The sequence below is a fragment of the Metapseudomonas resinovorans DSM 21078 genome (genome assembly GCF_000423545.1).
GTDB classification, from domain to species: domain Bacteria; phylum Pseudomonadota; class Gammaproteobacteria; order Pseudomonadales; family Pseudomonadaceae; genus Metapseudomonas; species Metapseudomonas resinovorans.
In genome coordinates this window covers 108,620-166,290 of record NZ_AUIE01000007.1, presented here as the reverse complement: position 1 = coordinate 166,290, position 57,671 = coordinate 108,620, and the positions used below count along the sequence as shown (strand labels likewise).

The window sequence follows — 57,671 nt, the reverse complement described above, 5'->3', positions numbered from 1 at the left end:
ACCCGATGGATGTGATGCGCACCGCCGTTTCCGTGCTGGGCTGCCTGTCCCCGGAGAAGGATGATCACAACCACCCGGGCGCCCGTGACATCGCCGACAAGCTGATGGCCTGCCTGGGCTCGGCGCTGCTCTACTGGTACCACTTCAGCCACAACGGCAAGCGCATCGACGTGGAGACTGACGACGATTCCATCGGCGGTCACTTCCTGCACCTGCTGCATGGCGAGAAGCCGCGCGACTCCTGGGTCCGCGCCATGCACACCTCGCTGATCCTCTACGCCGAGCACGAGTTCAACGCCTCCACCTTCACTTCCCGCGTTATCGCCGGCACCGGTTCCGACATGTTCTCCTGCATCACCGGCGCCATCGGCGCGCTGCGTGGGCCGAAGCATGGCGGTGCCAACGAGGTGGCCTTCGAGATCCAGAAGCGCTACGACAACCCGGACGAGGCGGAAGCCGACATCCGCGCCCGCGTCGAGAAGAAGGAAGTAGTGATCGGCTTCGGCCACCCGGTCTACACCGTGTCCGACCCGCGCAACAAGGTGATCAAGGAAGTGGCTCGCGAGCTCTCCGCCGAGCAGAAAAACACCAAAATGTTCGATATCGCCGAGCGTCTTGAGTCGACCATGTGGGAAATCAAGAAGATGTTCCCCAACCTCGACTGGTTCAGTGCCGTCAGCTACCACATGATGGGCGTGCCTACCGCCATGTTCACCCCGCTGTTCGTGATCGCCCGTACCTCCGGTTGGTCCTCTCACGTCATCGAGCAGCGTATCGACGGCAAGATCATCCGCCCGAGCGCCAACTACGTCGGCCCGGAAGACCTGAAATTCGTGCCGCTCAAGGATCGCCCATAACCATGAACAGCCAATACCGCAAGAGCCTGCCCGGCACGGCGCTGGACTACTTCGACGCCCGTGCGGCGGTCGAGGCCATCGAGCCTGGCGCCTGGGCGCGTCTGCCTTATACCTCCCGTGTGCATGCCGAGAACCTGGTGCGCAAATGCGATCCGGCAATCCTCAATGAGTGCCTGACGCAGATCGTCGAATGCAAGCGTGAGCGCGACTTCCCCTGGTTCCCGGCCCGTGTGGTCTGCCACGACATCCTCGGCCAGACCGCGCTGGTGGACCTGGCTGGCCTGCGCGACGCCATCGCCGACCAGGGCGGTGACCCCGCTCAGGTCAACCCGGTGGTGCCGGTGCAACTGATCGTCGATCACTCCCTGGCCGTGGAGTGTGGGGGCTTCGATCCGCAAGCGTTCGAGAAGAACCGCGCCATCGAGGACCGTCGCAACGAGGACCGCTTCCACTTCATCGAGTGGACCAAGAAGGCCTTCAAGAACGTCGATGTGATCCCGCCGGGCAACGGCATCATGCACCAGATCAACCTGGAGAAGATGTCGCCGGTCATCCACAACGACAAGGGCCTGGCCTACCCGGACACCTGCGTCGGCACGGACAGCCACACCCCGCACGTCGACGCCCTGGGCGTGATCGCCGTGGGCGTGGGTGGCCTGGAAGCCGAGAACGTCATGCTCGGTCGCGCGTCCTGGATGCGCCTTCCGGAGATCATCGGCGTCGAGCTGACCGGCAAGCCGCAGCCGGGTATCACCGCCACCGACGTGGTGCTGTCGCTTACCGAATTCCTGCGCAAGGAAAAGGTCGTCGGTGCCTACCTGGAGTTCCGCGGCGAAGGTGCCGCCGCCCTGACGCTGGGCGACCGCGCCACCATCTCCAACATGGCCCCGGAGTACGGCGCCACTGCGGCGATGTTCTATATCGACCAGCAAACCATCGACTACCTCAAACTGACCGGTCGCGACGACGAGCAGGTCAAGCTGGTGGAAACCTACGCCAAGCAGGCCGGCCTCTGGGCTGACAGTCTGGCTGATGCGCAGTACGAGCGCGTGCTGAGCTTCGACCTGTCCTCGGTGGTACGCACCCTGGCGGGTCCGTCCAACCCGCATCGCCGCTTGCCGGTAAGCGCCCTGGCCGAGCGCGGCATTGCCGTCGACCTGGACAAGGCTCGTGCCCAGGAGGCCGATGGCCTGATGCCGGATGGCGCTGTCATCATCGCCGCCATCACCAGTTGCACCAACACCAGCAACCCGCGCAACGTGATCGCTGCCGGCCTGCTGGCACGCAACGCCAACAAGCTGGGGCTGGTGCGCAAGCCCTGGGTGAAGTCCTCCCTGGCTCCGGGTTCCAAGGCGGTGAAGCTGTATCTGAAGGAGGCCGGCCTAGAGCAGGAGCTGGAACAGCTCGGCTTCGGCGTGGTGGCATTCGCCTGCACCACCTGCAACGGCATGTCCGGCGCGCTGGACCCGACAATCCAGCAGGAGATCATCGATCGCGATCTCTATGCGACCGCCGTACTGTCCGGTAACCGCAACTTCGACGGGCGTATCCACCCCTACGCCAAGCAGGCGTTCCTTGCCTCGCCGCCGCTGGTGGTGGCCTACGCCATCGCCGGTACCATCCGCTTCGACATCGAGAAGGACGTGCTGGGTGTGGTGGATGGCAAGGAAATCCGCCTGAAGGACATCTGGCCGACTGACGAAGAGATCGATGCCGTGGTGAAGGCTGCGGTCAAGCCGGAGCAGTTCCGCCAGGTGTACATCCCGATGTTCACCATCCAGGAAGACACCGGCCCGAAAGTCGATCCGCTGTACGACTGGCGCCCGATGAGCACCTACATTCGCCGTCCGCCCTACTGGGAAGGTGCCTTGGCGGGTGAGCGCAGCCTCAAGGGCATGCGTCCGCTGGCGGTGCTGCCGGACAACATCACCACCGACCACCTGTCACCGTCCAACGCCATCATGGCGAACTCGGCGGCGGGTGAATACCTGGCGAAAATGGGCCTGCCGGAGGAGGACTTCAACTCCTACGCCACCCACCGCGGTGACCATCTCACCGCCCAGCGCGCCACGTTTGCCAACCCGCAGCTGGTCAACGAGATGGCGGTGGTCGATGGCGAGGTCAAGAAGGGCTCCCTGGCTCGCGTCGAGCCCGAAGGCAAGGTGATGCGCATGTGGGAGGCCATCGAGACCTACATGGAGCGCAAGCAGCCGCTGATCATTGTCGCTGGCGCCGACTACGGCCAAGGCTCGTCCCGTGACTGGGCGGCCAAGGGTGTACGCCTGGCGGGTGTGGAGGCGATCGTCGCTGAAGGCTTCGAGCGTATCCACCGGACCAACCTGATCGGCATGGGTGTGCTGCCGCTGGAGTTCAAGCCGGGCACCACCCGCAAGACCCTCGGCATCGACGGCACCGAAACCTTCGACGTGATCGGCGAGCGCAGGCCGCGTGCCGACCTGACCCTGGTGATCCGCCGCACCAATGGCGAGTCCATCAAGGTTCCGGTGACCTGCCGTCTGGATACCGCCGAAGAGGTGTCGATCTACGAGGCCGGTGGCGTGCTGCAGCGTTTCGCACAGGACTTCCTCGAGTCCTCGTCGCAAAAAGCCGTCGGCTGAGGCTCGCGACAGTCCCCTCTCCCTCCGGGAGAGGGTTGGGGTGAGGGGGGGTTGCCTTCCCTCATCCGCCCTTCGGGCACCTTCTCCCAGGAGGAGAAGGGCGTTCATAGTCTTTCAGGACAAACTTCATGCCCCACGTACCTCAAGTCAAAATCCCCGCCACCTATATCCGCGGTGGCACCAGCAAGGGGGTGTTCTTCCGCCTGCAGGATCTGCCAGAGCGCTGCCAGGTGCCGGGCGAGGCCCGTGATCGGCTGTTCATGCGTGTAATCGGCAGTCCCGACCCGTACGCCGCGCATATCGACGGCATGGGCGGGGCCACCTCCAGCACCAGCAAGTGCGTGATCCTGTCGAAGAGCAGCCAGCCCGATCACGATGTGGATTACCTCTATGGCCAGGTCTCCATCGACAAGGCCTTCGTCGACTGGAGTGGCAACTGCGGCAACCTGTCCACCGCCGCCGGGGCCTTCGCCCTGCATGCCGGGCTGGTGGATCCGGCGCGTATTCCGGAGAACGGCACCTGCGTGGTGCGCATCTGGCAGGCCAACATCCAGAAAACCATCATTGCCCATGTGCCGGTGACCAACGGCCAGGTCCAGGAAACCGGTGACTTCGAGCTCGACGGTGTGACCTTTCCGGCTGCGGAAATCGTGCTGGAATTCGTCGATCCCTCCGATGATGGGGAAGAGGGAGGCTCGATGTTCCCTACCGGCAACCTGGTCGACGACCTGGATGTGCCCGGCATTGGCACCCTCAAGGCGACCATGATCACCGCCGGCATCCCCACGGTGTTCGTCAATGCCGAGGACATCGGCTACAGCGGGACCGAGTTGCGGGAAAACATCAACACAAACCCCGAGGCACTGGCCCGATTCGAGGCCATTCGGGTTGCTGGCGCCTTGCGCATGGGCCTGATCAAGACCCCGGAGGAGGCCGCCACGCGGCAGCACACCCCGAAAATCGCCTTCGTGGCAAAACCCAGGGACTATCTGGCCTCCAGCGGCAAGACGGTCAAGGCTGAAGAGGTCGACCTGCTGGTGCGTGCCTTGTCCATGGGCAAGCTGCATCACGCGATGATGGGCACCGCGGCCGTGGCCATCGGCACTGCCGCCGCCATTCCAGGCACCCTGGTGAACCTGGCCGCCGGTGGCGGCGAGCGCAGTGCCGTGCGCTTCGGTCATCCGTCGGGCACTCTGCGCGTTGGCGCCGAAGCAGCCCGAGTGGAAGGCGAATGGACCGTCACCAAGGCCATCATGAGCCGCAGTGCTCGCGTGCTGATGGAAGGTTGGGTGCGTGTGCCTGGCGATGCGTTCTAAATGATTGGTCCATGAAGAAGCCCGCGGAAGCGGGCTTTTCATCATTGATCGCGTTACTTGAGGCGCCGTTCGACGCCTTTCTCCACCAGTATCTTGGCGGAAATCTCTTCTACCGAGAAATGGGTGGAGTTGATGAAGTTGATGTTTTCGCGACGGAACAGGTTCTCCACCTCGCGCACTTCGAACTCGCATTGTGCGAAGCTCGCGTAACGGCTGTTAGGCTTGCGCTCGTTACGGATGGCGGTGAGGCGGTCGGGGTCGATGGTCAGGCCGAACAGCTTGCTCTTGTGCTGCTTGAGGGCCGAGGGCAGTTGCAGGCGCTCCATGTCCTCTTCGGTCAGCGGGTAGTTGGCGGCGCGGATGCCGTACTGCATGGCCATGTAGAGGCAGGTCGGTGTCTTGCCGCACCGGGACACACCCACCAGGATCAGGTCGGCCTTGTCGTAGTAGTGCGTACGGGCGCCGTCGTCGTTGTCCAGGGCGAAGTTAACCGCCTCGATCCGCTCCATGTAGTTGGCGTGGTGGCCGATGGAGTGGGATTTGCCGACGGAATACGAGGAGTGCGAGGTAAGTTCCTGTTCCAGCGGCGAAAGGAAGGTCGAAAAGATGTCGATCATGAAGCCGTTGGAAGTGGCCAGGATGTCACGGATCTCCTGGTTCACGATGGTGTCGAAGATGATCGGGCGGGAGCCGTCCAGCTCCGCAGCCTTATTGATTTGCTGTACGATGGCGCGCGCTTTTTCAACGCTGTCGATGTACGGTCGCGTGATCTTGTTGAAGGTGATGGTTTCGAACTGCGCCAGGAGGCTCTGGCCAAGGGTTTCCGCAGTGATGCCGGTACCGTCGGAGATGAAGAAAGCGGTTCGTTTCATTTGCGCCAAAGGCCTTAAGTCAGGAACGATTCTTGGCTATGATAGGCCGCGTTTTCAGCCAGGCCCGAGCCGGTCGGCATTGTGACGTATTTTTCTGGACCAACGCCAGAACGCTGCGGAGCTGTTCCGCATGAGCTTTTCCAACAAATAGTGGAGAGATCACCTTGGTAGAGTACGTAGTTTCCCTCGATAAGCTCGGCGTTCACGATGTTGAGCATGTGGGGGGCAAGAACGCATCCCTGGGCGAGATGATCAGCAATCTGGCTGGCGCCGGTGTTTCTGTTCCCGGTGGTTTCGCTACTACCGCTCAGGCCTACCGTGACTTCCTCGATCAGAGCGGCCTGAACGATCGCATCCACACCGCCCTCGATAACCTCGACGTGGACGACGTCAACGCCCTCGCCAAGACCGGCGCCGAAATCCGCCAGTGGGTAATGGATGCCGAGTTCCCGGAGCGCCTGGACGCTGAAATTCGCACTGCCTTCGCCGAGCTGGCCAAGGGCAACGACAACCTGGCCGTAGCCGTGCGCTCCTCCGCCACTGCTGAAGACCTGCCCGACGCCTCCTTCGCCGGTCAGCAGGAGACCTTCCTGAATATTCGTGGCGTGGACAACGTGATCCGCGCTGCCAAAGAGGTATTTGCCTCTCTGTTCAATGACCGCGCCATCGCCTACCGAGTGCACCAGGGCTTCGACCACAAGCTGGTTGCCCTGTCCGCTGGCGTGCAGCGCATGGTTCGTTCGGAAACGGGTACTGCCGGCGTGATGTTCACCCTGGATACCGAGTCCGGCTTCCGTGACGTGGTCTTCATCACTGCCGCCTACGGCCTCGGTGAAACCGTGGTGCAGGGCGCCGTGAACCCTGACGAGTTCTATGTCCACAAGCACACCCTGGAAGCCGGCCGTCCCGCCATCCTGCGCCGCAACCTCGGCAGCAAGGCAATCAAGATGGTCTACGGCGAGGAAGCCAAGGCTGGCAAGTCGGTGAAGACCGTCGACGTGGACCGCGCCGACCGTGCTCGCTTCGCCCTGACCGACGCCGAAGTGACCGAACTGGCCAAGCAGGCCCTGATCATCGAGAAACACTACGGCCGCCCGATGGACATCGAGTGGGCCAAGGACGGTGACGACGGCAAGCTGTACATCGTGCAGGCTCGTCCGGAAACCGTTAAGAGCCGCGCCAGCGCCACGGTGATGGAGCGCTACCTGCTGAAGGAAAAGGGCAAGGTCCTGGTAGAGGGCCGCGCTATCGGCCAGCGCATTGGTGCCGGCCCGGTTCGCGTGATCCACGACGTATCCGAGATGGACAAGGTCCAACCGGGTGACGTGCTGGTCTCCGACATGACCGACCCGGATTGGGAGCCCGTGATGAAGCGCGCCAGCGCTATCGTCACCAACCGCGGCGGCCGTACCTGCCACGCGGCGATCATCGCTCGTGAGCTGGGCATTCCGGCTGTCGTGGGTTGCGGCAACGCCACCCAGGCGCTGCAGGATGGCCAGGGCGTGACCGTTTCCTGCGCCGAGGGCGACACCGGCTTTATCTTCGAAGGCCAATTGGGTTTCGACATTCGCACCAACTCCGTCGACGCTATGCCTGATCTGCCGTTCAAGATCATGATGAACGTCGGCAACCCGGACCGCGCCTTTGACTTCGCCCAGCTGCCCAACGAGGGTGTGGGCCTGGCCCGTCTGGAGTTCATCATCAACCGCATGATCGGCGTGCACCCCAAGGCGCTGTTGAACTTCGCCAGCCTGCCGGTGGAGATCAAGGAAAGCGTCGAGAAGCGCATTGCCGGCTACAACGACCCGGTTGGCTTCTACGTCGAGAAGCTGGTTGAAGGCATCAGCACCCTGGCGGCGGCCTTCTGGCCGAAGAAAGTCATCGTGCGCCTGTCGGACTTCAAGTCCAACGAATACGCCAACCTGATCGGCGGCAAGCTTTATGAGCCGGAAGAAGAGAACCCGATGCTCGGCTTCCGCGGCGCTTCCCGCTACATCAGCGAGTCCTTCCGCGACTGCTTCGAACTGGAATGCCGTGCGCTGAAGAAAGTGCGTAACGAGATGGGGCTGACCAACGTCGAGATCATGGTGCCGTTCGTGCGAACCCTGGGAGAGGCTTCCCAGGTGGTCGAGCTACTGGCCAGCAATGGCCTGAAGCGCGGCGAGAACGGCCTGAAGGTCATCATGATGTGCGAGCTGCCGTCCAACGCCCTGCTGGCCGATGAATTCCTGGAGTTCTTTGACGGTTTCTCCATCGGTTCCAACGACCTGACCCAGCTGACGTTGGGCCTGGACCGCGACTCCGGCATCGTCGCCCATCTGTTCGACGAGCGTAACCCGGCCGTGAAGAAGTTGCTGGCCAATGCCATCGCCGCCTGCAACAAGGCTGGCAAGTACATCGGCATCTGCGGTCAGGGCCCGTCCGACCACCCGGATCTGGCGAAGTGGCTGATGGAGCAGGGCATCGAGAGCGTTTCCCTCAACCCGGACTCCGTACTGGATACCTGGTTCTTCTTGGCGGAAGGTCAGGCCTGACCCTTCGTTAGTCGAAACGAAAAGGGCGGGTTCGAAACCCGCCCTTTTTTGTGCAAGCAGCAATCATGCAAAGCAGTAGTGATCTCTTTCCCGTTGCGCTGATGAGCGCAGAACTCCGTGGCGACCTGACCGAAGACGTCTATCGCCTGAAGCCCGGCAACAGCCCGGACGCGAGTGTAGAACTGGTTCTGACCCGCCTTGGGCGCTTTGGCCAGGAGGATGAGCGTGGCGTACCGGTCATCCTGGTGCACGGCAGCTTTTCCAATCGGCGCTTCTGGTACTCGCCCAAGGGGCTTGGGCTCGGACCTTACCTGACACGCACCGGCTTCGACGTGTGGATCGTCGAGATGCGTGGCCACGGCCTGTCGCCGCGTAACCAGCACTACCGACGCAACCGAGTGGCGGACTACGCGCGCTATGACCTGCCAGCCATCGCTGCATTCGTTCGCGAGCAGTGTGGGCAGGTGCCGCACTGGCTCGGCCACTCGTTGGGTGGAACGACACTCGCTGCGGCCCTGGGTGGGCACTACTTGGGTGACGGAGATGCGGCGTCGGTCGCGCTGTTCGGCAGTCAGATCAGTCGTAACTACTGGCCGCTCAAGGTGCCCCCAGTGGAGTGGAGCGGTCGTCTGTTGCTCAAGCGGTTCGAGGTGCTCTCCGGGTCATGGCTCAAGCGCGGGCCCGAGGACGAACCCATCGGTCTTGCCCTGGAAAGCATGCGCTGGCACGGCCTGTTCGGTCGTTTCGGCGATGCCGAGCGGGACTGGTGGGCCGGACTGGCGGACGTGCGGGTTCCCGTTTTGGCTGTTGCGGCTGCAGGCGATCTGCAGGACCCGGCCTGGGCCTGCCGAAAACTGGTGGAGCAAGTCCCCGAGGAGAACCGTCACTTCCTGCGTCTGGCGCGGGACGCAGGGTTCAGCGACGACTTCGGCCACATCGAGATGCTGGTGAGCAAGGTCGCCGAGCGAGAGGTTTGGCCGTTGGTGGCGCATTGGCTGGGGCATCAGTCCCTGCCGGTCGCTGTTCAGGGAGCTGAGGTCGTGACGCTCTAGCTCGCTGCCTGCCGACGGTTTCCAGTTTCGGATGGCAGGAGGCTGTGCTAAAGATGGCGGAATCGCGGAGCGGTGGAGGCTCCATGTTCGTAGCGCTGGAACGACTGATCAATCTGCAGGACGGATACCGGGGTGTTTTTCAGTTTCAGGGGCGGCATTTGTTGCTGATCGTCGTTGATCAGCAGCCGATCCTCATGGAAAATCGTTGCCCACACCAGGGCGCGCCCTTGCACACCGGCACCCTCTAAGGCGGGGTGCTGCGCTGTTCCAGGCATGGCATTGCTTTCGACCTGGCCAGCGGCCGTCCGGTCAGTGCGCCTTGCCCTCCATTGCGGCGTCTGCCGCTGGCCTACGACGGCGACCGCATCGGTCTCGATCTGTAACTGCTATCAAGGAGAAGTCCATGCAATACGTTACCCCTGATCTGTGCGATGCCTATCCGGACCTGGTCCAGGTCGTCGAGCCCATGTTCAGCAACTTTGGCGGTCGCGACTCCTTCGGCGGTGAGATCGTCACCATCAAGTGCTTCGAGGACAACTCCCTCGTCAAGGAGCAGGTCGACTTGCCGGGCAAGGGCAAGGTGCTGGTGGTCGATGGGGGAGGCTCCCTGCGTCGCGCCCTGCTGGGCGACATGCTGGCCGAGAAGGCTGCGAAGAACGGTTGGGAAGGGATCGTGGTCTACGGCTGCATCCGTGATGTCGACGTGATCGCCCAGACCGACCTGGGCGTCCAGGCCCTGGCCAGCCACCCGATGAAGACGGACAAGCGTGGTATCGGCGACCTGAATGTCGTGGTCACTTTTGGCGGCGTCACCTTCCGCCCGGGTGAGTATGTATACGCTGACAACAACGGCATCATCATTTCGCCGAACCCCCTGGAAATGCCGGCCTGATTGAATGAGCCCGGCGGGACAGTTCTGAGTGAGAACTGCTGCGCTCGGTGACGCTGCGTTGAAAGCCGCCTCAAAATGCTCATTTGCAGATCGTAAACTGCGCTTTTTCGGCGGCTTCGCCTTGCCGGACCTTCGCTCGCGACGTCCTCACGCAGTCTGGTAGCCGGGCTTTTTCTTCCAAGGAGACTGAATGTTCGAGGAGCAGAACGCCCAGTGGGGGCTGGTACATGCCTTCGTGCTGGACGGGCAGGGTGGCGCCGAGCCGATCTCCCGGGAGGCGCTGGCCAACTTGCAGCTTGCGCCTGCACAGAGCCTCTGGTTGCACTGGGATCGCAGTCATCCACTCGCGCGGCGCTGGCTACGGGAGCAAAGCGGGCTGTCCGAGTTCGCTTGCGACCTGCTTTTGGAGGAAAGCACCCGGCCGCGGATGCTGGCGCTGCCCGATGACGAGTTGCTGCTGTTCCTGCGCGGCGTGAACCTGAATCCCGGCGCTGTCCCGGAGGATATGGTCTCGGTACGGATCTTCGCCTCGGCGCAGCGCATCCTCTCCCTGCGCCTGCGGCCATTGCACGCCACGGATGAGCTGATCGAACAGTGGGCGCGGGGTACCGGGCCGAAGGTGGCTTCCGAGGTGCTGCTGTACATGGCGGAGCACCTGACCGACAAGGTCGATTCGCTGGTCGCCGACCTGTCAGAGAAGGTCGATGAGCAGGAGGAGCACCTCGACAACAGCGAACGGTTCCGTCCGAACCATGACCTGATGCTGCAGGTCCGCCGCCGAGCCGCTGGGCTCAAGCGGTTTCTGGCTCCCCAGCGAGATATCTACGGGCAACTGGCGCGCAGCCGTATGCCTTGGTTCGTCGAAGGCGACAGCGATTACTGGAACGAGCTGAACAATCGCCTGACCCGTTACCTGGAGGAGCTGGAGCTGATCCGCGAGCGCATCGGCCTGGTATTGGAAAGCGAAAGCCGTCGCCAAGGTGAGCGCACCAGCCGCACCATGTACCTGCTGGGTATTACTACCGGATTTTTCCTGCCGCTGAGCTTCATCACAGGCTTGCTGGGCATGAACGTAGGCGGCATCCCCGGCGATGAGACGCGTTATGGCTTCGTCCTGGCCTGCGTATTGATCCTGGGAATTGCCGGTTTCCAGTTGTGGCTTTTCCGTCGGCTGCGTTGGCTCTGATGTGACCTGGGCGGCTCCTGTCTCGTCTAGCCGACATATCCACGCGAGGTGCGCATGCACGATCCGTTCGAAGAATCCCTGCGGGACCTGCTCAAGGCGTCACCGCAACCCGATCACGATGATGACGCCACGCTGGGTCGGGTTCTCAAGACCGCCAACCGCCAGGTAGGCGCCGGGGATCTGTTCAGTCTGATGGGCCATTGGCTCGAGGCCATGATGATCGCCCTGAACAATGGCTCGCCTCACTTGGCGCCTGTATCGCGCCGCAATGCTTCTGTCCGTTCTGCAGATAAGGCTGATTGAACATGGAATTCGACCCCTGGACTCAAGGACTCGTTAACGCCATGACCTCGGTGTGGGCACCGGTGGCGGGCTTCATTCCGCGCCTGTTCGGCGCGCTGGTGGTGGTACTGCTGGGCTTCGTGGTAGCCAAGTTGCTGGATACCCTATTGTCGAAGCTGTTGGCCAAAGTGGGTCTGGATCGCCTGATGGCAGGCACTGGCCTGACCAAGATGCTGTCCCGCGCGGGTATCCAGGTACCGGTTTCGACCCTGATCGGGAAGATCGTCTACTGGTTCGTGCTGTTGATTTTCCTCGTGACTGCTGCCGAGTCCCTGGGGCTGGACCGCGTTTCGGCGACCCTGGACGTACTGGCGCTCTACCTGCCCAAGGTGCTGGGCGCAGCCCTGGTGCTGCTGGCCGGTGTGCTGCTGGCGCAACTGGTCAGCGGCGTGGTGCGGGGTGCCGCGGAAGGTGTGGGGCTGGAGTATGCCCATGGCCTGGGCCGTATTGCCCAAGGTTTGGTCATCATCATCAGCATCTCTGTGGCCATCGGCCAGTTGGAGGTCAAGACCGACCTGCTGAACAACGTCATTGCCATCGTGCTGATTTCCATCGGCCTGGCAGCGGCGCTTGCGCTGGGACTGGGCAGCCGCGAGATTGCCGGCCAGATCCTCGCCGGCATCTATGTGCGCGAGCTTTATCAGGTTGGGCAACAAGTGAAGGTGGGTGATGTCGAAGGTCAGATCGAGGAAATTGGCACGGTGAAGACCCTGCTGCTTACCGAGGAAGGTGAGCTGGTTTCGGTGTCGAATCGTACTTTGCTCGATCAACGGGTAACCAGCCGCTAACACGACGGCTTTTCCCTGCTAATGTATGCCGCCAGACAGGGTGCGCGAACCTCGCGCCCCGGCGGCTTTTGACCTGACTGTCGGCCCGACCCGTTTTGAACAAGCCCCAATCGCTTTCCTTGCGCTATGACCCACGCGAGCTCTCTGATGAGGAGCTGGTGGAGCGCGCGCATGTCGAGCTGTTCCATGTCACGCGCGCCTATGAAGAATTGATGCGGCGCTATCAGCGCACTTTGTTCAACGTCTGTGCCCGCTATTTAGGGAACGACCGCGACGCAGATGATGTCTGCCAGGAAGTGATGCTGAAGGTGCTCTATGGATTGAAGAACTTCGAAGGCAAGTCGAAGTTCAAGACATGGCTATATAGCATCACCTACAACGAGTGCATTACCCAATATCGGAAAGAGCGCCGAAAGCGACGCTTGCTCGATGCGCTGAGTCTGGATCCTCTTGAGGAGGCTTCGGAAGAGAAAGCACCCAAAGTCGAGGAGCGGGGAGGCCTGGAGCGATGGCTGGTACATGTAAATCCCATTGACAGGGAAATTCTTGTGCTACGTTTTGTCGCAGAGCTGGAGTTTCAGGAGATCGCTGACATTATGCATATGGGCTTGAGCGCCACGAAAATGCGCTACAAGCGTGCACTGGATCGACTGCGCGAAAAATTCTCGGGCCTTTCCGAAACTTAGTTTGGGAAAAATTATCTCTTAAGGGCCGGTATGTTCTGCTAGAATTGCCGACCAAGTTGTCTGGAGATTGTTCGACAACTTCTGACCACCAATGATGGGGATTTACGGATGAAACTGAAAAACACCTTAGGCGTAGCCGTTGGCTCTCTTGTTGCCGCTCTCTCGATGAACGCGCTGGCTCAGGGCCAAGGCGCAGTTGAGGTGGAAGCTTTCGGTAAGCGTTACTTCACCGACAGTTCTCGCAGTCTCGAGGACGGCAACCTTTACGGCGGCTCGGTAGGCTACTACCTGACCGACGACGTTTCCCTGGCTCTGTCGTACGGCGAGTACCACGACATGACCTCCGACGATGCCTTCGGCGTCGACGGCCACAAAGACATCAAGGGCAGCCTGGCTTCCCTCGACGCTGTTTATCACTTCGGTACTCCGGGTGTTGGTCTGCGTCCCTACGTTTCCGGCGGCTTTGCTCACCAGAGCATCAGCAACATTCCGGATCGTTCCGGTCGTGATCACAGCACCTTCGCCAACGTTGGCACCGGTCTGAAGTACTACTTCACCGAGAACTTCTTCGCCAAGGCGAGCCTGGACGGCATGTACAACCTGGACGCCCAGGAATCCGAGTGGATGGCTGGCGTAGGCGTTGGCGTGAACTTCGGTGGTTCCACCAAGCAAGAGCCGGCTCCGGCTCCGGTTGCCGAAGTGTGCGCTGACAGCGACAACGACGGTGTTTGCGACAACGTCGACAAGTGCCCGGACACCCCGGCCAACGTTACCGTTGACGCTGATGGCTGCCCGGCTGTTGCCGAAGTCGTACGCGTTGAGCTGGACGTGAAGTTCGACTTCGACAAGGCCAAGGTGAAAGAAGAAAGCTACGGTGACATCAAGAACCTGGCTGACTTCATGAACCAGTACCCGGCTACCACCACCACTGTTGAAGGCCACACCGACTCCGTCGGCACCGACGCCTACAACCAGAAGCTGTCCGAGCGTCGTGCTGACGCCGTACGCGACGTGCTGGTTGACCAGTACGGTGTAGGTTCCGAGCGCGTGAACGCTGTTGGCTACGGCGAAACCCGCCCGGTTGCCGACAACGCCACCGCTGACGGCCGCGCTGTTAACCGCCGCGTAGAAGCTGAAGTGGAAGCCCAGGCCAAGTAATTGGTTTGAGCCTCAGAAAAACCCGGCCTCGGCCGGGTTTTTCTTTGCCCGAAGAAAGTGTCGTGCGCTGATCCGGATGAAAAAAAGCCCGGCATGGCCGGGCAAACACGACTTCGCAGGAGCGAAGAGAGATTTAGGCGCTTCGTGCCATCGGGAGGACAGCTTCGGCTGCGGCAACCTCGCCGATGACCAGGATGGCCGGGCTTTTCAGTTCGAAGGCCTGGGCGTCTGTCTGCATCTGCCCAAGGGTGCTGCGGCATTCGCGTTGGTGGGGCAGGGAGGCATTCTCGATCATGGCCACGGGCATGGCACCGGACATGCCGCCCGCCAGAAGCCCCTCGCGAATATCGGCAAGCTTGGCGACGCCCATGTAAACCACCAGCGTCGTGCCGGACTGCGCGAGAGCCCCCCAATTGAGGTTGCTGTCGTCCTGGGTGTGGGCGGTGACCAGGGTGACACCACGGCTGATTCCGCGCAGGGTGAGGGATATGCCGCAGTTGGTGGCGCCTGCCAAGCCTGCGGTGATGCCATTGACCAGTTCGCTCTCGATGCCGCGCTCAGCCAGCCATTCGGCCTCTTCACCGCCGCGGCCGAAAATGCACGGATCGCCGCCCTTCAGCCGCACCACGCACCTGCCCTGGCGCGCATAGCGCAGCATCAGGCGATGGATAAACGCCTGGGGCGTTGAGCGGCAGCCGCCGCGCTTGCCCACGCGGATAACCCGGGCATTGGGGCAGTGCTCCAGTACCGCCGGATTGACCAGGTCATCGATCATCACCACCTCCGCCTGATTGAGCGCTTTTACCGCCTTCAGGGTGAGGAGTTCGGGGTCGCCGGGGCCTGCACCTACCAGCCAGACTTTGCCGTTCATCGGGATTCTCCTCGGCGCAGCTCGCGCCCTAAATGATTCAGGTCCAGGCCAGCACGTCGTTGTTGGTCAGTTCGATCTGCCAGTCGTGCAAGGGGCAGGCGCCGCGCATGCCGGCGACCTGGCCGGGATGGGGCGCGTCACCTGCACTCAGCATCTCGATGCCGGCCACCTTGAGCTGGGTTCCCGTGCTGGAACCCTGGTAGCGCGCGAAACCGAGCATGGCCAGATGATTGGCGCAGACCTTGGCCTGCTCCATCAGCGGGGCGACCAGCCCGTAGGAAATACCGCGGTGGTTTGCGCATTCGCCGATGGCGTAGATGCGCGGGTCATAGGTCTGCAGGGTGTCGTCGACCAGGATGCCGTGGCTGCAAGGTAGGCCCGCCTGTTCGGCAAGTTCGGTGTTGGGCTTGATGCCGGCTGCCATTACCACCAGGTCCGCCGTGATCACCTCTCCGCCAGCCAGTTGCACGGCGCAAACACGGCCGTCGCCGTTGTCGATCAGTTCTTCGGTGGCGGTGCCCAGGCGGAAACGGATACCGCGAGCCTGCAGCGCGCGCAGTAGCTTCTCGCCGGCCAGCGGGTCGAGCTGCTTTTCCAGCAGCCAGTCAGCCAGATGTACGACCGTGACGTCCATGCCGCGCTGTTTGAGGCCATTGGCTGCTTCCAGACCAAGCAGTCCACCGCCAATCACCACCGCGTGGCTGTGAGTGCGGGTCGTTTCGATCATGGCGCGGGCCCCGGCGATATCGCGGTAGCCAATCACCCCTTGCAGACGGTTGCCGGGGATGGACAGGCGACTAGGCGTGGAGCCGGTGGCAATGACCAGGCGATCGTATGCGGCAGTGGTACCGTCTTCGGCGATCACCTGGCGACGCTGGCGGTCGATTTTTGCCACCTTGCGATTGAGTAGCAGATCGATGCTGTTCTTCGCGTACCAGGCCAGGTCGTTGAGGATGATTTCCTCGAACGACTGTTCGCCGGCCAGAACTGGGGAGAGGAGGGTGCGGTTGTAGTTCGGATGGGGTTCGGCACCGAACACGGTGATCTGGTATTGCTCTGGCGCAAGACGCAATAACTCTTCGAGGGTACGCACTCCGGCCATGCCGTTTCCGATCACCACCAGCTTGGATGTCTCCATGCCAGGACACTCCTGCATAAACGTCGAACAAACAAAAAAGGCGTCCCGCTGTTTCCAGCAGGACGCCTTTGTCCAAGTCCCGTTCGATCGGGAAAGTGCCGTCTCGTCGTTGAGGCGGGCGCTTTTTGTAGATTGTCGAAGCGGATGATGCAGGCGCCGTGCCAACCCTCGGAGGCCTTGTACTTCGCGGTCTTGCGCAATGACTTGTGGGTCGTCTCGCACTTGCCTGGGGCGCATTGCCCCGATCTGGTGCGTCAGCCTTGCAGCAGGGCGATCAGCAGTACGAGGTTGAGCAGCAGGGATGCGAGGGCCAACCCGCGCCAAACCTTCAGCGGCTCGCGCTCCAGCAACGGCCTGGGTTTGGCGGCCAGGGCTCGGCGCTCGCCTTGCTCCAGGGCCAGCAGCCATTCCTCCATCGTTTCGTAGCGTCCGGCGGGGTCGGCGACGATGGCACGAGCCAGACATTCGTCCAGCCAGGTGGGCAGGTCAGGCCGATAGCGGCTGGCCGGAGTGGGCGTGCCAAAGCGCGGATGCTGGAAGGCTTCGACTTCACCATAGGGATAGTGACCGGTTAGCAGGTGATACAGAGTGACTCCCGCGGCGTACAGATCCTGTCGGGGGGACGGCGGTGCTCCGGCGAAGGCTTCCGGGGCGATGTAGCTGGGCGTACCGGGCAGGCTGTGGGCCTGGTCTTGGGACAGTCCGGGGCAATAGGCCAGGCCGAAATCCAGCAGGCGCAGCTCACCGTCATCTCCCCAGAGCAGGTTCTCTGGCTTGATGTCTCTGTGCAGGATGTTGCGCCGGTGCAGCTGTCCCAGGGCCTTGAGCAGGCGCGGGGCAATATCCAGCCATTCCGGCAGCGCCATCGTGCCGCTAAGCCGCTGATGTTCGGCCAGGGTCTGTCCTGCATACTCGCGCTGCACGTAGTACAGGTGCTGGCGCTGGGGTAGGGGATGCGCTTCGGGAAAGTGGCGCCCGGCGACGCGGCGCAGGAACCACTCCTCCAGCATCAGCGCCGGGGCGGCTCCAGGCTCGTCGTGGCGGCAGGTAGGCAGGGTTTTCAGCAACCAGCGCCGTTCCTGGCCGTCGCGCACCCGATAGACCATGGACTGGCGGGATTCGGCGATCAGGCGATCGACCTGCCAGCCCTCGAAGTCCTGCCCATCCAGCAGGCGGGGCGGCAACGGCCAGTGATCCAGCTGCGCCAATGTATCGGCCAGTCCCGCCTGCGGCAGGTTTTCCACGCGAATCAGCAACGCGCTGGCGTTGTCCTGGCCGCCCGCCAGGTGCGCGGCGCTGACCAGCGCCTGGGCGGCAGCGGGGAGGTCCTGCTCATCTTGGAGAATGCGCTGGATACCCTGGTCGCCGAGTACGGCCCAGACGCCATCGCTGACCAGCACGAATCCCTCGCGTTCCGCCAGCTCACCGTCCAGGTAGTCCACCACCAGGTGCTGATCCAGGCCGAGCGCGCGCTTGAGCACGTGCTGCATGCCGGGCTGTTCCCAGACATGGTCCTCGCTGAGGCGAAGCAACTGCTGGCCGTCCCAGCGATAGGCGCGACAGTCCCCCACGTGGGCCAGGGTGAAACGGCGTCCGCGTAACACCATGGCAGTCAGTGTGGTGAGCAATGGCTGGCCGCCGCCGTTGGCCTGGAGCCAGCGGTTATGGGCCACCAGCAACCGGTCCAGGGATTGGGCCACGGCCCAGGTTTCCGGGGTGGAGTAATAGTCCAGCGCCAGGGCCTGCAATGTGGCGCGAGCGGCCAGGCCGCCGTCGGCGCATTGGCTGACCCCATCAGCCAGGGCGAATAGGTAGCCCTTGCTGGCGGCCAGGGCAGGCGCTGGCGTGACTACCCGCAGGGCGTCCTGGTTCTCCGTGCGCGGACCGGTGGCACTGGCCTCACCGAAGCTGAGTTGCAGGGTCATCTGGATGGGCGTCCTGTATGGCGAAAGGAGCGCGAGGCGCTCCTTGTCGGGTCGGGTTCGGCGCCGCTTTTGGCGCCGAAGTGGGCATCAGCTCAGACGCGGGCAGCGGTGACGGCGGCCGAACCCCAGGTGGTGCGCCAGCGCTGCTTGACGCCGTAGAGGCCGAACCACGCCACTACGCCCAGACTGGCAAACAGCCACAGGCCAAGCTGGTAGTCGCCGGTGGTCTGCTTGATGGCACCCAGGCCTGCGGTGAGGCAGAAACCACCAATCCCGCCGGCCATACCGATCAGGCCGGTCATCACGCCGATTTCCTTGTGGAAGCGCTGGGGTACGAGTTGGAATACCGCGCCATTGCCGGCACCGAGGCTGAGCATGGCGACTACGAAGAGGGCGAGTGCGACGGTGGAGCTTGCGATGTGGAAACCCACGGCGGCAATGCATATGGAGGCTACCGTGTAGACCACCAGCAGGGTCCGGATGCCGCCGATGCGGTCGGCGAAGGCGCCGCCCAGCGGGCGCATCAGGCTCCCGGCGAACACGCAGGCGGCGGTGTAGTAGCCGGCGGTCACCGGGGCCAGGCCGTACTGGTCGTGGAAGTAGCCGGGCAGGGTGCTGGCCAGGCCGAGGAAGCCGCCGAAGGTCACGCTGTAGAAGAGCATGAACCACCAACTGTCTCGGTCGCCCAGGGCTTTGAGGTAATCACCAAGCGCCTTGGGAGCCGGACGGTTGGGTGCGTTGCGAGCCGCGAAGGAGAAGATTGCCAGGGTCAGTACCAGAGGGATCAGCGCCAGGCCGAATACGTTGTTCCAGCCGTAGAGGGCGGCCAGGCCCGGTGCGAAAAGAGCGGCCAGCACGGTGCCGGAGTTGCCGGCACCGGCAATACCCATGGCCTTGCCCTGGTGCTGCGGCGGATACCACTGGGAGGCCAGCGGCAGCGCCACGGCGAAGGATGCACCGGCGAATCCAAGGAAGAGGCCGAGGAGCAGCGCCTGCTCATAGGTGCGGACACCCACCTGCCAGGCAACGAACAGCGCGATGATCACCACCACCTGACCGATCAGGCCAGCGGTCTTGGGCGAGGTGCGGTCAGCCAGCATGCCCATCAGGAAACGCAATACCGCGCCAGCCAGGATGGGGGTCGCGACCATCATGGCGCGCTGCTGGGTGGTGAGTTGGAGATCGGTGGCGATCTGCACGCCCAGCGGGCCAAGCACGTACCAGACCATGAAACTCAGGTCGAAGTAGAGAAAGGCGGAGAGCAGGGTGGGCGTGTGGCCGGCTTTCCAGAAACTCGTTGTCATCGAACACCTCATCTGCAGTTAGGGGCCGGGAGGCGCGCCTGTCGTGATCGTGGGCACGGCGGTCGCACCTCCCGGTAAAACGTCGCGCTTGTGGCGCTTCGTCCTGCGGCACAAGCCGCAGCGGGAGTGAGTGAGCTGCAAGCGAACGTCCGGATCGCGGCCCGTCCACCGCCCCATCGCTGGGGCCGGAACGAAAAAGGCGTCGCACCACTGCCCGCATTGCTGCGGAGTGACGCGACGCCTTTGTCGTGTGATGGGCAACCGCCGTTGGCTACCTCTGCCAGATGCAGAGCAAGAGCCGGGCCAATCTTTGGAATACCTATTCCAGAGCGGTTAGCGGGTTTCTGACGGAAACCTGGCCTGATTCAAAAAGGGGCATGGGGAGGAGGGATGCACCGAGTTGAGGCCACTCGGCCTCACTCCAGCCAGTTCACCTTGGGAAAGGTGTTGCGGAAACCGTCAGGCATCGCGACCACGCAAGACGCCCGGTAGTTGAAGAAGACGAAGCCGGACTTGGCCATGGCGACCAGTCGGCCATCGACCGGGCGGGTGATGCGGAAGGTGATGTCGCCACCGTACTTGTTGAAGTCCATGACACCCACCTCGAACAACAACTGATCGCGGGCGTGGGCTTCGGCCCGGTAGGTGGTGGCCAGGTCGGTGACGATAATCCCGGTACCGTCTTCGGCAGTCTCGCTGACGCCGAACTCGAACAGGAATCGCGCGCGGGCTTCCGAGATCATCGAGATCATCGAGTCGTTGCCCAAGTGGTTTGCCCCGTTGATATCGGTGACGCGCACCGTCAGGTGGGTGGAGTAGCAGTACTGGTCTTCCGGGAAGTTCAGGGATAGGCGGGCCATGGGAATCTCGGGCGTAGAAGCGGCAAAGCGCCGATTCTACGCCTGCATGATCGGATAGCCCGGCATTTCGGGGCTGAATGTCAGCGGTGCAGGCCGTTCAACCAGTAGAAGATGACGCGGCCCCCTTCGTTGTCGGCTCCGTAGTTGTCCTGGATATAGGCGCCGGCCTTGAAGTAGAGCTGCTGGGCCCCCCAGTAGCCACTCAGTTTGCGATAGAGGTTGCCATCATCGCCGTTGCTGGTGACGGTGATACCCAGTTTGCCGGTAGGCGTGATGCGCAGGTCGTAGCCAAAGCGCTCGCCCAGGTCGACGTTCTCGGCAAGCAGGATGTTCTCCACCTCCTTGTCGCCCGGGCGCTTGCGAAGCAGCGCCTCGACCCGGCCGTTGCCGCGCAAGTAGTGGTACTGAATCTTGAGTAGGGGGTCGTTCTCGCTGCCGGGTTCGTCCTTGCTGTGGATCTGGCCGATGATGATCTTGTTCTGGCTGGGTACCTGCTCTACCGAGAGCACCGCGCTGAGGTAGTTATCGGCGCTGGCGTGGTACCAGTAACTGAGGGTGCCATCAGCCTGGGTTTCCCGTAGTTCGGTTCGGGGGTATTTGGCATCTTCGGTGCGAGACCCATTCACGGGTACCCAGAAGCTGATACTACCGTCAGCATTTCGCCGAAAGTATTGGCTTTCGTAGCCATTGTTAAGGCGATCGGTGGTGATGAGGGTATTGGAGCTGGTGGCTGGGACCGTGAGGTTCCAGGTGCTTAGGTCGATCACTGGATGTCCTTACTGCTGAATACCTAGGGGGCAGCAGTTCGTACATGCAGAGGGTGAAAAAGTTCCGGGCCAGCTTGAATGAGGGGGGAGTTTGGACTTTGGTGCCTATTCGTGACGAAGAGGCAGGAGAGGGTGTTCGCAGGAGGTGTTGTATCGATTGAAAGTGGGTGATGAAGTTAATGGGCAAACAATTCGATGAGGCCTTGAGCTGAAACTGGGCATCCCTGCCCAGTCATCTCTTACATCGAGGCGAGTGCGGGATTCACTCGAGAAGGAGTGAGATTTTCAGCTCTGTTGCTTGCCCACTTCACCAGCAGCGTCATCGCGACGAAGCCAAGGCAGATGAACAGCGGGTAAGCGAACATGATTTCGCCAAGGGAGTATTTCCAGCTAAGCGGACGAGCGATGCCCAGCATGGCTCCATAGAACCAGGAGACTCCGGAGACGACACCCGCGAACACCGCGAGGGTACGGGCGTTGGTTTCCATCTTGACCAGCGTGCCGGCTTTTTTGATGGCAGGCAGTACAGCGCTGTGAAGCAGGAAACCGTTTACGGTTAACAGTGCCACGACCAGGATTTTCGCCTGGAGTTTGGGGTTGAGGAAATACACCGCGCCTTTGACAGAGTAGTCCAGCAGTACGATACCTATCCCTGTTACCCAGAGTGCCGCAAGTGCAAGCAGTACAGTTTTCTTCAGAGTATCAAGATGGGTTTTGTCGCTATGGATAGCGTCGTCTTTGCCAGTGATCATCTGCTTGATCATGGCATAGTCGCTGGTCAGGACCAGGCCGATTGCCACGCAGCAAGCGATCAAGTGGGCATAAACAACACCCATGCGCATTAGTTCCATGGTTGCTTCCTGTTTGAACAGGGAAGTAATGAGATGGTACAGCTCCATGGTTTACCTCTTGTTTTACAAAGTAAGTTGGTGTGCTGATGCAGTAAGGGCACCGATATATGTTGTTTTCTTACTCTTTGGTCTCTTTGGACTTTGAGTGGTGGTCAGGTTGCTCTACATCTCTATGTATATTTCATGTCTTCATACGCACTCCTCCTTTTTTGAGACACAGAAACCTCGTGCACATGAACTTGTGCATTTGGAATCGCTCCGGACTCAAGGGGAATAAGACATGCGCGCCATCCACCGACCATGGCTCAAAAGTGACGCGATGTACTCAGGCTATCATCAGAGTGGTGAACCCTTGATTTTGTTCAAAAAACGATCTGAAAGCCGACGAGCGGTTGTGCGTGGGAGGGGGCTTCAAGCGCTTGAAAAGGCGAGGAAACCTTGCCGGGCGCAGGTTTCGGGAAAGTTCAGCGGAGAGTGTGTCCCCTGTGACCAGGGGACGTAATCGGGCGTCAGGCCTTGCCGGACTTCCGGGGTTTGGGCGCTGTCGACGGCTCAAGAATTCCGTCGGCACGGAACATGCCCTTGATGCCGCGAACGGCTTGGCGAATTCGGTCCTGGTTCTCGATCAGGGCGAAGCGTACGTGATCGTCACCGTAGTCGCCAAAGCCCAGGCCGGGCGATACGCAGACCTTGGCTTCGGCCAGTAGCTTCTTGGAGAACTCCAGGGAACCCATGGCGGCATAAGGCTCGGGAATCTTGGCCCAGACGTACATCGATGCCTTGGGGTTTTCCACCATCCAGCCTATTTCGTGGAGGCCCTTCACCAGGACGTTACGGCGCTGGCGGTATTGCTCGGCGATATCGCGCACGCACTGCTGGTCGCCTTCCAGAGCGGCAATGGCGGCGACTTGCAGCGGGGTGAAAGTGCCGTAGTCGTGGTAGCTCTTGATTCGTGCCAGGGCGCTGACGAGTTCCTGGTTGCCGACCATGAAGCCGATACGCCAGCCCGCCATGTTGTAGCTCTTGGACAGGGTGAAGAACTCCACCGCGATGTCCTTGGCGCCGGGGACCTGCATGATGGAGGGCGCCTTCCAGCCGTCGTAGACGATGTCGGCGTAGGCCAGGTCGTGCACGACCAGCACGTCGTACTGCTTGGCCAGGGCAACCACGCGCTCGAAGAAGTCCAGTTCCACGCACTGGGCGGTGGGGTTGGAGGGGAAACCGATGATCATCATCTTCGGCTTCGGGATGCTCTCGCGAATCGCCCGTTCCAGTTCGGCGAAGAAGTCCACGCCGGGTACCAGGGGCACCGAGCGCACCTGCGCGCCGGCGATTACCGCGCCATAGATGTGGATCGGATAGCTGGGGTTAGGGACCAGTACCGTGTCGCCATGGTCCAGGGTGGCGAGCATCAGGTGCGCCAGGCCTTCCTTGGAACCGATAGTCACGATGGCTTCGGACTCTGGATCGATCTCCACGTCGTAACGGTCCTTGTACCAGCGCGAGATGGCTCGGCGCAGGCGGGGAATACCGCGGGAAGTGGAGTATCCGTGGGTGTCTTCACGCTGGGCGACCTGCACGAGCTTTTCCACGATATGCGGCGGAGTGGCGCCGTCGGGGTTGCCCATGGAGAGGTCGATGATGTCCTCACCGCGACGGCGTGCTGCCATCTTGAGTTCGGCGGTGATGTTGAAGACGTAGGGGGGGAGACGATCGATGCGCGCAAAACGGCGCGGTGAACGCTGGTCAGCCATGCTTTCCTCGGATACGTAAGCGCCCGGAACCGTCCGAGCGACGTCGGCCACTGTGGTGGCCTGGCGGCGAAGATAAGGGCTTCGCCGTGTCCTTGTCGAGGGCTGTTTCGCCTGCGCCCGCGGATACGCCTGATGGCACCCCGTCGGGCGGGAGGGCTGCGCTTCCCCGAGCGGAGCCCACGCTTGCAAGAAGGACTGGGGCCGGGCTTCAGTTTCCGAGCATGTCGTGCATGGCGATGATCTGTTCGGCGACCTGGATCAGCTTCTGCTGGCGACTCATGGCCTGACGCCGCATCAGGGTATAGGCGTCTTCCTCGTTGCAGTTTTTCATCTTCATGAGCAGCCCTTTGGCCAGTTCGATGCGCTTGCGCTCGGCCAACTGCTGATCGCGCACGGTGAGCTGGGCGCGCAGGGCTTGGTCGCTCTCGAAGCGGGCCATGGCGACGTCGAGGATCGGTTGCAGGCGGTCGGTCTGGATGCCTTCGACAATGTAGGCGCTGACGCCGGCCTGGATGGCCTGGCGCATGACCTTGGGGTCGTGCTCGTCGGTGAACATGACGATGGGGCGGGGCTGGTCACGGGTGACCATCACAACCTGTTCCATCACGTCTCGGCCCGGGGATTCGGTGTCGATCAGGACCACGTCCGGGCGAATGGCTTCGACTCGGGCCGGCAGGTCGATGGTCAGACCGGATTCGTCGATGACCTCGAAGCCGGCTTCCACCAGGGCGGCCTTGAGGCGGCCGACTTTCTTGGCGGTGTCGTTGATCAGCAGGATGCGCAGCATGGCGGCGGTCTTCCCTAACGGCTACAGGGCAATGGCGCGGGCATTGCCGGCCAGGGAGTGGATGGGGAAGCTGCGGGCGTAGCCAGCGGGGTCATTGCCGTCCCAGGTACGACCGTCAATCAGTGTGGCGCTGCGCATCGGGGCGGGAACGGGGATACCGAGGGCTTCGGCGGCTTCGCGGTAGCGATCCAGCCGCTGGACGCGCTGGGCGATGGCGAGATAGTCGGGGTCGTCCCGCAACAGGCCCCAGCGGCGGAACTGGGTCATGAACCAGATACCGTCAGAGAGGTAGGGCATGTTCACCTGGCCGCCCTCGAAGAAGCGCAGCGGGTGATCGTCCTCCCAGGCGTTGCCCAATCCATCCTCGTAGTGGCCAAGGAAGCGCGGCTCAACGGCCGACAACGGGACGTCTACGTAGTCGCTGCCGCTGATCAACTGGGCGGTGCTGCTCCGGTTCTCGAGGCTGGCGTCGATGAAGCGGCTCGCTTCAAGGACGGCCATGGTCAGGGCTCGGGTAGTGTTGGGGTATTGCTCGGCGAACTCGCGGGTGACGCCGAGGACCTTTTCCGGATGGTCCGGCCAGATCATCTGGCTGGTGGCCAAGGTGAACCCCTGGCCCTGGTCCACCGCCAATGCGCCCCAGGGGCCACCAGCGCAGAAGCCGTCGATGCGAGCCGCCTTGAGGTGAGCGACCATCTGCGAGGGCGGTACAACGACCGTATCGACATCCCGCAACGGATGGATGCCCTGGGCGGCCAGCCAATAGTTCAGCCACATGGCGTGGGTGCCGGTAGGGAACGTCTGGGCGAAGGTCAGGCGTGCACCACCATGGAGCACGTGGCGGATCAGTGCCTCGGAACTGGTCACGCCGATGCGCTTGAGTGGTTCGGAGAGGTTGATGGCCTGGCCGTTCTGGCACAGGCCCATGAGGATGGCCATTTCGGCGCAGGGGCCGCCAATGCCCAGCTCTATCCCGTAGATTTGTCCGTAGAGTGCTTGCGCGGCGTCCAGTTCGCCGGAGAGCAGCTTGTCGCGCAGCGTGGCCCAGGACGATTGGCGCTGGAGGTTAAGGGTGAGGCCGTATGGCTGGGCGAAGCCCTGGGTGGCGGCGACTATGAGGGAGGCCGAGTCGGTCAGGGGCATGAAGCCCAGGTTGAGCATGCACTTCTCTGGCGCGTCGCTGCCCGTGACCCAGGCCAGATTGTCTGCGCGCGTGGTGTTCTGCTTGTCCGTCATCTTGGTTGCCACCTATCAGCAAAATGGCGCCGATCCGGAGCAGCCGGGGCCGGCCGGAATCGACGCCATTGTCATCAACCCGCTCCGCCGTTGGAGTGAGTATTGTTGATGCTGAGCAAGCAAGCGATATGCCAGAGGGGGAAGAAACCCTCGCAGGAGCGGGGTAGTGGATCGAACTCGGGGCCGCCTCAGCGTTCGATGATCTGTTTCACCTGCGCTTGCGGGATTTGTTGGCTGCGGCCTTCGTCATCCTCGAATTCGAGCATGCCGGTGTCACTGTCCAGTTCGGGTTTCTCGTGGGTCGTGATGATCTGGCCATCGGTCGTGGCGATGAGGTACTCGCTGGAGCAGCCAACCAAGCCAAGGGCGCAGAAGAGGATCAGGTTCCAGAGTTTCATGACGACGCTCCCCATCGTGGCAACTGATAACTGGAACATAGCTGCTGACGGAGCAGCTGCAAGGCAGAGAGGGCGCCCTTCTGTCGAAAGTGTGTGGCCTGGCGGAGTCGTTCGGTGCGGCTCCGATCGATGTGCGGTCGCCTGACGGCGCAAAGAAAAAGCCCCGCACGGGGCGGGGCTTCTTCGTTACCGGGATACCGATGCAGGCTTAGGCCTGGACCACCGGGATCTTGGCGTTTGCAGCGGCTTCCTTGTACTCGGCGATCTGGTCGAAGGACAGGTAGCGGTAGATATCGGCAGCCATGCTGTCGATATTCTTCGCATATTCCATGTACTCCTCGACGGTCGGCAGTTTGCCCAGGATCGAGGCAACAGCCGCCAGCTCGGCGGAGGCCAGGTAGACGTTGGTGGCGTCGCCCAGGCGGTTCGGGAAGTTACGGGTGGAGGTGGAGACCACGGTGGCACCGGTCTGTACGCGAGCCTGGTTACCCATGCACAGCGAGCAGCCCGGCATTTCCATGCGCGCGCCAGCCTTGCCGTAAATGCCGTAGTAGCCTTCTTCGGTCAGCTGGTGCTGGTCCATCTTGGTCGGCGGGGCCAGCCACAGGCGGGTCGGGATACCGCCCTTGACCTTGTCCAGCAGCTTACCGGCAGCGCGGAAGTGACCGATGTTGGTCATGCAGGAACCGATGAACACTTCGTCGATCTTGTCGCCGGCCACGGTGGACAGCAGGCGGGCATCGTCCGGGTCGTTCGGCGCGCAGAGCACAGGCTCTTTGACGTCGGCCAGGTCGATCTCGATCACGGCAGCGTATTCGGCGTCCTTGTCGGCTTCCAGCAGGTTCGGCTTGGCCAGCCAGGCTTCCATCGCCTGGGCACGACGTTCCAGGGTGCGGGCGTCGCCGTAGCCTTCGCCGATCATCCAGCGCAGCAGGGTGATGTTGGAGCGCAGGTACTCGGCGATGGCCTCTTCCGGCAGTTTGATGGTGCAACCGGCAGCAGAACGCTCGGCGGAGGCGTCGGACAGCTCGAAGGCTTGCTCGACGGTCAGCTCGTTCAGGCCTTCGATCTCGAGGATGCGGCCGGAGAAGATGTTCTTCTTGCCCTTCTTCTCGACAGTCAGCAGACCGGACTGGATGGCGTAGTAGGGGATGGCATGCACCAGGTCACGCAGGGTGATACCGGGCTGCATCTTGCCCTTGAAGCGCACCAGTACCGATTCCGGCATGTCCAGCGGCATTACGCCGGTGGCGGCGGCAAAGGCGACCAGGCCGGAACCGGCCGGGAAGGAGATGCCGATCGGGAAACGGGTGTGGGAGTCGCCACCCGTGCCGACGGTGTCAGGCAGCAGCATGCGGTTCAGCCAGCTGTGGATGATGCCGTCGCCCGGACGCAGGGACACGCCGCCGCGGGTCTTGATGAAGTCCGGCAGGGTGTGATGGGTGTTGACGTCGATGGGTTTCGGATAGGCGGCGGTGTGGCAGAAGGACTGCATTACCAGGTCGGCGGAGAAGCCGAGGCAGGCGAGGTCTTTCAGCTCGTCGCGGGTCATCGGGCCGGTGGTGTCCTGGGAGCCGACGGTGGTCATCTTCGGTTCGCAGTAAGTGCCCGGACGTACGCCCTGGCCTTCTGCCAGACCGCAGGCGCGGCCAACCATCTTCTGCGCCAGGGTGAAGCCTTTGCCGCTGTCAGCCGGGGACTCCGGCTTCTTGAACAGGTCGGAAGCACCCAGGCCGAGTTCGGCACGGGCCTTCTCGGTCAGGCCGCGGCCAATAATCAGCGGGATACGGCCGCCGGCGCGGACTTCGTCCAGCAGGACCGGGGTTTTCAGTTCGAAGGTGGTGACCACTTCGCCGCTGTCGTGGCGAACGACCTTGCCTTCATACGGGTACACGTCGATGACGTCGCCCATGGCCAGGTTGGTGCAGTCGAATTCGATCGGCAGGGCGCCGGCGTCTTCCATGGTGTTGTAGAAGATCGGGGCGATCTTGGTGCCGAAGCAGAAGCCACCAGCGCGCTTGTTCGGAACGTACGGAATGTCGTCGCCGAAGAACCACAGCACCGAGTTGGTGGCGGACTTGCGGGAAGAACCGGTCCCGACCACGTCACCGACGTAGGCAACCGGGAAGCCCTTGGCCTTGACTGCTTCGATCTGATTCAGCGGACCAACGGAACCCGGCTGGATCGGCTCGATGCCCTCGCGGGCCATTTTCAGCATGGCCAGGGCGTGCAGCGGGATGTCGGGGCGGGACCAGGCGTCAGGCGCCGGAGACAGGTCGTCGGTGTTGGTTTCACCAGGGACCTTGAACACGGTCAGGGTGACTTTTTCCGGTACGGCAGGCTTGTTGACGAACCACTCGCCATCGGCCCAGGACTTGAGCACGGCTTGCGCGGAGGCGTTGCCTTTCTTGGCACGCTCGGCGACGTCGTGGAAGGCATCGAACATCAGCAGGGTGTGCTTGAGCTGTTCGGCAGCAGTGGTGGCCAGTTCGGCGCTGTCCAGCAGCTCGACCAGGGTGGCGATGTTGTAGCCGCCCTGCATGGTGCCCAGCAGTTCGGTCGCGCGGGCCTTGCTGATCAGCGGCGAGGTGGCTTCGCCTTTGGCGACAGCGGAGAGGAAACCGGCTTTGACGTAGGCGGCTTCGTCGACGCCCGGCGGAACACGGTTGGTAATCAGGTCGAGGAGGAAGGCCTCTTCGCCGGCCGGCGGGTTCTTCAGCAGTTCGACCAGGCCTGCGGTTTGTTCGGCGTTCAGCGGCTGGGGCACAACGCCCTGGGCGGCACGCTCTTCTACGTGTTTGCGATAGGCTTCAAGCACAGTTTTACCCTCATCAGTGGCCCTGGAATGTCCAGGGCGCTCATCCAGGAATCCGCCGAACGCATGCGCCGCACAGCTTTTTGGGCTGTCTGGCCAAGGTTTCGGCGGCCTCCATCGAGAAGCTGTTTTCAAAGTTTTACGCCGGAAGGAAGACCTGATGAGGGCTGGCGGCGGACATCCCTGGCGGGATGCCCGGCGCCATTATTTCCTGCCGGATGAACTGTGCTCGTGACGCTTTGAAAACAGCTTCCAACGGATATCGGCGCCTTAAATGGCGGGCTGATTCTAAAGGAAAGGCTCGGCAAAGTTAAGACGAAATCCCGAATTCACTGAGGGTGACCCTGATTAGACAAAGGGCTAAGATGGCTGGCCTGTTTCACCTGCCGAATCCTCCTTCACCATGTCCAACCAGCGCATCAAGACGCCTTGCGTCGGCCTCTGTTCCACTGTCTATGGCGACCATGTCTGCCGGGGCTGCAAGCGTTTCCACCATGAAGTGGTGAACTGGAACCTGTACAACGAAGACGAGAAGCGAGCGGTGTGGCGGCGCCTGGAAATTCTTTTGGTGCAGGTGATGGCGGCCAAGCTGGAGGTATTCGATCCAGCGCGACTGCGTCATCAGCTGGAGCAGCACCAGGTGCGATTCGTACCCGAGCAGTCCCATTACTGCTGGGCGTATCAGTTGATCGCGCGGGCTTCACGCATGATCAGTCGCCTGGATGCCTATGGGGTCGCGCTTCTCCCCGAGTTTCGCGACTGGGCCTTGCCGGACGTGCGGGAAGCCATCGATCGGGAATTCTTCCTGCTGTCCGAAGCTCACTACGAGCGTTACATCGCGCCGCGCTTCCTGCGCGAAGGTGTCGAGATTCGCGTCTGACGTCACGAAAGAAGCCGCCATCAGGCGGCTTCTTTCGTTCAGGGGGAGTCAGCGCTGGGCGACCAGCTCTTCCAGGTGGGCGATGATGGCCTCGGGCTTGAGCACCAGCACATCGCTCTCCAGGGCATCCAGCACCACCTCAGCGGTATTGCCAATCAGCGCACCGGAAAGGCCGGAGCGGGCTACGGTGCCGATCACCGTGACCACTGCTTCCAGTTTGTGAGCGACATGGGGGATGAGTACATCTGCCGGACCTTCCTCGATATGCAACCGTTCGTCGCTGACGTCGTACTCGGCCTGGAAAACGCGACATTCGTCGCGATAGCGGGCTTCAATGGTTTCCTTGAGCTGGAACGTTGGGTCCGCTGCGGAGAGCATGGGAGAGGGGTGGGCGCTGATCACGTGCAGGGTGCCGTGGGCGAGTCCGGCGATGTCGTAGCCATGGCTAACGATGGTGGCGTGCAGCGTGCGGTGCTCGCCGTCGCTATTGCCCACGTCGACCGCGGCGAGAATATTGCCGTTGGTCCAGGGTTTGTCAGTCTTTACCATCAGCACGGGGCCTGGGCAGTAGCGCAGGAGCTTCCAGTCATCCGGAGTGAGCAGGGCCTTCTTCAGCGGATTGTCCGGCACATGCTGTTTGATCACCAGGCCACAGCCCTCGGCCTGCTGGGACGCGATGATGGTCTGGTGCTGACTATCAAGCCAGCTCTGCTGGGTGCTGACGCTATAGCCCTCGGCCTTGAGCGAATCGGCCAGATCGCTGAGGTAGTCGGTATGGTCGCCCTTGCGGTCGCAGATCAAGAGGTGCAGGTGAGATTGAGTCACCCCCGCGATCAGTTTTGCCCTTTTCAGGGCAAGGCCCTCCGGCCGGTCCGGTTCCAATACCACCAGAATGCTGCGAATGGCTTGCATGGTCCTCATCTCCCTGTCGATGGCTTATAGCCAAATCAAATGTAGTCCGGATTCGGCTTTTGCGTTCTTGACATATATCAAGTGTGTCGGGCTGGTCGTCGCGTCCTGCATTCGTATAATGCTCCGCCTTCGGGAGCCCGGCCAGCGTGGCGCCCAGCATGATGAGAGCTACCTGTGAACTTGCCTGAGATCCATGAATTTCTTGGCTGCCCTACCCCTGCTGCCTGGGTAACGGCTGCACTGGCCGATCAGGAAACCCTGCTGATCGACCACAAGAACAACGAGTTCAAGGCGGCGTCCACTGCCATGGCGCTGATGGCCAAGTACTCCACTCATCTGGATCTGATCAACTTCATGTCGCGACTGGCTCGCGAGGAACTGGTACACCACGAGCAGGTGCTGCGCATTATGAAACGGCGCAGGATCGACCTCATACCCGTGTCTGCGTCGCGCTACGCCTCTGGACTACGCAAGCTGGTGCGCAGTCATGAGCCTCAGAAGCTGGCGGATACGTTGGTGGTGGGCGCTTTCATTGAGGCTCGGTCCTGCGAGCGTTTCGAAGCCTTGGTGCCGCATCTGGATGAGGAGCTGGGCAAGTTCTATGGTGGCTTGCTGAAGAGCGAATCCCGTCACTACCAAGGCTATCTGAAGCTGGCCTACCAGTACGGCGAGACTCAGGACGTTGATCGCACCATCCAGAAAGTGAGGGCGGCGGAGCGGGAGCTGATCGAGTCGACGGACGTGGAGTTCCGCTTCCACAGCGGCGTGCCGGCCTGACCGACCTACAAAAAAGCGCCCTGGTGGGCGCTTTCGTTCGGTTGGGTTCTAATCCTTGACCTTCATGTCCAGGGCGAGGTCTCGGGCGGCTTTGGTGGCGAGCACGCCCATCAGTTGGCCGATCTCGTCCTGTCGGCTGCTGGCGGAGGCCTGGCCGCCGGCCATCATGACGCTGGGAACCGGCGCCTGGGCGGCGGCTTCGGCCCAGACCTTGTTGATCGCAATCAGTGCATCCAGCTTGGGTTGCAGTGCACCGTCCGCCTTGATGACGGCTTCGCGGGCATAGGCTTCAGCGTCGGCGGTGATCTTGGTGGCGTCGGCGGTGATGGAGGCCTTGTCGCGCAGTAGTTCGGCAGTCTGCTTCTCGATTTCGGCGCGGCCTTTTTCCCTTTCGGCGTTGATGATCGCGAGTTGCTTCTCGGTTTCCGCCTGGGTGGTGCGCTCGATCTGGTCGCGCAGGGTTTCCTGGCGGCGGGCTTCGACTTCCTTCTCGCCGCGCGCGGTAACCAGCAGTTTCTCTTCCTCTTCCTTCAGGCGGTTCTGCCGGGCCACGGCGAGTTCGGCGAGGGCCTGCTGCACCTTGACCATGCGTTGCTTGTACTGCGGGTTGGGGTCGACGTTGGTGATACGTGCTTCCACCACTTCAACGCCGTACTTGCGGAACTGCTGTTGCTTGCGGACGGGAATGCCTTTGGTATCAGTAACCTTCTCGGTGACGAACTGGCTGGCGCTGTTGTCGCCGAAGGCACCTTGCTCGGTGCCAGCCTGAAGGATGGCCGTCTGGTGAGGCATGGCGCCACGTGGGGCGCGGACTTCCTTGCGTTTGATCAGGTAGAGGCCGTCGTTGAGCTGGTTTTCGAACTCGGCGGCGAACTCGCTGCGCGCACCCGCGTAAAAGTCGTCGGCACTCATCAAGGACGCCGTGGCTTGCAGGGTTTCCTTGATGGCTGGTACCAGTGCGGTGCCGATGAAATTCTCGGGATTGCGGTATTCCTGGGCAATTCTCAGGAACTGGTCGCCGCCGGGAAGGCGGAAGCGCGCGGAGGACTCTACCTTGGCGTCGACGTTGCCGAGGAAGACGATCGGGAAGGCTTCGATGGTGGCGCCGAGGGAATCGTTATCGCTGTCGTCATTGCGGCTTTTCTGGAGTGCCTCGGTCAACACCGACTGCACGCTCAGTGCTTTCTTCCATGCCGTCGCGCGGCCGAACCACTTGGTGGCGTAGCCGACGTCATCGACTACCTTTTCCTCGCCGAAGATGGTTCGCACGTGAGTGGAGAAGCCGGCCTCGTTATAAAAGAAGATGCCGTTGAAGAGGGCGAAGGCGAGGGTGGCGAGGACGACGGGGCCGCCCGCGTATTTGATGAGTTGTGCCTTGGTAAGAGGCATGGTCGCTCCTTGACGTTGAATCGGAGCGGCGATGCTGCTGGCCGATAGCCACCTCGTCAAGAGGCGGCGAGTCGGCCTGCGAGGAACATCTCGCAGGAAATGTCAGACGAGGTTGAATGGGGTTTGCAGGAATCCCTGCTCGTCTACCTGCAGCGCCCAGCCTTGTCGGTCCCAGTCCCCCAGGACGATGCGTCGGGCGGATTGACCGTCAAGGTCCAGTTCGTGGATACCCGGGCGGTGAGTGTGGCCGTGGATCAGAGTCCTGACGCCGTACTGGCGAAGAATGCGCGGGATTTCTCCAGGGGTGACGTCGGTGATTTCCGCAGCTTTCTGGCGGGTTTGCATCCGACTTTCCTTGCGCAGCTTGCGTGCGAGCTTGTGGCGGGTGGCCAGCGGCAGGTGGCGCAGGATGAACAGGGTCGCGGGGTTGCGCAGCCACCGGCGCAAGCGCATGTAGGCTTCGTCCTGGGTGCACAGGCTGTCGCCATGCATCAGCAGCACCGGCTCGCCGTTCATCTGCACCAGGCTCGGGTCTGGCAGCAAGGTGCATCCTGCTTCGCGACAGAAGCCGTTGCCGATCATGAAGTCGCGATTGCCATGCATCAGGAAGATGCGCGTGCCACCATCGGCCAGCGTGCGTAGTGCCTGGGCGATGGAGTGCTGGAACGGAGTCATGGCGTCGTCCCCGATCCAGGCTTCGAAGAAGTCGCCGAGTATGTATAGGGCTTCAGCGCGCGGGGCGCGGGTCTGCAGGAAAGAAAGAAACGCCCGGGTGATGTCCGGGCGTTCCTCTTCAAGATGCAGATCGGAGATCAGCAATATCACTCGACGATCTCGGCCTTCTCGATGATCACGTCATCAACCGGAACGTCCTGGTGGCCGGACTTCATGGTGGTGGCCACGGCTTTGATCTTGTTCACCACGTCCATGCCTTCGGCTACTTCGCCGAACACGGCATATCCCCAACCCTGAACGGTCGGCGCGCTGTGGTTCAGGAAGGTGTTGTCGGCGACGTTGATGAAGAACTGCGCGGAGGCCGAGTGCGGCTCCATGGTGCGGGCCATGGCGACGGTGCCGACCTTGTTGGACAGGCCGTTGTTGGCCTCGTTCTTGATCGGGGCACGGGTGGACTTCTGCTTCATGCCCGGCTCGAAGCCACCGCCCTGGATCATGAAGTTGCCGATCACGCGGTGGAAGATGGTGCCGTCGTAATGGCCGGCCTTCACGTACTCCTTGAAGTTGGCCACGGTATCCGGGGCTTTGTCTTCAAAGAGTTGCAGGGTGATGACGCCGTGGTTGGTATGCAGCTTGATCATTTGGCTATTCGCTCTATCGAGAAATCCAAGGCCTGTCAGGGGATTGACAGCTTCGGCTATGATAAGCGCTTTGATTTGGCCGGCCTACCCTGAGCCGCGCACCAGCTAGATGTAAGGACCCCATGAGCAAGCCAGAGACTCCCGCCGCTTCCAACTTCCTGCGCCAGATCGTCCAGGCGGATCTGGACGCCGGCAAGCACACCAGGATCGTCACCCGCTTTCCGCCGGAGCCCAACGGCTACCTGCATATCGGTCATGCCAAGTCGATCTGTCTGAACTTCGGCCTGGCCAAGGAGTTCGGCGGTGATTGCCATCTGCGCTTCGACGACACCAACCCGGCCAAGGAAGACCAGGAGTACATCGACGCCATCGAAAGCGATGTGAAGTGGCTGGGCTTCGATTGGGCCGGCGAGGTGCGTTACGCCTCCAATTATTTCGACCAGTTGCACGATTGGGCCGTCGAGTTGATCAAGGCCGGCAAGGCGTTCGTTTGCGACCTGTCGCCGGAAGAGGCGCGCGAGTTCCGCGGCAGCCTGACCGAACCGGGCAGGAACAGCCCCTTCCGTGATCGTTCGGTTGAGGAGAACCTGGACCTGTTCGCCCGTATGAAGGCCGGTGAGTTCCCGGATGGCACCCGTTCCCTGCGCGCGAAGATCGACATGGCTTCGCCGAACATGAACCTGCGCGATCCGATCCTCTATCGTATCCGCCATGCCCACCATCACCAGACTGGCGACAAGTGGTGCATCTACCCGAGCTATGACTTCACTCACGGTCAGTCGGACGCCATCGAGGGCATCACCCATTCCATCTGCACCCTGGAATTCGAGGATCACCGCCCGCTCTATGAATGGTTCCTGGAGCATCTCCCGGTCCCGGCCCAGCCTCGCCAGTACGAGTTTTCGCGCCTCAACCTGAACTACACCATCACCAGCAAGCGCAAGCTCAAGCAACTGGTTGATGAAGGTCACGTCAGCGCCTGGGATGACCCGCGCATGTCGACCCTGTCCGGCTACCGTCGCCGTGGCTACACCCCGGAGTCCATCCGCAACTTCTGCGAGATGATCGGCGTGAATCGTGCCAGTGGCGTAGTGGATATTGGCATGCTGGAGTTCAGCATCCGCGATCACCTCGATGCCACCGCACCGCGTGCGATGTGCGTGCTGAAGCCCCTGAAAGTGGTCATCACCAACTACCCGGAAGGCCGGGTCGAGAACCTTGAGTTGCCGCGCCATCCGAAGGAAGACATGGGCGTGCGCGTCCTGCCGTTCTCCCGCGAGCTGTACATCGATGCCGGTGACTTCGAGGAAGTCCCGCCGGCCGGTTATAAGCGCTTGATCCCTGGCGGCGAAGTACGCCTGCGTGGCAGCTACGTGATCCGCGCTGACGAGGCCATCAAGGATGCTGACGGTAATATCGTTGAGTTGCGCTGCTCCTATGACCCGGACACCCTTGGGAAGAACCCCGAAGGTCGCAAGGTCAAGGGTGTGATCCATTGGGTTCCGGCTGAAGGCAGCGTGGAGTGCGAAGTACGTCTGTACGATCGCCTGTTCCGTTCGTCGAACCCGGAGAAGTCGGAAGAGGGGGGTAGCTTCCTCGACAATATCAACCCGGATTCCCTGCAGGTGTTGACCGGCTGCCGTGCTGAGCCGTCCCTGGCCCAGGCAATGCCTGAGGATCGCTTCCAGTTCGAGCGTGAAGGCTATTTCTGCGCCGACCTTAAGGACTCCCGTCCCGGCAAGCCTGTTTTCAACCGTACCGTGACCCTGCGTGATTCCTGGGGCCAATGATGACGCTGTCGATCTACAACACTCTGAGCAAGATCAAGGAACCGTTGAAGCCGCTGGTCGGCAATCAGGTTCGCATGTATGTCTGCGGCATGACGGTCTATGACTTCTGCCATATCGGCCACGCTCGCGTGATGGTGGCTTTCGACGTGGTGGCGCGCTGGCTGCGTCATCGCGGTTACGACCTTACCTACGTGCGCAACATCACCGACATCGACGACAAGATCATTCGTCGCGCCAATGAGAATGGCGAGCCATTCGAGGCGCTGGTGGAGCGAATGATCGCCGCGATGCATGAGGATGAGGCGCGTCTGTCGGTGCTGCGTCCGGACATGGAGCCGCGAGCCACCGGCCATATCGCCGGCATGCACGAGATGATCCGGGCGCTGATCGACAAGGGCTTCGCCTATGCCCCGGGCAATGGTGATGTCTACTACCGAGTCGGTAAGTTCGTCGGTTACGGAAAACTTTCGCGCAAGAAGATTGAAGATCTGCGCATTGGTGCCCGTATCGAAGTGGGTGAAGCCAAGGAAGACCCGCTGGACTTCGTGCTCTGGAAAGGCGCCAAGCCCGGTGAGCCAAGTTGGGAATCCCCATGGGGCCCAGGTCGCCCGGGTTGGCATATTGAGTGCTCGGTTATGTCCACCTGCTGCCTGGGCGAAACTTTTGACATCCACGGCGGTGGTCCGGACCTGGTGTTCCCGCACCACGAGAACGAGATTGCCCAGAGTGAGGCGGCCACCGGCAAGCTCTATGCTAATGCCTGGATGCATGCGGGGGCTGTGCGGGTAGATGGCGAGAAGATGTCCAAGTCCCTGGGCAATTTCTTCACCATTCGCGAGGTGCTGGAAAAGTACCATCCCGAGGTGGTGCGCTACCTGTTGGTGTCCAGCCACTACCGTAGCCCGATCAACTACTCCGAAGAGAGCCTCAAGGAAGCCAAGGGCGCCCTTGAGCGTTTCTACCATGCGCTACGTGGTCTGCCCGATGCGGCGCCGGCAGGTGGCGAGGCTTTCGTCGAGCGATTTGCTGCGGCCATGGACGATGACTTCAACAGTCCTGAGGCCTGTGCAGTGCTCTTCGAGATGGTGCGTGAGGTGAATCGTCTGCGTGACGGCGATCTGCCGGCTGCTGCTGCCCTGGCGGCGCAGCTCAAGACGCTGGGCGGATTGCTCGGTGTTCTGCAGCTGGAACCGGATGACTTCCTGCGCGCCGGTGCCGAAGGCAAGGTGGACGCTGCTGAGGTCGAGAGGCTGATTCAGGCGCGCCTGCAGGCGCGCGCAGAGAAGAACTGGGCCGAATCCGACCGTATCCGCGACCTGCTGAGCGCCATGGGCGTAGTGCTGGAAGATGGGAAGGGTGGTACCACTTGGCGTCTCGCTGACTGAGTCGACTTAATCGGATTCGCCCAATGGAAAAGGCCGCTTGATGCGGCCTTTTCTATTGGCTGGTGCCTTACGCGTGGAGCGTTTCGGCGGCGTAAAGGGTGTTTTCCAGCAGGCAGGCGCGAGTCATGGGGCCGACGCCGCCTGGGACCGGGGTGATCCAGCTGGCGCGCTGCTCGGCCACGTCATATTCCACGTCCCCCACCAGCTTGCCGTCGTCCTGGCGATTGATGCCGACATCGATGACGATCGCGCCGGGCTTGATCCACTCTCCCTTCACCAGGCCTGGCTTGCCGGCGGCCACTACCACCAGGTCTGCGTTGGCTACGTGGCCGGCCAGATCCTTGGTGAATCGGTGTGTAACCGTTACGGTGCAGCCGGCGAGCAGAAGCTCGAGGGCCATGGGGCGGCCGACGATGTTGGAGGCGCCCACAACAACGGCGTTCATGCCATAGAGGTCGGCGCCGGTGCTTTCCAGGAGAGTCATGATGCCCTTGGGAGTGCAGGGGCGGAGCAGGGGGATGCGTTGGGCCAGGCGGCCGACGTTATAAGGATGGAAGCCGTCCACGTCCTTGTCGGGGTGGATGCGCTCCAGCAGCTGCGAGGCGTCCAGGTGTTCAGGCAGTGGTAGTTGAACCAGTATGCCGTCGATCGCCGGGTCTTCATTGAGGCGGTCGATCAGGGCCAGCAGCTCAGTCTGGCTGGTGCTGGCGGGCAAGTCATGGGCCTGCGACAGAAAGCCGACTTCCTCGCAATCCTTGCGTTTGTGGGCGACATAGACCTGGGAGGCGGGATCGCTGCCGACCAGGATCACGGCGAGGCCGGGGACGCGAAGTCCTTGCTGGCGACGCTCGGCGACACGTAGGGCTATCTGCTGGCGGAGGCGGGCGGCGATCGTTTTGCCGTCGATCAGTTGTGCGGTCATGACGCTAGATTAACCATCGGGAAGGGCTAAAAAGGGCGCGTATTCTCGCATGGAGGGGCGGGCGGGCAAAGGCGGGCGGTCTGCATTTTGTCCTGACGCTTATATCTTTCTGATTTTTTTAAATTTTCCTGTTGACGATGGGTGGGGCTGGCTATAAGATGCGCCCCGCTTGTCGAGCACAGCCTGTCGCTGGGTAAGACGGCAAAGACGAATCCAAGTGATTCGGTCTAGGCCGAAGCTTTATAGTCTGCTCGCAGATATAAGCGCCCGTAGCTCAGCTGGATAGAGCATCCGCCTTCTAAGCGGATGGTCGCAGGTTCGAGTCCTGCCGGGCGTGCCATTTGGCACATTTGGCTCAAGCAATGCGTAATATGGTGGGCGTAGCTCAGTTGGTAGAGCACAGGATTGTGGCTCCTGGTGTCGTGGGTTCGATTCCCATCGTCCACCCCATATTCCGGAGAGCGCCAGGCAACATGCCTGGCGTTTTCGTTTCAAGTGTTGTCTCTGCGGACGTGGTGGAATTGGTAGACACACTGGATTTAGGTTCCAGCGCCGCAAGGCGTGAGAGTTCGAGTCTCTCCGTCCGCACCATGATGTTCGAATCGTGTTGAATGGTGGGTGTTCCGCAGGTTCTTGGCGATTCTCGTTGTAAGTCGGTGGCCCCATTGGCTACCGTTGCTGATGAAAATCAGTAAATGTGCAATATGGTGGGCGTAGCTCAGTTGGTAGAGCACAGGATTGTGGCTCCTGGTGTCGTGGGTTCGATTCCCATCGTCCACCCCATATTCATGAAAACGCCAGGCTCATTGCCTGGCGTTTTCATTTCCGGATCGAGGCGACTCCGGCGCGGTGCGGAATCGGGGCGCTGCCCGCCTTCCCGAGGCATCGCGAATTCCCTTTCTTCTCTCTCTTCAACTTGCCGGCTGTTTCTGGCGGGTGACTTCTGTAAATCGACCCACTAGAATGCATGCCCTTGATTCTGGGGCCGGAACGGCCGGCTTATGTCTGTGCAACGAGGATTATCCATGCAAGTTTCTGTAGAAAGCACCTCCGCTCTTGAGCGCCGCATGACCATCGGCGTGCCGGCCGAGCGCGTCGAGAACGAAGTGACCAAGCGCCTGCAGCAGACTGCCCGCCGCGCCAAGGTTGCCGGTTTCCGTCCGGGCAAAGTGCCGATGAGCGTTATTCGTCAGCGCTTCGAGGACTCCGCTCGTCAGGAAGTCCTGGGTGACCTGATCCAGTCTTCCTTCTATGAGGCTGTTGTCGAGCAGAAGCTGAATCCGGCCGGTGCCCCGTCTGTCGAGCCTAAAGTGTTCGAGAAGGGTAAGGATCTTGAATTCATCGCCACTTTCGAAGTGTTCCCCGAATTCAAGGTTGCCGGTTTCGAAGAGATCGCCATCGAACGCCTGCAGGCTGAGGTTGGCGACGCTGATGTCGACAACATGCTGGACATCCTGCGCAAGCAGAACACCCGTTTCGAAGCTGTTGAGCGCGCCGCCGAGAACGGTGATCAGCTGAACATCGATTTCGTCGGTAAGGTCGACGGTGAGGTCTTTGCTGGCGGCTCCGCCAAAGGCACCCTGCTGGTGCTGGGTTCCGGTCGCATGATTCCGGGCTTCGAAGAGGCTCTGGTTGGCGTCAAGGCCGGTGAAGAGCGTGTGATCAATCCGACCTTCCCGGCTGACTACCAGAACCTGGACCTGGCTGGTAAGGCTGCAGAGTTCACCGTGACCGTGAACAGTGTTTCCGCTCCCCAGCTGCCTGAGTTGAACGATGAGTTCTTCTCTCTGTTCGGCATCAAGGAAGGTGGTCTGGAAGGCTTCCGCGCCGAAGTTCGCAAGAACATGGAGCGTGAGCTGCGTCAGGCCACCAAGTCCAAGGTGAAGAACCAGGTGATGGATGGTCTGTTGGCTGCCAACCCGGTTGAGGTGCCGAAGGCTCTGATCGGCAACGAAGTGAACCGTCTGCGCGTCCAGGCTGTTCAGCAGTTCGGTGGCAACATCAACCCCGAGCAACTGCCGGCTGAGCTGTTCGAAGAGCAAGCCAAGCGCCGCGTGGTCCTGGGTCTGATCGTGGCCGAAGTGGTCAAGCAGTTCGAGCTGAAGCCCGACGAAGCTCGCGTGCGCGAGCTGATCGAAGAGATGGCCTCCGCCTATCAGGAGCCGGAGCAAGTCGTGGCCTGGTACTACAAGAACGACCAGCAACTGAACGAAGTCCGTTCGGTTGTGCTGGAAGAACAAGTTGTAGATACTGTCCTGCAGAAGGCCAAAGTAACCGACACGTCGGTTTCCTACGAAGAGGCAGTCAAGCCGGCAGAAGCTCCGAAAGCCGACTGATCGTTCCGCCTCCTTCGAACACACCATAAGCCAGCCTCCGAGCTGGCTTATGCGTCTTTGAGACATGACTATCTAATTAGGGAGTGATCGCAGGACATGTCCCGCAATTCTTTCGTGCAGCAAATGCCTGACATCCAAGCCGCTGGCGGTCTGGTGCCGATGGTGATTGAGCAGTCCGCCCGTGGCGAACGTGCTTATGACATTTATTCGCGCCTGTTGAAGGAGCGCGTGATCTTCCTGGTGGGCCCCGTAGAAGACTACATGGCCAATCTGGTGGTGGCGCAGCTGCTTTTCCTCGAGGCCGAGAACCCCGACAAGGACATCCAACTCTACATTAACTCCCCAGGTGGCTCAGTGACTGCCGGTATGTCGATCTACGACACCATGCAGTTCATCAAGCCCGACGTTTCGACCCTGTGCATTGGTCAGGCGTGCAGTATGGGAGCGCTACTACTGGCTGGTGGAGCTGCGGGCAAGCGTTTCTGCCTGCCGCATTCGCGTATGATGATTCACCAGCCGCTGGGCGGTTTCCAGGGGCAGGCCTCGGACATTGAGATTCATGCCCGTGAGATACTCACCATTCGCGAGCGCCTGAACAAGATCCTGGCGGACCACACAGGTCAGCCGATCGACGTGATCGCACGCGACACCGACCGCGACAATTTCATGAGTGGTGATGAGGCAGTCAAATACGGCCTGATCGATCAGGTGCTCAGTAAGCGCCAGCTCGTGGGCTAAGCCCTTCCGCAAGACTGCGGCCGGAGAATATCCGGCCGTTTCGCGGGGTTGAAAATGCCCGCATTTGCCTTCATCTTGTGTTTCAAGCCTACCCGATTGGATCGATCGAATGACTGACACCCGCAACGGCGAGGACAACGGCAAACTGCTTTATTGCTCTTTCTGCGGCAAAAGCCAGCACGAAGTACGCAAACTGATTGCCGGTCCCTCCGTATTTATCTGCGACGAGTGCGTCGACCTGTGCAACGACATCATCCGTGAGGAGGTGCAGGAAGCCCAGGCCGAGAGCAGTGCGCACAAACTGCCCGCGCCCAAGGAAATTCGCACCATCCTCGACCAATACGTGATTGGTCAGGAGCGCGCGAAGAAGGTTCTCGCGGTAGCGGTGTACAACCACTACAAGCGTCTGAACCAGCGCGACAAGAAAGATGACGTCGAGCTGGGCAAGAGCAACATCCTGCTGATCGGGCCCACCGGTTCGGGCAAGACGTTGCTGGCTGAAACCTTGGCTCGCCTGCTTAACGTACCCTTCACCATCGCTGATGCCACTACCCTCACCGAGGCGGGTTACGTTGGCGAAGACGTTGAGAACATCATCCAGAAGCTGCTGCAGAAGTGCGATTACGATGTAGAGAAGGCCCAGATGGGCATCGTCTATATCGACGAGATCGACAAGATTTCCCGCAAGTCGGATAACCCGTCCATCACCCGCGACGTATCGGGCGAGGGTGTGCAGCAGGCCCTGCTGAAGCTGATCGAAGGCACCGTTGCCTCGGTACCGCCGCAAGGCGGTCGCAAGCATCCGCAACAGGAATTCCTGCAGGTTGATACCCGCAACATACTGTTCATCTGCGGTGGTGCATTTGCTGGCCTGGAGAAAGTGATCCAGAACCGTTCGACCAGAGGTGGTATCGGTTTCAATGCCGAAGTCCGCAGCAAGGATCTGGGTAAGAAGGTGGGCGAAGCCCTCCGTGAAGTCGAGCCGGAGGACCTTGTGAAGTTCGGTCTGATTCCGGAGTTCGTAGGTCGATTGCCGGTCATTGCCACCCTCGACGAACTGGATGAGGCTGCGCTGATGCAGATTCTCACCGAGCCGAAGAACGCGCTGACCAAGCAGTACGCAAAACTGTTCGAAATGGAAGGCGTTGACCTCGAGTTCCGTCCGGATGCGCTCAAAGCCGTTGCCCACCGGGCGCTGGAGCGTAAAACCGGTGCACGTGGCCTGCGCTCCATCCTCGAAGGTATCCTGCTCGACACCATGTATGAGATTCCCTCTCAAACAGATGTAAGCAAGGTAGTCATCGACGAAAGTGTCATCGAAGGATCGTCCAAGCCTCTGTTGATCTACGAGAACAACGAGCAGCCTGCCAAGGCGGCGCCTGACGCTTGATGAAACAAAGGGGCCTACGGGCCCCTTTGTATTTACTGCCTTAAAGCTTGTTTTTTCCCGGGCCTAACCCCATCTTAGGGCCAAGGGTTTCCCATCTGTTTACGGCCCGAGGGCCGCCGTAGAGCTGATACCATGAATACGACTGCCGAATTACCTCTCCTGCCATTGCGCGATGTCGTGGTCTATCCGCACATGGTCATTCCCCTTTTCGTGGGGCGTGAGAAATCCATCGAGGCTCTCGAGGCTGCGATGACGGGGGACAAGCAGATCCTCCTGGTTGCCCAGAAGAACCCGGCCGACGATGATCCGGGCGAAGATGCCCTGTATCGCATGGGTACTGTCGCCACCGTTCTGCAACTCTTGAAGCTACCCGATGGCACAGTGAAAGTGCTGGTTGAGGGCGAGCAGCGGGGCGCCATCGAGCGTTTCATCGAAGTTAACGGCCATTGCCGCGCTGAAGTCAGCCTGGTCGACGAAGTCGATGCAGGCGAGCGCGAATCGGAAGTATTTATCCGCAGTCTGCTCAGCCAGTTCGAACAGTACGTTCAATTGGGCAAGAAAGTCCCGTCCGAGGTGCTTTCGTCGCTGAACAGTATCGATGAGCCGGGTCGCCTGGTGGACACCATGGCTGCCCATATGGCGCTGAAGATCGAGCAGAAGCAGGAAATCCTCGAACTGACCGACCTTCCCGAGCGTGTCGAGCATGTCCTGGCGTTGCTGGATGCCGAAATCGATCTGCTGCAGGTCGAGAAACGCATTCGTGGCCGCGTGAAGAAGCAGATGGAGCGCAGCCAGCGCGAGTACTACCTGAATGAGCAGATGAAGGCTATTCAGAAAGAGCTGGGCGACATTGATGAGGGTCACAACGAAGTCGAGGAGTTGAAAAAACGTATCGACAACGCTGGGTTGACCAAAGAGGCACTTGCCAAGGCTAACGCCGAGCTGAACAAGCTGAAGCAAATGTCGCCAATGTCCGCCGAAGCGACCGTGGTGCGCTCCTATATCGATTGGCTGGTCAATGTCCCATGGAAGGCCGAAAGCAAGGTTCGACTGGATCTGGCCAAGGCCGAGGATATCCTAGACGCTGATCATTACGGCCTGGAGGAGGTCAAGGAGCGAATCCTCGAATACCTCGCCGTGCAGAAGCGCGTGAAGAAGGTCAAGGGGCCAGTTCTCTGCCTGGTTGGCCCGCCCGGTGTTGGCAAGACCTCGCTGGCCGAGTCCATTGCGCGTGCCACCAATCGCAAATTCGTGCGCATGGCCCTGGGCGGTGTGCGTGACGAGGCCGAGATTCGCGGTCATCGTCGTACCTACATTGGTTCCATGCCAGGTCGTTTGATCCAGAAGATGACCAAAGTCGGCGTGCGCAACCCGCTTTTCCTGCTCGACGAGATCGACAAGATGGGCAGCGACATGCGCGGGGATCCTGCGTCTGCGCTACTGGAAGTGCTTGATCCCGAGCAGAACCACAATTTCAACGACCACTACCTGGAAGTCGACTACGACCTCTCGGACGTGATGTTCCTGTGCACGGCCAACTCCATGAACATTCCGGCACCGCTGCTGGATCGTATGGAAGTGATTCGGCTGCCGGGTTACACCGAAGACGAGAAGGTCAACATCGCCGTCAAGTACCTCGCACCCAAACAGACCAAGGCCAACGGCCTGAAGAAGGGCGAGTTGGAGTTCGACGAAGCGGCCATTCGCGACATCATTCGTTACTACACCCGAGAAGCCGGTGTGCGTAGCCTCGAGCGCCAGCTTGCCAAGGTCTGCCGCAAGGCCGTGAAGGAACACGCTCGCGAGAAGCGTTTCGCGGTGCAGGTCACTGCCGAATCGCTGGAACACTTCCTTGGTGTGCGTAAATATCGCTACGGTCTGGCCGAGCAGCAGGATCAGATTGGTCAGGTAACTGGGCTGGCCTGGACTCAGGTTGGCGGCGAATTGCTGACCATCGAAGCGGCGGTCGTCCCTGGCAAGGGGCAATTGACCAAGACCGGTTCGCTGGGTGATGTGATGGCAGAATCCATTACTGCGGCTCTTACCGTGGTGCGTAGTCGGGCGAAGAGCCTGGGTATTCAGGCGGACTTCCACGAAAAACGGGATATCCACATTCACATGCCCGAAGGCGCTACTCCGAAAGATGGCCCCAGCGCTGGTATCGGTATGTGCACTGCTCTGGTTTCGGCCATGACGCAGATTCCGGTTCGTGCTGATGTGGCTATGACCGGGGAAATTACACTGCGGGGGCAGGTACTAGCGATTGGTGGTCTGAAAGAGAAATTGCTGGCCGCACATCGTGGTGGAATCAAGACCGTGATCATTCCCGAAGAGAATGTGCGCGATCTGAAAGAAATTCCCGAAAATATCAAGCAAGACTTGGCGATTAAACCAGTTAAATGGATTGACGAGGTCCTGCAAATTGCGCTGCAATACGCCCCGGAGCCCTTGCCCGATGCGGCTCCGGAGATGGTTGCAAAGGATGACAAGCGCGAGACTGATTCCAAGGAGCGAATCAGCACGCATTAGCCGGGGGGCTTCCTTGACACATTTTTAGAGCCCTTGTTATAAAGCGGCTCTTATGTGTTAGCAGGCCAACCAGCACCCGCTTTGCTTACACCAAACAACTAAGAAACAACTCAACAGAAATAAGGGGACTTAAGAGTGAACAAGTCGGAACTGATTGATGCTATCGCCGCATCTGCTGACATCCCGAAAGCTGTAGCTGGCCGCGCGCTGGACGCAGTTATCGAATCCGTTACTGGCGCTCTGAAGGCTGGTGACTCCGTGGTCCTGGTTGGCTTCGGTACTTTCGCTGTTAAAGAGCGTGCTGCTCGTACTGGCCGCAACCCGCAGACTGGCAAGCCGATCAAGATTGCTGCTGCCAAGATCCCTGGCTTCAAGGCCGGTAAAGCTCTGAAAGACGCCGTCAACTAAGCGTCTTTTGGGCTTTGCCCGATCGGGCCGGGCAAGCCTGGCCTGATAGCGGAGCGGTGGAGGCGAAGGGTTTCTTCCTACCACCAGAGAGGTTGAATCTCAGACTCCGCAAGCTACGAGAAGGCGCATCCTAGGATGCGCCTTTCTCTTATTCGGATACTCTACCCGCGTTACTCGGCTGCGACTCAATGTGGCCGTTTCTGGGGGACCCATGCTGCAGAACATACGGGACAATTCACAGGGGTGGATTGCCAAAACCATCATTGGCGTCATCATCGCGCTGCTGGCACTGACCGGCTTCGACGCCATCTTCAATGCCACCAGCAATCGCCAGATCGCGGCTGAGGTCAACGGTGATGAGATCACCCAGGACCAACTGAGCGAAGCCGTGAACATGCAGCGCCGCCAGTTGCAGCAACAGTTGGGTAAGGACTTCGACGCCTCCCTGCTGGACGAGAAGCTGTTGCGTGAAGCCGCGCTGAAGGGGCTGATCGAACGTAAGCTCCTGCTGCAAGGCGCTGGAGAGGCCGACTTTGCCTTCTCGCAGAGTGCTATTGACCAGTTGATCCTGCAGACGCCGGAGTTCCAAGTGGACGGCAAATTCAATGCCGACCGCTTCGATCAGGTGATACGTCAGATGAACTACAGCCGCCTGCAGTTCCGCCAGATGCTTGAGCAGGAGATGCTCATCGGCCAACTGCGTGCCGGTCTGGCTGGTAGTGGTTTCGTAACCGATGCAGAAGTTGAAGCTTTTGCTCGTTTGGAGAAACAGACTCGCGATTTCGCGACTCTGACCCTGAAGGCTGATCCGGCTGCAGTCAGCGTTTCTGAGGATGAGCTCAAGGCCTACTACGACGGTCACGTCGACCAATTCATGAGCCCCGAGCAGGTGGTGATCGAGTACGTCGAACTGAAGAAAGCTGCTTTCTTCAGCCAGGTTGAGGCCAAGGAGGAAGACCTCCAGGCCCAGTACCAGAAAGAGATCAGCAACCTTGCCGAACAGCGTCAGGCCGCCCACATCCTGGTAGAGGTCAGCGACAAGCTCAATGAGGAACAGGCCAAGGCCAAGATCGAGCAGATCAAGCAGCGTCTGGACAAGGGCGAAGACTTTGCCGCCCTGGCCAAGGAGTTCTCTGACGACTCCGGCTCCGCTACCAATGGCGGGGACCTGGGCTTTGCCGGCCCTGGCGTCTATGAGCCGGCTTTCGAAGAGTCGCTGTACGCGCTGAATCAGGGCGAGGTTTCCGCTCCGGTGCGTACCCAGTACGGTTGGCACCTGATCAAACTGCTGGGTGTGCAGGCGCCCGAGGTACCAAGCTTCGAGAGCCTGAAGCCGAAACTGGAGCACGACATCAAGGCCCAGCAGGTCGAGCAGCGCTTCGTCGAGGTAAGCAAGGAGCTGGAAGATGCTGCATTCGAGGCTTCGGATCTGGCGCAGCCTGCGCAGGAGCTGAACCTTGAAGTGAAGACCAGCGCCCCGTTCGGTCGTGAAGGTGGCGAAGGCCTGACCGCAAACCGCCAAGTCCTCCAGGCCGCGTTCAGTCCGGAAGTGCTGGAAGACGGCGCCAACAGTTCTGCCATTGAGCTCGATCCGGACACCGTAGTCGTTCTGCGTGTCAAAGAGCACAAGAAGCCCGAACAGCTGGCGCTGGACAAGGTCAGTGACAGTATCCGTCAGCACCTGATGGAGCAGAAGGCCGGCGAAGCCGCCAAGACCAAAGGTGACGCCTTGATTGCCAGCCTGCGCGAAGGTAAGACCCCGGTTGAGCAGGCTCAGGACGGTCAATCCTGGCAGGTGGTAGAAGCCGCGACCCGCAGCCAGGAAGGTATCGAGCCGGTGGTGCTGCAGACTCTGTTCCGCATGCCGAAACCTGCGGCCGCCGACAAGCCCGAGTTCACTGGCGTGAAACTCGGCAACGGCGACTACGTGGTGATCCGGCTGAACGGCATCAGTCAGTCGGATGAGAAGCTGTCTGAGCAGGAGAAGGCGATGTACAGCCGCTTCCTCGCCTCGCGGAGTGGTCAGCAAGACTTTGCTGCCTACCGTCGCCAGTTGGAAGAGAAGGCGAAGATCGAACGTTTCTGACGTGTGATGTATGAAAGAGGCCGCACTATGCGGCCTTTTTCTTTGGGGGCGCCAGTCACGGGCGCTACGCGCCAAGCCGGGCGCTACGCGCCAAGCCGGGCGCACCTACAAAAAAGCCCGCACATAAGTGCGGGCTTCTTCGTAAGTGTGGCTATCAGTCTTCGATGTTGCCCATGGCGGTGGTATTGAAACCGCCGTCCACGTACATGATCTCGCCGCTGATACCCGAGGCCAGGTCGGAGCAGAGGAACGCGCCGGCGTTGCCGACTTCCTCGATGGTCACATTGCGACGCAGGGGGGTCTGCTTCTCGTTTGCGGCGAGCATCTTGCGGAAGCTCTTGATGCCGGAAGCCGCCAGGGTGCGGATCGGGCCAGCGGAGATGGCGTTCACGCGCGTGCCTTCTGGGCCGAGGCTGCCGGCCAGGTAACGTACACCGGCTTCCAGGCTGGCCTTGGCCATGCCCATGACGTTGTAGTTTGGCATGGTGCGCTCGGCGCCCAGGTAGGACAGGGTCAGCAGGCTGCCATTGCGGCCTTTCATCATTTCGCGACCGGCCTTGGCCAGGGCCACGAAGCTGTAGGCGCTGATGTCGTGGGCGATGCGGAAGCCTTCGCGGGTGGTGACTTCGGTGAAGTCGCCGTCCAGTTGGTCGCCCGGAGCGAAACCGACCGAGTGGACGATGCAGTCCAGGCCGTCCCACTTCTTGCCGAGGGCCTCAAAGACAGCGGCGATTTCTTCGTCGTTGGCGACGTCGCAGGGGAAGCAGAGTTCGGCGTTGGAGCCCCAGCTTGCGGCGAATTCTTCGACGCGGCCTTTCAGCTTGTCGTTCTGGTAGGTGAAGGCGAGCTCGGCGCCTTCGCGATGCATGGCTGCAGCGATGCCCGATGCGATGGACAGTTTGCTGGCTACGCCAACGATCAGTACGCGCTTACCGGCGAGAAAACCCATGTGCTTTCATCCTCTTCTGGTTAATGGGCAGTTTCTGGAGCCAGGAATGCGGCTTCCAGCAACTGCTTCGTATAGCTGTGCTGCGGTGCGGCGAAGATGCCTTCGGCTGGACCCTGCTCGACCACCTGTCCGTGCTTGATCACCATCAGCTGGTGGCTCAATGCCCGGACCACCGCCAGATCATGGCTGATGAACAGGTAGGTCAAGTCGTACTTGGTCTGCAACCTACGCAACAACTCCACCACTTGGCGCTGAACCGTCCGGTCGAGCGCCGAGGTGGGCTCGTCCAGCAGGATCAGTGCCGGTTTCAGCACCAACGCCCGGGCAATGGCAATCCGCTGCCGTTGCCCTCCGGAAAACTCGTGGGGGTAGCGGTGCCGGGTTTCCGGGTCCAACCCTACCTCCAGGAGTGCGTCGATGATGGCCTGTTCCTGCTCCGCCTCGGTGCCGATGCGGTGGATCCGAAGCCCCTCGCCGACAATCTGGCCCACGCACATGCGGGGGCTGAGACTGCCGAAGGGGTCCTGGAAGACCACTTGCATCTCGCGCCGGAACGGCCGCACGTCCTTCTGCGACAGTCCGTCCAGTGCCTGGCCCTGGAAACGGATGCCGCCCCGGCTGCCCAGCAGCCGGAGAATCGCCAGGCCTAGAGTGGACTTGCCGGAGCCGCTTTCGCCCACGATACCCAGGGTCTGGCCCTGCAGCAGGCTGAAATTGACGCCGTCCACGGCCTTCACGTGATCCACGGTGCGTCGCAGCAAGCCCTTCTTGATCGGGAACCACACGCGCAGGTCATCGACCTCCAGCAGTGGTGCTCCCACCGGGTTCTGTGCCGGCTGGCCCGAAGGCTCGGCGCCGAGCAGTTCCTTGGTGTAGGGATGCTGCGGTGCGTGGAACAGCTCATCACACGACGCTTGTTCGACGATGCAACCTCGCTGCATGACACATACACGATGCGCAATTCTCCGCACCAGGTTGAGGTCATGGCTGATCAGCAACAACGCCATGCCCAGGCGTGCCTGCAGTTCCTTTAGCAGCTCGAGGATTTTCAGCTGGACGGTGACATCCAGCGCAGTAGTGGGTTCGTCGGCGATCAGGAGCTCCGGCTCGTTGGCCAGAGCCATTGCGATCATCACCCGTTGCCGTTGCCCACCGGAAAGCTCGTGGGGAAAGGCCTTGAGGCGCTTGTGCGGTTCGGGGATGCCGACCAGCTCCAGCAGCTCCAGGGTGCGTTTGGTGGCGGCCTTGCCAGTCAGCCCCTTGTGCAGGCCCAGCACTTCGTTGATCTGCTTCTCGATGCTGTGCAGCGGATTGAGCGAGGTCATGGGCTCCTGGAAGACCATGGCGATGCGGTTGCCGCGAATAGCGCGCAGCTTGCTTTCGGGCAGCTTCAGCAGGTCCTTGCCGGCGTAGTTGATGCTGCCGTTCGGGTGGCGGGCGAGCGGGTAGGGCAACAGGCGCAGGATGGAGTGCGCGGTTACCGACTTGCCGGAGCCGCTTTCGCCCACCAGGGCCAGGGTTTCGCCTTTGCGGATGTCGAAGCTGACGCCCTCGACCACGCGCTGGACCTTCTCGCCGGTGACGAACTCGACGGCGAGGTCGCGTATTTCGATCAGGTTCTCGCTCATTTCACTTCCTCGGGTCGAACGCATCGCGCGCGGCTTCGCCGATGAACACCAGCAATGTCAGCATGGTCGCCAGCACCATGAAGGCAGAAATACCCAGCCAGGGAGCCTGCAGGTTGGATTTGCCCTGGGCCACCAACTCGCCGAGAGAGGGGGCTCCCGGTGGAAGGCCGAAGCCAAGGAAGTCCAGCGCGGTCAAGGTGCCGATGGCGCCGGTGAGGATGAAAGGCATGAAGGTCATGGTGGACACCATGGCATTGGGCAGGATGTGGCGGAACATGATGGCGCCATTCTCCATGCCCAGTGCGCGGGCCGCGCGCACGTATTCCAGGTTGCGGCCACGGAGAAATTCGGCACGCACCACGTCCACCAGGCTCATCCATGAGAACAGCAGCATGATGCCCAGCAGCCACCAGAAGTTCGGCTGCACGAAGCTGGCCAGGATGATCAGGAGGTAGAGCACCGGCAGGCCGGACCAGATTTCCAGGAAGCGTTGGCCGGCCAGGTCCACCCAGCCGCCGTAGAAGCCCTGCAAAGCACCCGCGATCACACCGATGATGGAGCTCAGCAGGGTCAGGGTCAGGGCGAACAGCACCGAGATGCGGAAGCCATAGATGACCCGGGCCATCACATCGCGCCCCTGGTCGTCCGTACCCAGCCAGTTTTCCGCCGAGGGCGGTGCTGGAGCCGGTACCTTGAGTTCGTAGTTGATGGTGTCGTAGCTGAAGGGAATGGGCGCCCAGATCATGCTGCCGCCCTTGGATTCGATCAGCTCGCGGATATAGGGCGTCTTGTAGTTGGCTTCCAGCGGGAACTCGCCGCCGAAGGTGGTTTCCGGATAGCGCTTGAGGAAAGGGAAGTACCACTGGCCGTCGTAGTCGACCATCAACGGCTTGTCGTTGGCGATCATTTCGGCGCCCAGGCTCAGGACGAAGAGGATAAGGAACAGCCAGAGCGACCACCAGCCGCGCTTGTTGGCCTTGAAACGTGCGAAGCGGCGCTGGTTGATGGGGGAGAGGGCCATGCTCAACCCTCCCGGTTTTCGAAGTCGATGCGTGGATCGACCAGGGTATAGGTGAGATCGCCGATCAGTTTCACGACCAGTCCCAGCAAAGTGAAGATGAAGAGCGTGCCGAACACCACGGGGTAATCGCGATTCAGCGCGGACTCGAAGCTCAGCAGGCCCAGGCCGTCGAGGGAGAAGATCACCTCGATCAGTAGCGATCCCGTGAAGAACAGGCCGATGAAGGCCGCCGGGAAACCGGCGATGATCAGCAGCATCGCATTACGGAATACGTGGCCGTAAAGCACGCGGTTTTCCGACAGACCCTTGGCGCGGGCGGTGGTCACGTACTGTTTGTTGATCTCATCGAGAAAGCTGTTCTTGGTCAGCAGGGTGAGGGTGGCGAAGTTACCGATCACCAGCGCAGTCACTGGCAGGGCCAGGTGCCAGAAGTAGTCGAGAATCTTGCCGGTCAGGCTCAGTTCGTCGAAGTTGTTCGAGGTAAGGCCGCGAAGGGGGAACCAGTCGAAGTAGCTGCCGCCGGCGAAGAGCACGATCAGCAGGATGGCGAACAGGAATGCAGGAATGGCGTAGCCGATGATGATCGCCGTGCTGCTCCAGACATCGAAGGCGCTGCCGTGGCGCACGGCCTTGGCGATCCCCAGGGGTATGGAGACCAGGTACATGATCAGGGTGCTCCAGAGCCCGAGGGAGATGGATACCGGCAACTTCTCGATGATCAGGTCGGTGACCTTGGCATCACGGAAGAAGCTATTGCCGAAATCCAGTTTCAGGTAGTTGGTGATCATCAGCCAGAAGCGTTCCGGCGCCGGCTTGTCGAAGCCGTACATCTTCTCGATCTCGGCCACCAGTTCCGGGTCGAGGCCCTGGGCGCCGCGGTAGTTCGAGCCGGCCGTGGCCACTTCCGAGCCGCCGCCGGAGATGCGTCCGGTGGCGCCACCGGCCGCGGCATCGAAGCCTTCCAGTTTGGCGATCATCTGTTCCACCGGGCCACCGGGAGCGGCCTGGATGATGATGAAGTTGATCAGCAGGATGCCGAACAGGGTGGGAATGATCAGCAGCAGTCGACGCAGTATGTAGGCGAGCATTTACTGGGCATCCGGCTCGGAGGGGGCTTGCTCGGACTCGTTAGCAGTTTCCGTGCCCGGTTTCTGCCACCAGGTCATCAGGCTGTAGTCATAGAGCGGCGTCGTTTCGGGGCGCTGGAAGTGGTTCCAGTAGGCCACGCGCCAGGTGTCGACGTAGTAGTTAGGCACCACATAGTGACCCCAGAGCAGTACCCGATCGAGGGCGCGGGCGTGTTTCACCAGGCTTTTGCGCGAGTCGGCGCGGATCAGGCCCTCCACCAGCTTGTCGATGGCAGGGTCGCGCAAGCCGATGAAGTTGCGGCTGCCAGCACTGTCGGCGCTGCGCGAGTGCCAGAACTCCATCTGTTCGTTGCCTGGCGAACTGGACTGCCCCCAGGTGGCAGGGATCATGTCGAAGTCGCGCGAGCGCAGGCGGTTGATGTACTGGGAAACGTCCACGCGGCGAATCTGCAGATCGATGCCCAACTCCGCCAGGTTGCGCTTGAAGGGCAGGATCACCCGTTCCAGGTTGGCCTGGGCGATGAGGATCTCGAAGGCCAGGGGCTTGCCGTCCGGACCGACCATCTTGTCGTTCTCGATCTTGTAGCCGGCCTCCATGAGCAACTGGTAAGCGCGGCGTTTCTGGTCGCGGATGATGCCGCTGCCGTCACTCACCGGCGGTTTGAACACCTGGGTGAAGACTTCGCTCGGCACCTGGTCACGCAGCGGCTCGAGGATTTTCAGCTCCTCGGCATCAGGCATCTCGTGGGACGCCATCTCCGAGTTCTCGAAGTAGCTGCTTGTGCGTTTGTAGGCGCCGAAGAACAGCTGCTTGTTGGCCCATTCGAAGTCAAACAGCAGAGCGATGGCCTCGCGTACCCGACGGTCCTGGAATGCTGGTCGGCGAATGTTGAAGGCAAAGCCCTGCATCCCGGTCGGGTTGTGGTTCGGGATGGCTTCCTTGATGATCTTGCCGGCGCGCAGGGCAGGGCTTTCGTAGCCGGTGGCCCAGTCCTTGGCGGAGTACTCCAGGTTGAAGTCGAACTGGCCGGCCTTGAAGGCCTCCAGTGACACCGACATGTCGCGGTAGTAGTCGACGGTTATCGCATCGAAGTTGTAGTAACCGCGCGTGACCGGAAGGTCTTTGGCCCACCAGTCCTTGACCCGCTCATAGCGAATGGAGCGGCCAGCGTCCACCTTGGCGATGCGATAAGGGCCGCTGCCGAGCGGCGGAGAGAGGTCGGTCTTGCCGAAGTCGCGACCTTCCCAGAAGTGCTTGGGCAGTACCTGGATCTGGCCGAGGATCAGCGGCAGTTCGCGATTGCCCGCGTGCTTGAAGTCGAAGCGCACGCGCAACCTGTCCTCGGCCTCCACCTTGGCCACGTCGGCGTAATAGTGGCGGTACATGGGGTCGCCATGTTCGACCAGGATGTTGAAGGTGAAAATCACGTCCTCGGCCGTCACCGGCTGGCCATCGTGGAAGCGCGCCTTGGGATTCAGGTAGAAGCGCACATAGCTGTTGTCCGGCGCCTTTTCGATCCGCTCCGCCAGCAGGCCGTACTCGGTGAAGGGTTCATCCGGGGAATGGAAGGTCAGGCTGTCGTAGATCAGGCCGATCTGGTCGGCCGAATTGCCCCGCGGAATGAAGGGGTTGAGGCTGTCGAACCCGCCGACGCCGGCGAGACGCAGGACGCCGCCCTTGGGAGCCTCCGGGTTGACCCAGGAAAAGTGCGTGAAGTTTGCCGGGTACTTGGCAGGCTCGTCATACAGGGTGATGGCGTACTTGGGCTCGGCCGTGGCGAGGCCGGCCAGGGACAGCAGCAGGGCGCCACAACCTTGCAGGCAGCGGTTGCGCAGCGTTTTGCTCATCGGGCGTTCTCCGTGGGCTTCAGCCACCAGGCACGCAAGCCCAGGGTGTAGGGCGGCGTGGTGACGAAGGCGAACCGGTTGCGGTAGGCCAGGCGGTGATAATTGATGTACCAGTTAGGGATGCTGTAGTGCTCCCAGAGCAGGGTGCGGTCGAGTGCTCGCGCGGCGGCCAATTGTTCGTCGCGGCTCTGGGCGCCGAGTAGCTTGTCGATCAAGTCGTCGGTCACCGGGTTGGCGACGCCCGCGTAATTCTTGCTGCCCTTCACGCCCACCTGGCTGGAGTGGAAGTAGAGGTATTGCTCCAGGCCCGGACTCAGGGTCTGCGGCAGGGTCATCAGGATCATGTCGTAGTCGAAGTGGTCGAGGCGCTGTTTGTACTGCGCGCGGTCCACGGTCCTCAGGCTGACGTCGATGCCGATGCTGGCAAGGTTTTCGCGATAGGGCTGGAGGATACGTTCAAGGTTCGGGTTGACCAGCAGGATTTCAAAACGCAGCGGCTGGCCACGATCATTCACCAGGCGCTGGCCGGACAGCTTCCAGCCGGCTCCGGCCAATAGACCGAGGGCGCGGCGAAGGGTTTCCCGCGGGATGCCACGACCCTCGGTGGTGGGCACCTGGAACGGCTGGATGAACAGCGACTCCGGCAACTCCTTGCGGTGGGGGGACAGCAGCAACCACTCGTGCCCCTCGGGCTTGCCCTGGGCGCTGAACTCGCTATTGGGGTAGTAGCTGGTGGAGCGCATGTAGGCGTTGTTGAAGAGGGTACGGTTGGTCCATTCGAAGTCGAACATCAGCCCCATCGCTTCGCGCACCTTGCGGTCACTGAATACGGCGCGGCGGGTGTTCATGAACAGGGCCTGGGTCTGGGTCGGGATCTGGTGCGGGATCTCGGCGCGTATGACGTCGCCACGGGCGATGGCCGGGAAACGATAGCCATTGGCCCAGTTCTTCGCCTGATGCTCGATGTAGAAATCAAACTCCCCAGCCTTGAAGGCTTCGAACGCGACGTTGCTGTCGCGGTAGAACTCCACTTCGACCCGATCAAAGTTGTACTTGCCACGGTTGGCCGGCAATTTCTCGCCCCACCAGTCCTTGACCCGCTCGAATACCAGGCTGCGTCCAGGCCGGACCTGAGTGATGCGATAAGGACCGCTGCCCAGGGGGGGCTCGAAGGTGGTGGCCTTGAAGTCGCGGTTTTCCCAGTAGTGCTGGGGGAGAACGGGCAATTCGCCAAGGCGCAGGATCAACAGCGGGTTGCCGGCGCGCTTGAGTACAAAGCGAATGCGGTGGCGGTTGAGGATGTCGACCCGCTTCACTTCCTGCAGGCTGGTGCGGTATTGCGGATGGCCGTTCTCGGCCAGCGTGCGGTAGGAGAAGGCAACGTCATAGGCGGTAATCGGTTTGCCGTCGTGGAAGCGGGCTTCCTCGCGCAGGTTGAATACCACCCAGCTTCGGTCCTCGCTGTATTCGACGCTCCTGGCGATCAGCCCGTAGCTCGAGGCGGGCTCGTCCCCGGACGGGTCGTACTGGCCGGTACCCACCATCAACGGCTCGTTCAGTTCGGTGACGCCGTACTGCAGAAAGTTGGGCGTGGCCACCGGACTGGTGCCCTTGAAAGTGTAGGGATTGAGGGTGTCGAAGTTGCCGAAGGCCATGACCCGCAGTGTTCCGCCCTTGGGGGCACTGGGGTTGACCCAGTCGAAATGGTCGAAGTTGGCGGGGTACTTCAGGGTGCCGAACTGCGCATAGCCGTGGCTTTCAATCAGGCTGGCGAAGCAGGGTTGGGCCAGCAGGCCGATAAGCATGAACGCAAGGCGACGCATCAGGCGGGGGTCCGATCCATGGCTGTTGTGTCGGGCATATGGGCGCTGGCCTCGCTGGCGGGAAGGCGCGGGCCTCGGGCCGGCGAAATCGTGTCGGGGGTCACGCGCTGCGGGTGTCGGCGGTGACGGCTGGCAAGTACAGTAACAGCTTGTACAGGCAAGAAAAAAGGGCCAGCCTGCGGCTAGCTGGCCAGCACTCTGGCCACCATCCGGAAATTTTTGCAGAGGTGCCAATCTTGGGTGAACGCAGCCATGGTTTGCAGTCATGGATAGACCGGTTCAACGAGGCCGAATTGCCCGCCCTGGCCGCGGTGGTGCAGGACTTGCACCATATGGCCCAACAGGACAAATCCTCCGTGCAGCAGTTGGCCGATGTGCTACTGCGTGACGCGACCCTGACCTCCAAGGTGCTGAAGGTCGCCAACAGCGTCTACTACAACCCCTCCCAGGAGGCGATCCGCACGATCTCCCGCGCCATCGTACTGATCGGTTTCGAGAACGTGCGCCTGATTGGTCTCTCCGTGAGCCTGATCGACAGCCTGCTGACTCGCGGCCCGCGGGAGCAACTGCCGGCGCTCCTGGCGCGTTCCTTCCATGCCGCGGTGCAGGCACGCAACATTGCAGGCTACCTGTTGGCGCGCAGCCAGGAAGAGGTATTCATTGCCGCCCTGCTGCACAATCTGGGGGAGCTGGCGTTCTGGGGCTGTGGCGGCGATCAGGCCGATGAGCTGGCCGCAGCCTTGGCGCAACCAGGGGTCGACGAAGAGCAGGCCGTACGCGACGTGCTGGGCACCAGTTTTCGCCAGCTGACCTTGGGACTGGTGCGTAGCTGGAACCTGGGGGAACTGGCGAGCCTCGCCCACGTCGGCTCGTCCCAGAGCGACCCGGCGGTGAAGGCTGTGAGCTTGGGTGTGCGCATCAGTGAGTCAGCCCTGCAGGGCTGGGACTCTCCAGCCATGACGCTACTGGTGGAGCAGTTCGCCAGCCTGGTGGGCCTCGGTCGGGAGGAGGCGCTGCAGCAGGTTCTGGCCAATGCCGATGAGGCGGTCAAGGTGGCGACGACCTTTGGCGCCAGCAAGCTTTGCCACCTGATTCCCCACACCGACCCGGAACAGATTCGCGTTCAGCGCGAGCAGCGCCAGGCGCAGTTGCTTCAACCCAACCTGCTGGTCATGCAGCAGGCCCTGCAGGAACTCGGCATGCTGGTGTCGCGCAAGGCCGACGTCAACCTGGTGCTGGATACCCTGCTTCAGGGCTTGCACCGGGGGGCCGGGATAGAGCGGGTAATGGTGGCTGTGCTGGCGGACCAGCGCAGTCGCTTCACGGCGCGCCGCGCAGTGGGTGAGGGCAGCGAGCGGTGGCTGAGTGACTTCGCCCTGCCGGCCGACTTGCCCGAGCAGGCCAACCTGTTCAGCTACGTCTTGCGTACCCGCGAGACCTTGTGGATGG

General features: G+C 61.3%; 46 protein-coding genes, 4 tRNA genes and 1 pseudogene (2 of these 51 running past the window's edge). 27 read left to right on the top strand and 24 right to left on the bottom strand.

Annotated elements, in window-relative coordinates; translation table 11 throughout:
* The 3 genes from prpC to prpF all read left to right on the top strand — a co-directional run.
* Positions 1–857, top strand: the 3' portion of a protein-coding gene (gene prpC / locus G559_RS0108405; protein ID WP_028627798.1) for a bifunctional 2-methylcitrate synthase/citrate synthase. The gene continues 301 nt to the left of window position 1, outside the view; the window shows 857 of its 1,158 coding nt (coding positions 302–1,158); the start codon falls outside the window, past its left edge; it ends in the stop codon at positions 855–857.
* A gap of 2 nt (positions 858–859) precedes the next feature.
* Entirely contained in the window at positions 860–3,475 is a 2,616-nt protein-coding gene (gene acnD / locus G559_RS0108400) for a Fe/S-dependent 2-methylisocitrate dehydratase AcnD (RefSeq protein ID WP_028627797.1), read from the top strand.
* A gap of 128 nt (positions 3,476–3,603) precedes the next feature.
* Complete coding sequence (prpF, locus tag G559_RS0108395; protein ID WP_028627796.1) at positions 3,604–4,791, top strand: 2-methylaconitate cis-trans isomerase PrpF; 1,188 nt, start codon at positions 3,604–3,606, stop codon at positions 4,789–4,791.
* 53 nt (positions 4,792–4,844) lie between these two features.
* Here prpF and ppsR read toward each other — a convergent pair whose 3' ends face one another.
* Positions 4,845–5,663: a posphoenolpyruvate synthetase regulatory kinase/phosphorylase PpsR gene (gene ppsR / locus G559_RS0108390; RefSeq protein ID WP_028627795.1), complete on the bottom strand. Its 819-nt coding sequence runs from the start codon at positions 5,661–5,663 to the stop codon at positions 4,845–4,847.
* A gap of 164 nt (positions 5,664–5,827) precedes the next feature.
* Here ppsR and ppsA point away from each other — a divergent pair, with 164 nt between their 5' ends.
* The 9 genes from ppsA to G559_RS0108345 all read left to right on the top strand — a co-directional run bounded on the left by ppsA (position 5,828) and on the right by G559_RS0108345 (position 14,301).
* On the top strand, positions 5,828–8,197 hold the full coding sequence (ppsA, locus tag G559_RS0108385) for a phosphoenolpyruvate synthase (RefSeq protein WP_028627794.1): 2,370 nt from the start codon (positions 5,828–5,830) through the stop codon (positions 8,195–8,197).
* A gap of 65 nt (positions 8,198–8,262) precedes the next feature.
* Positions 8,263–9,249 carry an alpha/beta fold hydrolase gene (locus G559_RS0108380; protein ID WP_028627793.1) on the top strand — a complete coding sequence of 329 codons (987 nt, stop codon included), beginning with the start codon at positions 8,263–8,265 and terminating at the stop codon, positions 9,247–9,249.
* Between the two features lie 83 nt (positions 9,250–9,332).
* Positions 9,333–9,497, top strand: coding sequence for a Rieske 2Fe-2S domain-containing protein (locus tag G559_RS30880; RefSeq protein ID WP_245586482.1), 165 nt, complete (start codon positions 9,333–9,335; stop codon positions 9,495–9,497).
* Between the two features lie 155 nt (positions 9,498–9,652).
* Positions 9,653–10,141: a ribonuclease E activity regulator RraA gene (gene rraA, locus G559_RS0108370; protein WP_028627792.1), complete on the top strand. Its 489-nt coding sequence runs from the start codon at positions 9,653–9,655 to the stop codon at positions 10,139–10,141.
* A gap of 190 nt (positions 10,142–10,331) precedes the next feature.
* Positions 10,332–11,327, top strand: coding sequence for a zinc transporter ZntB (locus tag G559_RS0108365; RefSeq protein ID WP_028627791.1), 996 nt, complete (start codon positions 10,332–10,334; stop codon positions 11,325–11,327).
* Between the two features lie 48 nt (positions 11,328–11,375).
* Positions 11,376–11,630, top strand: coding sequence for a CrfX protein (locus G559_RS0108360; protein ID WP_169338769.1), 255 nt, complete (start codon positions 11,376–11,378; stop codon positions 11,628–11,630).
* A 2-nt stretch (positions 11,631–11,632) separates the two neighbouring features.
* Positions 11,633–12,457, top strand: coding sequence for a mechanosensitive ion channel family protein (locus G559_RS0108355; RefSeq protein ID WP_028627789.1), 825 nt, complete (start codon positions 11,633–11,635; stop codon positions 12,455–12,457).
* Between the two features lie 95 nt (positions 12,458–12,552).
* A complete protein-coding gene (gene sigX, locus G559_RS0108350; protein WP_028627788.1) occupies positions 12,553–13,143 on the top strand; it encodes an RNA polymerase sigma factor SigX in 591 nt (196 codons plus the stop codon).
* A gap of 108 nt (positions 13,144–13,251) precedes the next feature.
* Positions 13,252–14,301 (top strand): OmpA family protein, encoded by a 1,050-nt coding sequence (locus G559_RS0108345; RefSeq protein WP_028627787.1) that lies wholly within the window; start codon positions 13,252–13,254, stop codon positions 14,299–14,301.
* Between the two features lie 133 nt (positions 14,302–14,434).
* Here G559_RS0108345 and cobA read toward each other — a convergent pair whose 3' ends face one another.
* The 12 genes and pseudogenes from cobA to acnB form a co-directional block, all read right to left on the bottom strand.
* Positions 14,435–15,172, bottom strand: coding sequence for a uroporphyrinogen-III C-methyltransferase (gene cobA / locus G559_RS0108340; protein ID WP_028627786.1), 738 nt, complete (start codon positions 15,170–15,172; stop codon positions 14,435–14,437).
* 136 nt (positions 15,173–15,308) lie between these two features.
* Positions 15,309–16,310 (bottom strand): annotated as a pseudogene (locus tag G559_RS28690) (NAD(P)/FAD-dependent oxidoreductase); the annotation flags it as partial.
* Between the two features lie 254 nt (positions 16,311–16,564).
* Positions 16,565–18,235, bottom strand: coding sequence for a bifunctional protein-serine/threonine kinase/phosphatase (locus G559_RS0108330; RefSeq protein ID WP_028627785.1), 1,671 nt, complete (start codon positions 18,233–18,235; stop codon positions 16,565–16,567).
* 92 nt (positions 18,236–18,327) lie between these two features.
* Positions 18,328–19,539 carry an MFS transporter gene (locus tag G559_RS0108325; RefSeq protein ID WP_028627784.1) on the bottom strand — a complete coding sequence of 404 codons (1,212 nt, stop codon included), beginning with the start codon at positions 19,537–19,539 and terminating at the stop codon, positions 18,328–18,330.
* Between the two features lie 416 nt (positions 19,540–19,955).
* A complete protein-coding gene (locus G559_RS0108320; RefSeq protein ID WP_028627783.1) occupies positions 19,956–20,399 on the bottom strand; it encodes a thioesterase family protein in 444 nt (147 codons plus the stop codon).
* 80 nt (positions 20,400–20,479) lie between these two features.
* Entirely contained in the window at positions 20,480–21,166 is a 687-nt protein-coding gene (locus G559_RS0108315; protein ID WP_028627782.1) for a polysaccharide lyase family 7 protein, read from the bottom strand.
* Positions 21,167–21,405: 239 nt separating this feature from the next.
* Positions 21,406–22,065, bottom strand: a complete 660-nt coding sequence (locus G559_RS0108310) for a hypothetical protein (RefSeq protein ID WP_028627781.1) — start codon at positions 22,063–22,065, stop codon at positions 21,406–21,408.
* A gap of 461 nt (positions 22,066–22,526) precedes the next feature.
* Positions 22,527–23,771, bottom strand: a complete 1,245-nt coding sequence (alaC, locus tag G559_RS0108305; RefSeq protein WP_028627780.1) for an alanine transaminase — start codon at positions 23,769–23,771, stop codon at positions 22,527–22,529.
* Positions 23,772–23,979: 208 nt separating this feature from the next.
* A complete protein-coding gene (locus tag G559_RS0108300; protein ID WP_028627779.1) occupies positions 23,980–24,558 on the bottom strand; it encodes an ANTAR domain-containing response regulator in 579 nt (192 codons plus the stop codon).
* A gap of 21 nt (positions 24,559–24,579) precedes the next feature.
* Positions 24,580–25,794, bottom strand: coding sequence for a CmpA/NrtA family ABC transporter substrate-binding protein (locus G559_RS0108295; RefSeq protein WP_028627778.1), 1,215 nt, complete (start codon positions 25,792–25,794; stop codon positions 24,580–24,582).
* A gap of 188 nt (positions 25,795–25,982) precedes the next feature.
* Positions 25,983–26,192 carry a YgdI/YgdR family lipoprotein gene (locus G559_RS0108290; RefSeq protein WP_028627777.1) on the bottom strand — a complete coding sequence of 70 codons (210 nt, stop codon included), beginning with the start codon at positions 26,190–26,192 and terminating at the stop codon, positions 25,983–25,985.
* Between the two features lie 208 nt (positions 26,193–26,400).
* Positions 26,401–29,010, bottom strand: a complete 2,610-nt coding sequence (gene acnB / locus G559_RS0108285) for a bifunctional aconitate hydratase 2/2-methylisocitrate dehydratase (protein WP_028627776.1) — start codon at positions 29,008–29,010, stop codon at positions 26,401–26,403.
* A gap of 400 nt (positions 29,011–29,410) precedes the next feature.
* On the opposite strand from acnB, the gene G559_RS0108280 reads away from it, so the two are divergent.
* The gene (locus G559_RS0108280; RefSeq protein ID WP_028627775.1) at positions 29,411–29,887 is read left to right on the top strand and encodes a DUF1289 domain-containing protein; all 477 of its coding nucleotides are present in this window, start codon (positions 29,411–29,413) and stop codon (positions 29,885–29,887) included.
* A 48-nt stretch (positions 29,888–29,935) separates the two neighbouring features.
* Here the strand turns inward: G559_RS0108280 and G559_RS0108275 are convergent, their stop codons facing one another.
* Complete coding sequence (locus tag G559_RS0108275) at positions 29,936–30,799, bottom strand: universal stress protein (RefSeq protein WP_028627774.1); 864 nt, start codon at positions 30,797–30,799, stop codon at positions 29,936–29,938.
* Positions 30,800–30,973: 174 nt separating this feature from the next.
* Between G559_RS0108275 and miaE the strand changes: the two genes are divergently transcribed.
* Positions 30,974–31,576: a tRNA-(ms[2]io[6]A)-hydroxylase gene (gene miaE, locus G559_RS0108265; RefSeq protein WP_028627772.1), complete on the top strand. Its 603-nt coding sequence runs from the start codon at positions 30,974–30,976 to the stop codon at positions 31,574–31,576.
* Positions 31,577–31,624: 48 nt separating this feature from the next.
* Here the strand turns inward: miaE and G559_RS0108260 are convergent, their stop codons facing one another.
* From G559_RS0108260 to G559_RS0108250, 3 genes are all read right to left on the bottom strand, one after another.
* A complete protein-coding gene (locus G559_RS0108260; RefSeq protein ID WP_028627771.1) occupies positions 31,625–32,965 on the bottom strand; it encodes an SPFH domain-containing protein in 1,341 nt (446 codons plus the stop codon).
* A gap of 102 nt (positions 32,966–33,067) precedes the next feature.
* The gene (lpxH, locus tag G559_RS0108255; RefSeq protein WP_028627770.1) at positions 33,068–33,790 is read right to left on the bottom strand and encodes a UDP-2,3-diacylglucosamine diphosphatase; all 723 of its coding nucleotides are present in this window, start codon (positions 33,788–33,790) and stop codon (positions 33,068–33,070) included.
* Positions 33,787–34,281, bottom strand: a complete 495-nt coding sequence (locus tag G559_RS0108250) for a peptidylprolyl isomerase (protein WP_028627769.1) — start codon at positions 34,279–34,281, stop codon at positions 33,787–33,789. The genes lpxH and G559_RS0108250 overlap by 4 nt, the downstream gene beginning before the upstream one ends.
* Positions 34,282–34,403: 122 nt before the next feature.
* Between G559_RS0108250 and G559_RS0108245 the strand changes: the two genes are divergently transcribed.
* Complete coding sequence (locus tag G559_RS0108245; RefSeq protein WP_028627768.1) at positions 34,404–36,071, top strand: glutamine--tRNA ligase/YqeY domain fusion protein; 1,668 nt, start codon at positions 34,404–34,406, stop codon at positions 36,069–36,071.
* Complete coding sequence (cysS, locus tag G559_RS0108240) at positions 36,071–37,456, top strand: cysteine--tRNA ligase (RefSeq protein WP_028627767.1); 1,386 nt, start codon at positions 36,071–36,073, stop codon at positions 37,454–37,456. The genes G559_RS0108245 and cysS overlap by 1 nt, the downstream gene beginning before the upstream one ends.
* A 67-nt stretch (positions 37,457–37,523) precedes the next feature.
* Here cysS and folD read toward each other — a convergent pair whose 3' ends face one another.
* Positions 37,524–38,378, bottom strand: coding sequence for a bifunctional methylenetetrahydrofolate dehydrogenase/methenyltetrahydrofolate cyclohydrolase FolD (folD, locus tag G559_RS0108235; RefSeq protein WP_028627766.1), 855 nt, complete (start codon positions 38,376–38,378; stop codon positions 37,524–37,526).
* A 263-nt stretch (positions 38,379–38,641) separates the two neighbouring features.
* Between folD and G559_RS0108230 the strand changes: the two genes are divergently transcribed.
* The 10 genes from G559_RS0108230 to G559_RS0108185 all read left to right on the top strand — a co-directional run bounded on the left by G559_RS0108230 (position 38,642) and on the right by G559_RS0108185 (position 47,865).
* Positions 38,642–38,718 (top strand) — tRNA-Arg (locus tag G559_RS0108230).
* A gap of 34 nt (positions 38,719–38,752) precedes the next feature.
* Positions 38,753–38,828 (top strand) — tRNA-His (locus G559_RS0108225).
* A 56-nt stretch (positions 38,829–38,884) separates the two neighbouring features.
* A tRNA-Leu gene (locus G559_RS0108220) sits at positions 38,885–38,969 on the top strand.
* A gap of 116 nt (positions 38,970–39,085) precedes the next feature.
* A tRNA-His gene (locus G559_RS0108215) sits at positions 39,086–39,161 on the top strand.
* A gap of 242 nt (positions 39,162–39,403) precedes the next feature.
* Positions 39,404–40,714: a trigger factor gene (tig, locus tag G559_RS0108210; protein ID WP_028627765.1), complete on the top strand. Its 1,311-nt coding sequence runs from the start codon at positions 39,404–39,406 to the stop codon at positions 40,712–40,714.
* A 96-nt stretch (positions 40,715–40,810) separates the two neighbouring features.
* Positions 40,811–41,452 carry an ATP-dependent Clp endopeptidase proteolytic subunit ClpP gene (clpP, locus tag G559_RS0108205; protein ID WP_028627764.1) on the top strand — a complete coding sequence of 214 codons (642 nt, stop codon included), beginning with the start codon at positions 40,811–40,813 and terminating at the stop codon, positions 41,450–41,452.
* A 109-nt stretch (positions 41,453–41,561) separates the two neighbouring features.
* Entirely contained in the window at positions 41,562–42,842 is a 1,281-nt protein-coding gene (clpX, locus tag G559_RS0108200; protein ID WP_028627763.1) for an ATP-dependent Clp protease ATP-binding subunit ClpX, read from the top strand.
* 132 nt (positions 42,843–42,974) lie between these two features.
* Positions 42,975–45,371, top strand: a complete 2,397-nt coding sequence (gene lon, locus G559_RS0108195) for an endopeptidase La (RefSeq protein ID WP_028627762.1) — start codon at positions 42,975–42,977, stop codon at positions 45,369–45,371.
* Positions 45,372–45,506: 135 nt separating this feature from the next.
* Positions 45,507–45,779 carry a nucleoid-associated protein HU-beta gene (gene hupB / locus G559_RS0108190; protein WP_003087931.1) on the top strand — a complete coding sequence of 91 codons (273 nt, stop codon included), beginning with the start codon at positions 45,507–45,509 and terminating at the stop codon, positions 45,777–45,779.
* 211 nt (positions 45,780–45,990) lie between these two features.
* Positions 45,991–47,865, top strand: coding sequence for a SurA N-terminal domain-containing protein (locus G559_RS0108185; RefSeq protein WP_028627761.1), 1,875 nt, complete (start codon positions 45,991–45,993; stop codon positions 47,863–47,865).
* 154 nt (positions 47,866–48,019) lie between these two features.
* Here the strand turns inward: G559_RS0108185 and fabI are convergent, their stop codons facing one another.
* The 6 genes from fabI to G559_RS0108155 are packed head-to-tail and all read right to left on the bottom strand — an operon-like array spanning position 48,020 to position 56,222.
* Entirely contained in the window at positions 48,020–48,814 is a 795-nt protein-coding gene (fabI, locus tag G559_RS0108180; RefSeq protein WP_028627760.1) for an enoyl-ACP reductase FabI, read from the bottom strand.
* 20 nt (positions 48,815–48,834) lie between these two features.
* On the bottom strand, positions 48,835–50,442 hold the full coding sequence (locus G559_RS0108175) for an ABC transporter ATP-binding protein (protein WP_028627759.1): 1,608 nt from the start codon (positions 50,440–50,442) through the stop codon (positions 48,835–48,837).
* Position 50,443: 1 nt separating this feature from the next.
* Positions 50,444–51,463: an ABC transporter permease gene (locus G559_RS0108170; RefSeq protein WP_028627758.1), complete on the bottom strand. Its 1,020-nt coding sequence runs from the start codon at positions 51,461–51,463 to the stop codon at positions 50,444–50,446.
* 2 nt (positions 51,464–51,465) lie between these two features.
* Positions 51,466–52,551: a microcin C ABC transporter permease YejB gene (locus G559_RS0108165; RefSeq protein WP_028627757.1), complete on the bottom strand. Its 1,086-nt coding sequence runs from the start codon at positions 52,549–52,551 to the stop codon at positions 51,466–51,468.
* Positions 52,552–54,399 carry an extracellular solute-binding protein gene (locus tag G559_RS28685; RefSeq protein WP_036997146.1) on the bottom strand — a complete coding sequence of 616 codons (1,848 nt, stop codon included), beginning with the start codon at positions 54,397–54,399 and terminating at the stop codon, positions 52,552–52,554.
* On the bottom strand, positions 54,396–56,222 hold the full coding sequence (locus G559_RS0108155) for an extracellular solute-binding protein (RefSeq protein ID WP_028627756.1): 1,827 nt from the start codon (positions 56,220–56,222) through the stop codon (positions 54,396–54,398). The genes G559_RS28685 and G559_RS0108155 overlap by 4 nt, the downstream gene beginning before the upstream one ends.
* Positions 56,223–56,458: 236 nt before the next feature.
* Here G559_RS0108155 and G559_RS0108150 point away from each other — a divergent pair, with 236 nt between their 5' ends.
* A protein-coding gene (locus tag G559_RS0108150) for an HDOD domain-containing protein (protein ID WP_171016513.1) crosses the window boundary here: on the top strand, positions 56,459–57,671 show its 5' portion. Its footprint extends 230 nt past the window's final position; 1,213 of the gene's 1,443 nt are visible here — the first part of the coding sequence; its start codon is at positions 56,459–56,461; its stop codon lies beyond the right edge, outside the window.

Excerpts from the sequence above, each read along its gene's own strand:
- fabI (WP_028627760.1), bottom strand. The coding sequence starts at position 48,814 with ATGGGTTTTCTCGCCGGTAAGCGCGTACTGATCGTTGGCGTAGCCAGC.
- acnD (WP_028627797.1), top strand. The coding sequence starts at position 860 with ATGAACAGCCAATACCGCAAGAGCCTGCCCGGCACGGCGCTGGACTAC.
- G559_RS0108260 (WP_028627771.1), bottom strand. The coding sequence starts at position 32,965 with ATGCCTCTTACCAAGGCACAACTCATCAAATACGCGGGCGGCCCCGTC.
- G559_RS0108185 (WP_028627761.1), top strand. The coding sequence starts at position 45,991 with ATGCTGCAGAACATACGGGACAATTCACAGGGGTGGATTGCCAAAACC.
- G559_RS0108170 (WP_028627758.1), bottom strand. The coding sequence starts at position 51,463 with ATGGCCCTCTCCCCCATCAACCAGCGCCGCTTCGCACGTTTCAAGGCC.
- prpF (WP_028627796.1), top strand. The coding sequence starts at position 3,604 with ATGCCCCACGTACCTCAAGTCAAAATCCCCGCCACCTATATCCGCGGT.
- G559_RS0108175 (WP_028627759.1), bottom strand. The coding sequence starts at position 50,442 with ATGAGCGAGAACCTGATCGAAATACGCGACCTCGCCGTCGAGTTCGTC.
- ppsR (WP_028627795.1), bottom strand. The coding sequence starts at position 5,663 with ATGAAACGAACCGCTTTCTTCATCTCCGACGGTACCGGCATCACTGCG.
- G559_RS30880 (WP_245586482.1), top strand. The coding sequence starts at position 9,333 with ATGTTCGTAGCGCTGGAACGACTGATCAATCTGCAGGACGGATACCGG.
- alaC (WP_028627780.1), bottom strand. The coding sequence starts at position 23,771 with ATGGCTGACCAGCGTTCACCGCGCCGTTTTGCGCGCATCGATCGTCTC.
- G559_RS0108275 (WP_028627774.1), bottom strand. The coding sequence starts at position 30,799 with ATGCAAGCCATTCGCAGCATTCTGGTGGTATTGGAACCGGACCGGCCG.
- G559_RS0108365 (WP_028627791.1), top strand. The coding sequence starts at position 10,332 with ATGTTCGAGGAGCAGAACGCCCAGTGGGGGCTGGTACATGCCTTCGTG.
- clpX (WP_028627763.1), top strand. The coding sequence starts at position 41,562 with ATGACTGACACCCGCAACGGCGAGGACAACGGCAAACTGCTTTATTGC.
- G559_RS0108345 (WP_028627787.1), top strand. The coding sequence starts at position 13,252 with ATGAAACTGAAAAACACCTTAGGCGTAGCCGTTGGCTCTCTTGTTGCC.
- G559_RS0108380 (WP_028627793.1), top strand. The coding sequence starts at position 8,263 with ATGCAAAGCAGTAGTGATCTCTTTCCCGTTGCGCTGATGAGCGCAGAA.
- G559_RS0108290 (WP_028627777.1), bottom strand. The coding sequence starts at position 26,192 with ATGAAACTCTGGAACCTGATCCTCTTCTGCGCCCTTGGCTTGGTTGGC.
- cysS (WP_028627767.1), top strand. The coding sequence starts at position 36,071 with ATGACGCTGTCGATCTACAACACTCTGAGCAAGATCAAGGAACCGTTG.
- G559_RS0108300 (WP_028627779.1), bottom strand. The coding sequence starts at position 24,558 with ATGCTGCGCATCCTGCTGATCAACGACACCGCCAAGAAAGTCGGCCGC.
- clpP (WP_028627764.1), top strand. The coding sequence starts at position 40,811 with ATGTCCCGCAATTCTTTCGTGCAGCAAATGCCTGACATCCAAGCCGCT.
- G559_RS0108325 (WP_028627784.1), bottom strand. The coding sequence starts at position 19,539 with ATGACAACGAGTTTCTGGAAAGCCGGCCACACGCCCACCCTGCTCTCC.
- G559_RS0108250 (WP_028627769.1), bottom strand. The coding sequence starts at position 34,281 with ATGATCAAGCTGCATACCAACCACGGCGTCATCACCCTGCAACTCTTT.
- G559_RS0108310 (WP_028627781.1), bottom strand. The coding sequence starts at position 22,065 with ATGGAGCTGTACCATCTCATTACTTCCCTGTTCAAACAGGAAGCAACC.
- G559_RS0108320 (WP_028627783.1), bottom strand. The coding sequence starts at position 20,399 with ATGGCCCGCCTATCCCTGAACTTCCCGGAAGACCAGTACTGCTACTCC.
- G559_RS0108165 (WP_028627757.1), bottom strand. The coding sequence starts at position 52,551 with ATGCTCGCCTACATACTGCGTCGACTGCTGCTGATCATTCCCACCCTG.
- lon (WP_028627762.1), top strand. The coding sequence starts at position 42,975 with ATGAATACGACTGCCGAATTACCTCTCCTGCCATTGCGCGATGTCGTG.
- G559_RS0108245 (WP_028627768.1), top strand. The coding sequence starts at position 34,404 with ATGAGCAAGCCAGAGACTCCCGCCGCTTCCAACTTCCTGCGCCAGATC.
- G559_RS0108155 (WP_028627756.1), bottom strand. The coding sequence starts at position 56,222 with ATGCGTCGCCTTGCGTTCATGCTTATCGGCCTGCTGGCCCAACCCTGC.
- G559_RS0108330 (WP_028627785.1), bottom strand. The coding sequence starts at position 18,235 with ATGACCCTGCAACTCAGCTTCGGTGAGGCCAGTGCCACCGGTCCGCGC.
- G559_RS0108295 (WP_028627778.1), bottom strand. The coding sequence starts at position 25,794 with ATGACGGACAAGCAGAACACCACGCGCGCAGACAATCTGGCCTGGGTC.
- G559_RS0108355 (WP_028627789.1), top strand. The coding sequence starts at position 11,633 with ATGGAATTCGACCCCTGGACTCAAGGACTCGTTAACGCCATGACCTCG.
- G559_RS28685 (WP_036997146.1), bottom strand. The coding sequence starts at position 54,399 with ATGAGCAAAACGCTGCGCAACCGCTGCCTGCAAGGTTGTGGCGCCCTG.
- folD (WP_028627766.1), bottom strand. The coding sequence starts at position 38,378 with ATGACCGCACAACTGATCGACGGCAAAACGATCGCCGCCCGCCTCCGC.
- tig (WP_028627765.1), top strand. The coding sequence starts at position 39,404 with ATGCAAGTTTCTGTAGAAAGCACCTCCGCTCTTGAGCGCCGCATGACC.
- cobA (WP_028627786.1), bottom strand. The coding sequence starts at position 15,172 with ATGAACGGCAAAGTCTGGCTGGTAGGTGCAGGCCCCGGCGACCCCGAA.
- rraA (WP_028627792.1), top strand. The coding sequence starts at position 9,653 with ATGCAATACGTTACCCCTGATCTGTGCGATGCCTATCCGGACCTGGTC.
- G559_RS0108280 (WP_028627775.1), top strand. The coding sequence starts at position 29,411 with ATGTCCAACCAGCGCATCAAGACGCCTTGCGTCGGCCTCTGTTCCACT.